This is a genomic window from Microcoleus sp. Z1_A1 (assembly GCF_036700305.1).
In the GTDB taxonomy this organism is placed as follows: Bacteria; Cyanobacteriota; Cyanobacteriia; order Cyanobacteriales; family Microcoleaceae; genus Microcoleus.
Genome location: NZ_JAUBOR010000022.1, coordinates 54,914 through 109,406, shown reverse-complemented (window position 1 = coordinate 109,406; position 54,493 = coordinate 54,914). Strand labels below are relative to the sequence as shown.

Annotated in this window: 45 protein-coding genes; 25 read left to right on the top strand and 20 right to left on the bottom strand. The window is 46.9% G+C overall.

Going from position 1 to position 54,493, the window contains the following annotated elements; all coding sequences use genetic code 11:
* Positions 1-59 precede the first annotated feature (59 nt).
* Complete coding sequence (locus tag QT973_RS16195; RefSeq protein ID WP_333210632.1) at positions 60-1,340, top strand: AMIN domain-containing protein; 1,281 nt, start codon at positions 60-62, stop codon at positions 1,338-1,340.
* Between the two features lie 109 nt (positions 1,341-1,449).
* On the opposite strand, the gene QT973_RS16190 is transcribed toward QT973_RS16195, so the two are convergent.
* Complete coding sequence (locus tag QT973_RS16190; protein WP_333057009.1) at positions 1,450-2,052, bottom strand: DUF3172 domain-containing protein; 603 nt, start codon at positions 2,050-2,052, stop codon at positions 1,450-1,452.
* A gap of 291 nt (positions 2,053-2,343) precedes the next feature.
* On the opposite strand from QT973_RS16190, the gene clpS reads away from it, so the two are divergent.
* Positions 2,344-2,625 (top strand): ATP-dependent Clp protease adapter ClpS, encoded by a 282-nt coding sequence (gene clpS, locus QT973_RS16185; RefSeq protein WP_015178019.1) that lies wholly within the window; start codon positions 2,344-2,346, stop codon positions 2,623-2,625.
* A 231-nt stretch (positions 2,626-2,856) separates the two neighbouring features.
* Here clpS and QT973_RS16180 read toward each other — a convergent pair whose 3' ends face one another.
* A complete protein-coding gene (locus tag QT973_RS16180; RefSeq protein WP_172192890.1) occupies positions 2,857-3,186 on the bottom strand; it encodes an RNA recognition motif domain-containing protein in 330 nt (109 codons plus the stop codon).
* A gap of 287 nt (positions 3,187-3,473) precedes the next feature.
* Complete coding sequence (locus tag QT973_RS16175; RefSeq protein ID WP_333057011.1) at positions 3,474-4,751, bottom strand: hypothetical protein; 1,278 nt, start codon at positions 4,749-4,751, stop codon at positions 3,474-3,476.
* Positions 4,752-5,159: 408 nt separating this feature from the next.
* Between QT973_RS16175 and QT973_RS16170 the strand changes: the two genes are divergently transcribed.
* On the top strand, positions 5,160-6,542 hold the full coding sequence (locus QT973_RS16170; protein WP_333057012.1) for a UDP-N-acetylmuramoyl-tripeptide--D-alanyl-D-alanine ligase: 1,383 nt from the start codon (positions 5,160-5,162) through the stop codon (positions 6,540-6,542).
* Between the two features lie 123 nt (positions 6,543-6,665).
* On the opposite strand, the gene QT973_RS16165 is transcribed toward QT973_RS16170, so the two are convergent.
* Complete coding sequence (locus QT973_RS16165) at positions 6,666-7,100, bottom strand: hypothetical protein (protein WP_333057013.1); 435 nt, start codon at positions 7,098-7,100, stop codon at positions 6,666-6,668.
* A gap of 369 nt (positions 7,101-7,469) precedes the next feature.
* Here QT973_RS16165 and QT973_RS16160 point away from each other — a divergent pair, with 369 nt between their 5' ends.
* Entirely contained in the window at positions 7,470-8,588 is a 1,119-nt protein-coding gene (locus QT973_RS16160; protein ID WP_333210627.1) for an HNH endonuclease, read from the top strand.
* Positions 8,589-8,704: 116 nt separating this feature from the next.
* Here the strand turns inward: QT973_RS16160 and QT973_RS16155 are convergent, their stop codons facing one another.
* From QT973_RS16155 to rpsB, 6 genes are all read right to left on the bottom strand, one after another.
* Positions 8,705-9,241 (bottom strand): Uma2 family endonuclease, encoded by a 537-nt coding sequence (locus tag QT973_RS16155; protein ID WP_333100238.1) that lies wholly within the window; start codon positions 9,239-9,241, stop codon positions 8,705-8,707.
* A 120-nt stretch (positions 9,242-9,361) separates the two neighbouring features.
* Positions 9,362-11,446, bottom strand: a complete 2,085-nt coding sequence (fusA, locus tag QT973_RS16150) for an elongation factor G (protein WP_333056027.1) — start codon at positions 11,444-11,446, stop codon at positions 9,362-9,364.
* A 556-nt stretch (positions 11,447-12,002) separates the two neighbouring features.
* The gene (gene recG, locus QT973_RS16145) at positions 12,003-14,510 is read right to left on the bottom strand and encodes an ATP-dependent DNA helicase RecG (protein ID WP_333056026.1); all 2,508 of its coding nucleotides are present in this window, start codon (positions 14,508-14,510) and stop codon (positions 12,003-12,005) included.
* A 227-nt stretch (positions 14,511-14,737) separates the two neighbouring features.
* A complete protein-coding gene (locus QT973_RS16140; protein ID WP_333056025.1) occupies positions 14,738-15,667 on the bottom strand; it encodes a hypothetical protein in 930 nt (309 codons plus the stop codon).
* Positions 15,668-15,957: 290 nt separating this feature from the next.
* Positions 15,958-16,617 (bottom strand): translation elongation factor Ts, encoded by a 660-nt coding sequence (gene tsf / locus QT973_RS16135; RefSeq protein ID WP_333056024.1) that lies wholly within the window; start codon positions 16,615-16,617, stop codon positions 15,958-15,960.
* 415 nt (positions 16,618-17,032) lie between these two features.
* On the bottom strand, positions 17,033-17,863 hold the full coding sequence (rpsB, locus tag QT973_RS16130) for a 30S ribosomal protein S2 (RefSeq protein WP_333056023.1): 831 nt from the start codon (positions 17,861-17,863) through the stop codon (positions 17,033-17,035).
* Positions 17,864-18,399: 536 nt separating this feature from the next.
* Between rpsB and QT973_RS16125 the strand changes: the two genes are divergently transcribed.
* From QT973_RS16125 to QT973_RS16110, 4 genes are all read left to right on the top strand, one after another.
* Positions 18,400-20,775 (top strand): cation:proton antiporter domain-containing protein, encoded by a 2,376-nt coding sequence (locus QT973_RS16125; protein ID WP_333056022.1) that lies wholly within the window; start codon positions 18,400-18,402, stop codon positions 20,773-20,775.
* Positions 20,776-20,838: 63 nt separating this feature from the next.
* Entirely contained in the window at positions 20,839-21,345 is a 507-nt protein-coding gene (locus QT973_RS16120; RefSeq protein WP_333056021.1) for a hypothetical protein, read from the top strand.
* A 428-nt stretch (positions 21,346-21,773) separates the two neighbouring features.
* Positions 21,774-22,400 (top strand): DUF3038 domain-containing protein, encoded by a 627-nt coding sequence (locus tag QT973_RS16115; protein ID WP_333391703.1) that lies wholly within the window; start codon positions 21,774-21,776, stop codon positions 22,398-22,400.
* 3 nt (positions 22,401-22,403) lie between these two features.
* On the top strand, positions 22,404-23,576 hold the full coding sequence (locus QT973_RS16110) for a DUF4335 domain-containing protein (RefSeq protein ID WP_333391701.1): 1,173 nt from the start codon (positions 22,404-22,406) through the stop codon (positions 23,574-23,576).
* Positions 23,577-23,879: 303 nt separating this feature from the next.
* On the opposite strand, the gene QT973_RS16105 is transcribed toward QT973_RS16110, so the two are convergent.
* Both QT973_RS16105 and QT973_RS16100 read right to left on the bottom strand, forming a co-directional pair.
* Positions 23,880-25,919 carry an abortive infection protein gene (locus tag QT973_RS16105; RefSeq protein WP_333233450.1) on the bottom strand — a complete coding sequence of 680 codons (2,040 nt, stop codon included), beginning with the start codon at positions 25,917-25,919 and terminating at the stop codon, positions 23,880-23,882.
* A gap of 44 nt (positions 25,920-25,963) precedes the next feature.
* Complete coding sequence (locus QT973_RS16100; protein WP_333056017.1) at positions 25,964-26,635, bottom strand: hypothetical protein; 672 nt, start codon at positions 26,633-26,635, stop codon at positions 25,964-25,966.
* Positions 26,636-26,874: 239 nt separating this feature from the next.
* Between QT973_RS16100 and QT973_RS16095 the strand changes: the two genes are divergently transcribed.
* Positions 26,875-27,810 (top strand): OmpA family protein, encoded by a 936-nt coding sequence (locus QT973_RS16095; RefSeq protein WP_333056016.1) that lies wholly within the window; start codon positions 26,875-26,877, stop codon positions 27,808-27,810.
* A gap of 538 nt (positions 27,811-28,348) precedes the next feature.
* Here QT973_RS16095 and QT973_RS16090 read toward each other — a convergent pair.
* Positions 28,349-29,458 (bottom strand): AI-2E family transporter, encoded by a 1,110-nt coding sequence (locus QT973_RS16090; RefSeq protein ID WP_333056015.1) that lies wholly within the window; start codon positions 29,456-29,458, stop codon positions 28,349-28,351.
* A 96-nt stretch (positions 29,459-29,554) separates the two neighbouring features.
* On the opposite strand from QT973_RS16090, the gene QT973_RS16085 reads away from it, so the two are divergent.
* Genes QT973_RS16085 through QT973_RS16075 form a run of 3 tightly spaced genes read left to right on the top strand, consistent with a single transcriptional unit; the run spans position 29,555 to position 31,256 of the window.
* Entirely contained in the window at positions 29,555-29,944 is a 390-nt protein-coding gene (locus tag QT973_RS16085) for a type II toxin-antitoxin system RelE/ParE family toxin (protein WP_333056014.1), read from the top strand.
* Positions 29,937-30,266, top strand: a complete 330-nt coding sequence (locus QT973_RS16080; protein ID WP_333056013.1) for a helix-turn-helix domain-containing protein — start codon at positions 29,937-29,939, stop codon at positions 30,264-30,266. Before QT973_RS16085 ends, QT973_RS16080 begins: the two co-directional genes overlap by 8 nt.
* Before the next feature lie 33 nt (positions 30,267-30,299).
* Positions 30,300-31,256, top strand: a complete 957-nt coding sequence (locus QT973_RS16075; protein WP_333056012.1) for an alpha/beta hydrolase — start codon at positions 30,300-30,302, stop codon at positions 31,254-31,256.
* A gap of 113 nt (positions 31,257-31,369) precedes the next feature.
* Here the strand turns inward: QT973_RS16075 and QT973_RS16070 are convergent, their stop codons facing one another.
* Positions 31,370-31,597: a hypothetical protein gene (locus tag QT973_RS16070; protein WP_333210616.1), complete on the bottom strand. Its 228-nt coding sequence runs from the start codon at positions 31,595-31,597 to the stop codon at positions 31,370-31,372.
* Positions 31,598-31,708: 111 nt separating this feature from the next.
* On the opposite strand from QT973_RS16070, the gene QT973_RS16065 reads away from it, so the two are divergent.
* Positions 31,709-31,897, top strand: a complete 189-nt coding sequence (locus QT973_RS16065; RefSeq protein ID WP_333272804.1) for a DUF433 domain-containing protein — start codon at positions 31,709-31,711, stop codon at positions 31,895-31,897.
* 50 nt (positions 31,898-31,947) lie between these two features.
* On the opposite strand, the gene cysS is transcribed toward QT973_RS16065, so the two are convergent.
* Together cysS and QT973_RS16055 are read right to left on the bottom strand one after the other, a co-directional pair.
* Positions 31,948-33,504 carry a cysteine--tRNA ligase gene (gene cysS / locus QT973_RS16060; protein ID WP_333391699.1) on the bottom strand — a complete coding sequence of 519 codons (1,557 nt, stop codon included), beginning with the start codon at positions 33,502-33,504 and terminating at the stop codon, positions 31,948-31,950.
* Positions 33,505-33,605: 101 nt separating this feature from the next.
* The gene (locus QT973_RS16055) at positions 33,606-33,728 is read right to left on the bottom strand and encodes a hypothetical protein (RefSeq protein ID WP_333391698.1); all 123 of its coding nucleotides are present in this window, start codon (positions 33,726-33,728) and stop codon (positions 33,606-33,608) included.
* A 203-nt stretch (positions 33,729-33,931) separates the two neighbouring features.
* Here QT973_RS16055 and QT973_RS16050 point away from each other — a divergent pair, with 203 nt between their 5' ends.
* The 10 genes from QT973_RS16050 (at position 33,932) to QT973_RS16005 (ending at position 44,422) form a co-directional block, all read left to right on the top strand.
* A complete protein-coding gene (locus QT973_RS16050; protein WP_333391696.1) occupies positions 33,932-34,195 on the top strand; it encodes a hypothetical protein in 264 nt (87 codons plus the stop codon).
* 98 nt (positions 34,196-34,293) lie between these two features.
* Positions 34,294-35,688, top strand: coding sequence for a DUF4912 domain-containing protein (locus QT973_RS16045; protein WP_333391695.1), 1,395 nt, complete (start codon positions 34,294-34,296; stop codon positions 35,686-35,688).
* 553 nt (positions 35,689-36,241) lie between these two features.
* The gene (locus tag QT973_RS16040; RefSeq protein ID WP_333391693.1) at positions 36,242-37,558 is read left to right on the top strand and encodes an ABC transporter substrate-binding protein; all 1,317 of its coding nucleotides are present in this window, start codon (positions 36,242-36,244) and stop codon (positions 37,556-37,558) included.
* Between the two features lie 258 nt (positions 37,559-37,816).
* Positions 37,817-38,710 carry a sugar ABC transporter permease gene (locus tag QT973_RS16035; RefSeq protein ID WP_333056004.1) on the top strand — a complete coding sequence of 298 codons (894 nt, stop codon included), beginning with the start codon at positions 37,817-37,819 and terminating at the stop codon, positions 38,708-38,710.
* 98 nt (positions 38,711-38,808) lie between these two features.
* Complete coding sequence (locus tag QT973_RS16030; RefSeq protein ID WP_333272811.1) at positions 38,809-39,672, top strand: carbohydrate ABC transporter permease; 864 nt, start codon at positions 38,809-38,811, stop codon at positions 39,670-39,672.
* 174 nt (positions 39,673-39,846) lie between these two features.
* Complete coding sequence (locus QT973_RS16025; RefSeq protein WP_333391709.1) at positions 39,847-40,929, top strand: ABC transporter ATP-binding protein; 1,083 nt, start codon at positions 39,847-39,849, stop codon at positions 40,927-40,929.
* Positions 40,930-41,262: 333 nt separating this feature from the next.
* Positions 41,263-41,610 (top strand): hypothetical protein, encoded by a 348-nt coding sequence (locus tag QT973_RS16020; RefSeq protein ID WP_333391691.1) that lies wholly within the window; start codon positions 41,263-41,265, stop codon positions 41,608-41,610.
* A 795-nt stretch (positions 41,611-42,405) separates the two neighbouring features.
* Positions 42,406-42,609: a hypothetical protein gene (locus tag QT973_RS16015; RefSeq protein WP_333056000.1), complete on the top strand. Its 204-nt coding sequence runs from the start codon at positions 42,406-42,408 to the stop codon at positions 42,607-42,609.
* Positions 42,610-43,092: 483 nt separating this feature from the next.
* Positions 43,093-43,605 (top strand): hypothetical protein, encoded by a 513-nt coding sequence (locus tag QT973_RS16010; protein WP_333233439.1) that lies wholly within the window; start codon positions 43,093-43,095, stop codon positions 43,603-43,605.
* Positions 43,606-43,633: 28 nt separating this feature from the next.
* Positions 43,634-44,422 carry a cobalt-precorrin-6A reductase gene (locus QT973_RS16005; RefSeq protein WP_333391707.1) on the top strand — a complete coding sequence of 263 codons (789 nt, stop codon included), beginning with the start codon at positions 43,634-43,636 and terminating at the stop codon, positions 44,420-44,422.
* 322 nt (positions 44,423-44,744) lie between these two features.
* On the opposite strand, the gene QT973_RS16000 is transcribed toward QT973_RS16005, so the two are convergent.
* The 4 genes from QT973_RS16000 to hpsA form a co-directional block, all read right to left on the bottom strand.
* Entirely contained in the window at positions 44,745-45,365 is a 621-nt protein-coding gene (locus QT973_RS16000) for a prepilin-type N-terminal cleavage/methylation domain-containing protein (RefSeq protein WP_333391689.1), read from the bottom strand.
* A 58-nt stretch (positions 45,366-45,423) separates the two neighbouring features.
* Positions 45,424-46,467, bottom strand: coding sequence for a hormogonium polysaccharide secretion pseudopilin HpsC (gene hpsC, locus QT973_RS15995; RefSeq protein WP_333391687.1), 1,044 nt, complete (start codon positions 46,465-46,467; stop codon positions 45,424-45,426).
* Positions 46,468-46,531: 64 nt separating this feature from the next.
* The gene (gene hpsB, locus QT973_RS15990) at positions 46,532-47,209 is read right to left on the bottom strand and encodes a hormogonium polysaccharide secretion pseudopilin HpsB (RefSeq protein WP_333391685.1); all 678 of its coding nucleotides are present in this window, start codon (positions 47,207-47,209) and stop codon (positions 46,532-46,534) included.
* A gap of 55 nt (positions 47,210-47,264) precedes the next feature.
* Positions 47,265-52,499, bottom strand: coding sequence for a hormogonium polysaccharide biosynthesis protein HpsA (gene hpsA / locus QT973_RS15985; protein ID WP_333391684.1), 5,235 nt, complete (start codon positions 52,497-52,499; stop codon positions 47,265-47,267).
* A gap of 373 nt (positions 52,500-52,872) precedes the next feature.
* Between hpsA and QT973_RS15980 the strand changes: the two genes are divergently transcribed.
* Both QT973_RS15980 and QT973_RS15975 read left to right on the top strand, forming a co-directional pair.
* Positions 52,873-53,142: a hypothetical protein gene (locus QT973_RS15980; protein WP_333391682.1), complete on the top strand. Its 270-nt coding sequence runs from the start codon at positions 52,873-52,875 to the stop codon at positions 53,140-53,142.
* A gap of 227 nt (positions 53,143-53,369) precedes the next feature.
* Entirely contained in the window at positions 53,370-54,191 is an 822-nt protein-coding gene (locus QT973_RS15975) for a sulfotransferase domain-containing protein (RefSeq protein ID WP_333055992.1), read from the top strand.
* The last annotated feature ends 302 nt before the right edge of the window (positions 54,192-54,493 follow it).

Sequence of the window (54,493 nt, the reverse complement as noted above, 5' to 3'; positions counted from 1 at the left end):
ATCATGAGTTAGCTCTAGCCGATTAAAATTAAAACTTCTGATTATAACATATATCTTTTTTGCAAGAGGTCTATTATCTAGCACCCGGATTGTTTGCGATCGAGTCACTGAGTCTGAGTCTAGCAGTCGTTGCCGCAGTTGCAGCAGTGCCAGCAACACTGGAACCAGCAAATGCTTCTACAGTCACAAGTTGGAAATTCGATCCGGCGACAAATCAGCTAGAAATTACTCTCCCAGAGGGAACAACCCCCAGATATTCTCTACTCAATCCGTCTCAGATTGCTGTGGATTTGCCCAATACTGAGATCGGAGTAGATACAACTCAGCTATACCCGCAAGGCAGAGTGCGTTCTGTGGAAGTGAGTCAACTTCAACCGGGAACGGCGAGAATTCTGGTCAATTTGGCTCCTGGAGTCGGTTTCAGCGCGGGGAAAGTTCAATTCCAAAGAAGCGGGTTAGAAAATCGCTGGGTGTTGCGTCCTTCGATCGAACCGACTCGAATTATGGAAACTCCCGAAACTCAACCCCAGCCTGCCATACAAGTACCGCAAAACCAGCGGCTGACAGATTCCAACTCAACTGCTGCCCCAGAGGTCGATCGACCTGAGCCTCCTACTTCCCCGAATCCCGCTACAAATTATTCGCAGCCGCCAACTCCCAATGACCAAATCCGGCCGCTAAGAGTGCCTTTAGTCAATGTTCGCCTTGACGAACGCCGTGGGGTACAAGCTGCTGCTCTACCCCGCCTAGATCCTCAAATAACGGCTGCTGCACCCCAACAGCGGACGCTTACTTTTGGTGAACCGCTTCCTGGGGGACGATCGAATGCTCCTTTGCAGGCTGCGACTGGGGCGAATGTCTTGTTGCCGGCGGGCACGGAGCTGAGTTTACTATACCCGGGCGATCGGGCTTTGCGGCTGCAAGCGAAGCCCAGCCAAGAGGAAGTGCTGTTGCTGCAAGGGGGAATTTTCGACAGTCGCGGCAATACGATCGTACCTGCTAATACGCCGGTCATCGGTCGGTTTGAAACGACCAACCTCGGCAGTCGATTTGTGGTCGAAGCTATTAGTCTCAACGGCCGCAATATTCCTCTGTTGGCTCGCTCAGAACCCGTGGGAGGCCGCCGACAACAGCCTTCCGATCGCAGTTTGTTGCGAAATACTGGTATTGGTGGCTTAGCTTTGTTCTTGCTGAGCGGCTTTTCCGGTGTCGGTTTGTTGGCGGGAGCAGCAGGTGGTGTTGCTACAACTTACGTGGCTGCTCCTCAACCTGCTACGATTCAACCCGGCCAAATTTTTCAAGTTCAGTTAACGGAAGATTTGCCCCAGTTTGGTTTTTGAAGCCAGAAGGAGTTTTCCATTCTCTGAAATAAAGTAGGGACTTAGGCTTTGCCTAAATCCCTACCCCATATCTGTAATTGACTCAACTGAAAACCGCTATATCGGCGATTTAGAAATTTTGACCTTCACTGGTTGGAGCTATCGAACCCGGTTGGTTGAGGAACAGGTTTTTAGCGCCGTCATTTTGGTAGATACAGTTAATTTCGGGTTGAGCTTCCAAGGGGCCGGTGAAGCCAAAGGTGTTCATGCGATTTTTGCAATCGCGCACTTGGTCTTGGCTGATGAGTTTTCTTTGTTCGAGAATTGCCCAGTTATTGGTTCGCAGGACGCATCCGGGGCGCATACTCGGCTGCGAGATGTAGACGTTGAAGGGGTTGAGGGTGACGTAGAGGCGCATATCTGTCACCATCGCGCTTGCTCCAAACTGCACGCAAAGTTCTGGGTTCGGGGCGCTGCGATCGATAAATTCGCGGGAGGCTACGTTCTCTGGGCTAATTGTAGCTGTGGAGCTAAAGGCAATGCCAATGCCAATTCCCAGAATAAAGACGGCTGTTAAAATCCCTAGGGTGGCGGAATTGAGGAAAGAGGGTTTACCGGACTGAGGTTGACGCCGCGACTGTCCGCCAAAGGAGCCTGGGTAGTCGGAGTCTTCATCTGCTCGGGATGGGTCGCCGCTGAATCTGTCGTTGTAGGATTTAGGTTTGCGTTTCATATAATGTTCGTTCCCTCAGTTCTGGAGACTCAACAGGTAGTAGTTTGTTATTTTTAACCGATCGCGCCTTTCTAATATTATGGCGCTAGGAAGGTGGTTGCCCAGGGCCCAGGACACGCCCTGTGGGTTTGGTGTTGGGTTCACAGCTTGCGATCGACCAAGGGGCTGCCTTGTCTGAATTTTCAGATTTCAATAAAATAGCTGAAAGTGAGATAGTCTTGCACAGCGGAGGAATCCGGCTCAAGATTGTTGACAAATTTTAACATTTTACAAGTCAGGAGGTATAGATTAGTGTCTGTCGAAATTATTCAAAAGCCTTCCACAGTCCGCAAGCTTGCACCACGCTACCGCGTTCTGCTGCACAATGATGATTTCAATCCTATGGAGTACGTGGTGCAGACTTTGATGGCGACGGTACCGAGTCTGACTCAGCCACAGGCGGTAAATGTGATGATGGAAGCCCATACTAACGGGATGGGATTGGTGATTGTTTGCGCTCTCGAACACGCTGAGTTTTACGCTGAAACGCTCAATAATCACGGATTGAGCAGCAGCATCGAACCTGACGATTAGAACCTGACGGTACTGCAACGGATTCGCCCAGCCGATTTCCGACTTATACCGTCAACCCTCATACATACCAAAAAGCCAAGGGTTAGGCCCTTGGCTTTTTGGTATATTTAATCGGGTAGATATGGAAATTTGAAGAGCATAGATTTTTCGGAACGACCGGAAGTGGTTCGGAGCTAGGTGAGCTCTGGCGCCAATTTCAACTCTCCAATCTCAAATCTTTCTCAGAGGAAATTAATAACGTCCTCCGCCGCCGCCCCCTCCGCGAGCAAATTTTCCAGGGCCACCGCCGCCCCGGTTGCCGCCACCCCGGCCTTCATCTTCGCGGGGTTTAGCTTTGTTAACTTTGAGGTCGCGACCCATCCACTCTGCTCCGTCGAGAGCGCTAATGGCTGCATCTTCTTCTGCATCTGTGGACATTTCTACAAAACCGAAGCCGCGGGGGCGACTGGTTTCTCTGTCGGTAGGTAGATGTACTCGCTTAACGGTTCCGTATTCGGCGAAGACGGTGGTGATGTCTTCTTGGGTAACTTGGTAGGATAAGTTACCGACGTATATCGACATGAGGAATAACTCCAAAATTTAGACAGTGCGAAGATTTCAGTTTCGGAGAGTCCCCTGCCGATACAGAAGGGCAAGTTTTTAGACAATTCTGTAGCAATGAACAAAGCCTGCAACTGAATCTGATTCACACTTGATACTTTAACATAGAATAGAGTCTTTTGAGTAGGTTTCAGGAGTTAATTAAGTTGTTCTAATTAAAGGTAAAACTTTTAGGGTATTCAGAAACCTGGTCGATCGGTGTGATGTTTTGCCTGCAGTGGAAGCAGAGAAAGTTATGCCGCGCCCTCTCATCGCAGGAAAGATACATCCACCTTGCCAAAGTTGGTACTCAAAGCTAGGTTTACGTTTTCCAGGGCTTTGACTAACCAGACTACGCCTTCTCGAGTACTGCATTCGTAGTGACCGAACAAAATTGCCAGCCGCTTTTCTAGGTAGGGCTTGACTTTGCCGCAAATTAGTACGATTTTCAGCAGCAAACCTGTGGTTTGGGTGGGACCGAGGTTTGAGATCAAGTCGATGAAGACAAAGTGGTTGGGCCGCACAGGACTCTCTACTACTAAAAAGTTCAATAACTGGCTGCAAGTTCTGATCATTAAAAATTCATTAAACTTCTGATCGTCGCTGTGGGGCAGGGTATTTTGTAGTTGCTTATACAATTTTTCGTTAAAGAGACGTTTGCCGTAGCGATCGTCGGTGACAGAAGAAATCAGGTATTCGTACAAGTCGTCTTTAAAGGAGCGGTAGGACTGATTTGTGCTGGCGTTCGCCGTGAAACGGCCCGCTAGCTGTCTGTAGGTATCTGCTCCTTCTACTTTTCCGACAAATTGCTTGAGGGCAAAGAATAGTTCCGGGTCGGTCAACAGGGTCGGATTTTTTATAGGTTGTATACTTCTTTTGAAGACAATTGAGGTTTCCCGACGCGCTGTTTGGGCTTTTCTCACTTGGTGAGCAACATACTGGGAGAGGTTGATCTCAAATTGCTGCTGCTTTTGAGCTTGGATTTTTTTAATGATTTTTTGCTGTTCGTAGCTGCTGTCGTCGCTGAGCAGGCAGTGTTTGTACAGGTAAGGGTAGCGGGGAATTAAGGTTCCGAGGGCGAGGGTAGCAGGGGTTTTGCTGCTGCTATCTTCATTGTTGTGAGTTATGACTTTGGCTAAACGTTGGAGGGTGAGGTACTGTTCGCTTTCGGTAAATTGATTTACTAATTGGGGGATGGAGCCTCGCCCCCGCGATCTATGGTATCCAAATAAGATTTTGGGTGCTTCTTCAAACAGAGCGATCAATTCAGGGATGGCTGCTTGCTTGCTGGGGTAGGTTTGCCAGCGGTTGATCAGGATGTGGCAGCAGCGGTTGAGAATGTATTTGAATTCTTGTTCGGCGTGTTTTGAGGCTGCTATTTTTTCGAGTGCTTCGGCGATCGAGCGATCGGGATATCCGGTACCCTGGATAAACAAAGTGCGAAAGCGGCTGATGAGTTCGGCAGGCTGCTCTCGTTGTACCAACTCCAGCCAGTGCTTGTAAAGTAGCTGTTCTTCTTCGTGGCTTTGTCTGTTGTAGTCGTTCACTGTGGATTAACCCTCCGAGGCTGGGGCAGGAGCTTTCAGCGCTATTATTTTGATGAATTGGCAAATGAATCGCAATAATTGAGTCAACCGAGCTTCTCGCCGGCGGAGACTTATGGGTAGAAGCGGTCAGCAGCTTATGCCGATCGATATTTTTTGCTTAGTTAAACTATTTATCAACACCAGCATGACATGAATTGTTGGTAATTAGCAAGGCCTTAAATACCATCGACTGTGTAAAGTATTGGTAAAGATCGTGGGTGGGTACGGGATAATTTTTTGGTGAACCGACGATTTAGTATTAGGATGATCGAGGTCAATCCCGATCCGCCGCCCGCTGTTAGTTAAATTTGAGGTTGGGCGAGGTAGAATTAGCTGTGAAAATAATTATTTTAAATGTGAGTGCTGGTTATGGTTTGTCGCGTAAGTATCGCCCAACTTGCTGAAATTTTAACTGTACCTTTGCCTACTGTGTCTGAAGGCGTTTTGACAGTTGTAGGGACAGGTATTGCCACAGATACGCGCACTCTTGAGGGGGGTGAAGTATTTTTGGCGCTGCGGGGAGACAATTTTGACGGCCATCAATTTGTGGCAAAAGCCAGGGATTTGGGGGCGATTGCCGCGATTGTCGATCGACATTGGCAAGAGGAATTGCCTAATTTTCCGCTGTTGCGCGTTGACGATACTTTAAAAGCTTACCAGTCGATCGCCCGTTGGTGGCGTGACCAATTCAGTATACCTATAGTTGCTGTTACTGGGTCTGTAGGTAAAACTACTGTTAAAGAGTTAATTGCAGCGGTTTTGTCAACGAGTGGAAATGTTCTTAAAACTCAATATAACTACAACAATGAAATTGGAGTACCGAAAACTCTGTTGGAGCTTTCATCGACACACAATTATGCTGTAATCGAAATGGGAATGCGCGGGAGTGGCGAAATTGCGCTGCTGTCGCAAATTGCGCGTCCTACTATTGCGGTAATTACTAATGTAGGAACGGCACATATCGGGCGATTAGGTTCCGAAGAGGCGATCGCCCAAGCTAAGTGCGAACTTTTAGCCGAAATGCCTGCTGATAGCATTGCTATTCTAAATCACGATTGTAACAGATTAATCGCAACTGCGACCGAAGTTTGGCAGGGAAAAACTTTAAGTTACGGTTTAGAAGGCGGGGATTTGTGCGGAGAATTGCTCAACAATGATACAATACTTATAGATGGTATAGAATTACCATTACCGCTGCCGGGACGGCACAATGCTGTAAACTATTTGGCGGCTTTGTCGGTAGGGAAAGTGTTAGGTATTGATTGGGAAGTTTTAAAGCAAGGTTTGTCTGTGCAGTTACCGGATGGAAGGGCGCGCCGTTACGATTTGCCGCAGGATATTGTGATTCTGGATGAGACTTACAATGCTGGTTTGGAGTCGATGTTGGCGGCCCTGAGACTGTTAGCAGATACTCCAGGAAAGCGCCGGATTGCGGTGTTGGGAACGATGAAGGAATTGGGCGACAGGGCGATCGAATTTCACCGACAAGTGGGAATGGCGGCGCGAGAGTTGAATCTGGATGCTTTGTTTGTTTTTGCTGATTTTGAGGAAGCAGCGGCGATGGCCGCGGGCGCGGCGGGTTTGCCTTTTGTGGAGATAGGAGATATTACAGCCAAGGATGGGCGGGAAGATTTAGCAAAGCGGTTGTTGGGATTTGTCGAAAAGGGCGATCGGATTTTATTTAAGGCTTCTCATTCGGTTGAGTTAAATCGAGTTGTGGAGAAGTTTAGGGCAGATTTTGCGGGGGAGTAATAGAAAAGAAATTTTGGGGATTTGAAATTATGCGATCGCTTCTAGTCGATCGCCGCCTCAAACTCACGTTTCGATCGTTGATGCGTAGGGTAAGATGCCCATCTGCACCTAAGTCCCGATGCCTCAATATTTTGATAGCCCTCTGGCCTCGATTTCGATATCGGGATCGATCTCAATTATTGAAATTTTGGCATTTTCAACTACTGTATTTCCGAGCATTGTATTGTGCATTGCCTCAAACTTAGATTCATCCTTAGCAATTCGTTCGTAGTGCAAAATTACGTGATAACGCTTTTCAATTGGCTCTCCAGAATCCGAAATTTCCACCGCATCCCAATCTATATTTTGAGAGTCTTCCGCTTGCTGGCGGTAGCGAGATGCTAAATTTTCCAGGGCGATCGCGATCGCGTGTTCTTTCGTTTGTCCGTAAAAATTCATGGTATCATCAGGGCGATCGCTCAGAGATGACGAAATCTGACAAAGATACTGCCCGTTTGATTGAGCGCAAACGTCGATCGCAATTGTACCAGCAGTGCGATCGGGATTTATTTGAGTCATAAGCTGTTCGGCATTTAAAAGACGATAGTAGGGTGCGTCAGTCCATAAGCGTTTCCCAAGTCCTGTAAGTATTCTAACTGACCACGAATTTCTTGAGGGTAGAAGCCCCCGGATTTATCCGTGGAATCAATCCAAAATCGAAAATCGAAAATCCTCAAGCCCCCGCATTTATCCGTGGGGTCAATCTAAAATCTAAAATCTAAAATCTAAAATCTAAAATCTAAAATCGATTGACGCACCCTACAAGGCTGAAACTCACCACAGCACAAGTTTTAGGAGCCGGGGAAGCATGACCTATTTCAGGATATGTCGAAAAAAAGCTAAAATATCGATTAGTTTTCGTTGGACTTGTCATGTCGGAGAGCAGATATGAATTCAGTTGAGGAGACCGGATTGTCACAAATCGTTGACTTGCCACTGATAGGGTCTGCTGAACAATATCTCTTCTCAGTCGAGGATGATCGAGAGCGTGCTGATAAGCTACAAGAATTACTTGTCCCCAAGCTTAAGGTTCTCATTGAACAAGCTTGTGGCCTAATTCACCAGGTTTATGGCACAGATGTACTCTCACATTGCCGAATAACGACTACACCAGCCCATCGATCTGGAGCCAAGAAAACCAAGGCCGTCAAAGTAGCAACCGCTGGCTTGGCTATAAAAGGAAAAAGTTGGTATTTCCAACAGAGGTTCGAGTGTACTTCTGATAGTTTGTCTGTGCACTTTTTTGGATTAAGAGGGCTAGAAGGTAATCCGATTGTCCAAGTCCTGAAGAACCATTGGGAAGATGTTACTCGGATTTTCGAGCAGGGTAGATATGAAGTTTACTCTTATGCTATTGGATTACCGGGAGAAGCTTTTGATGAGTTAATTAACAAGCTGCAATTGGTTCCTGAAGGAGATTGGAATGGTACTTATATTTGGAGTCCATCCCTAGTTCTTCCTATTAAAGACCTAGATGCAGCTCAGCCAGTGATTGATAACTTTGTCACACTCTTTGCGATCTTTCGTGCTGCAGCAAATGTGTTTCTTGGTGAGGAAGACCGTTTTGAGGAATACCTAAAATGTTTGTTGGATTGGCAAAATCAAAATCCGCTTCAGGTTCAGGAATCTGTAACTACTACTAGATTCTTTCCTGATGAAGTAGATTCAGTACAAACATTTCGTGAAGGGGCTGTACGGCAAGTTTCAGTCAATGCCTATGAACGAGAGCCTAAAGCTCGACAAAAATGTATTGATTATTACGGTTCTAGTTGCTATATTTGTGATTTCGATTTTGGCAAAACTTTTGGACAACCAGGAAAAGGTTTCATTCATGTTCATCATCTAAAACCCCTTTCAGAAATTGCAGAAGAGTATGAAATTGACCCTATAAAAGATTTGCGTCCTGTTTGTCCAAATTGTCACGCTATGATTCATCGTCGTTCACCACCATTTAGTCTTGAAGAAATCCAGATGTTGTTGAAGTCTGCTCGTGGTTCTACTATCTAATATGTGGGGCTTCCTGAATAAGCCGATCGCAAACCCAGACCACGCAATATGCGGTATATTCAGCAAACCCTAATTACTATCAACGGGGTTTTAAACCCAGTTTTCTAATAAAATGCCTACTGTCGGCGAATCATAGCCATCACAGCATCAACCGTAAGTTCCGGGAGAATACCTAAAACTGGTAAAATATCTGCACCCGAACAGATTATAGGTAGCTCCTCACCCTGCCATACCCAAACTTGTTGGTGAGAGAGATCGATTAGCCATGCTAATTGCGTGCCGTTAATGAGGCAGTGGAGGATCTTATTCTGCAATTTTAAAGTGCTTTGATCCGGCGATAGAATTTCAATTAACCAATCCGGTGCGCCATTAAGTGGTCCGTCTTCATCGGTAAGCCGATCGCCTGCTACAATCGCTATATCTGGTACTGGCGAGTAGGGAAGTACCAAGCAACGCAACTCTGGTATCGCTTCAAATCGATCAGTCCGATCGTTGATATAGTTAACCAAGTTGTGTTGCAGTCGCGAATGAAAAAGGGTTGGCATAGTTTTTTGAACTGCTCGTCCCAGAATAAATTCCCATGCAGGCGAGGATTCAATATCCGGTTGAGCGAGGAAGTCTGTTAGTGAAAGTGTTGCGATCGACTCAATCATATTTTTTTGTCGAACCTCACTGTACTTATTATCTAGATTAAATCCCCGACTTCGTAGAAGTTGTCGGGGATTGAATTGTTCTGTTTGACTCCAGATAGCACCTACCAGGAGTCAAATACACTACTTCGCAGCTTGACGCTCTTTTGCCGCCTTAATCACTTCTTCAGCGATGTTATTAGGACAAGGAGCATAGTGCGAGAAGGACATGGAAAACTGACCGCGGCCAGATGTCATAGTACGCAAATCGCTAATGTAACCAAACATTTCGCTCAACGGCACATCTGCCTTGATCCGCGCTCCAGTTTGTCCTGTCTCCTGAGATTTCATCATCCCACGGCGGCGGTTGAGGTCGCCGATCACGTCGCCCATGTAGTCATCTGGAGTGAATACATCGACATTCATAATCGGTTCGAGCAACTGAGGCCCGGCTTTCGGCAAAGACTGACGATAGGCCGCTTTGGCAGCAATTTCAAAAGCCATTGCTGACGAGTCAACGGGGTGGAAACCGCCTTCTAGAAGGGTGAATTTCAAGTCTAGGCAAGGGAATCCGGCCAAGACGCCTTTGTCGATGCAGCTTTCAAAGCCTTTTTCGACCGCTGGCCAATATTCTCTCGGCACGCTACCACCAGTCACTTTTGACTCAAATATGAAGCCACTTCCAGGCTCACCAGGCTCGATCACGTAGCCGATTTTGGCAAATTGACCGGAACCACCTGATTGCTTTTTGTGGGTGTAATCGTCTTCGAGGCGCTTGGTAATCGACTCGCGGTAGGCTACCTGTGGTTCGCCGACTTCTACTTCGATGCCGTGGGTGCGCTTGAGAATGTCTACTTTGATGTCGAGGTGTAACTCGCCCATCCCCTTGAGAATCGTTTCGCCACTTTCTTGATCCGTCACCATGTGGAAGGAAGGGTCTTCTTGCACCATCTTGGTGAGGGCTGCTCCCATTTTTTCTTCGCCGCCTTTTTGTTTCGGTTTGACCGAAATCGAAATAACGGGATCGGGGAATACCATCGGCTCTAGGGTTGCGGGATTTTTGGGGTCGCAGATGGTGTGTCCGGTGCGGACGTTTTTCATACCGACGATCGCCACAATGTCCCCTGCTTGGGCCGATTCAATTTCTTCGCGAGAGTTGGCGTGCATTTCCACCAAACGACTGATGCGCTCGGTTTTGCCTGTGGCGGTGTTGAGTACGGTGTCGCCCTTGGACAGAGTACCGGAGTACAAGCGTGTGAAGGTTAGAGCGCCGTAGCGATCGTCCATGATCTTAAACGCGAGTGCCCGCAATGGCCTGTTGGGATCGACGATCGCAAACTCGCCGGTTTCCTCGCCATCGAGATCGACTTCTGGCTGCGGTGTGACTTCCATCGGGTTTGGTAGGTAGTCAACTACGGCATCGAGAACCAACTGCACGCCTTTGTTTTTAAACGATGAGCCGCAGTAGGTGGGGAAAAATGCCCGATCGCGAGTACCTTTGCGAATGCAGCGCTTGAGGTCGTCGAGGCTCGGCTCGTTGCCTTCGAGATACTGTTCCATCACAGTGTCGTCTTGCTCGACGGCCAGTTCGATCAACTTTTCGCGCCAAGTTTCGACATCATCCACCATATCGGCGGGAACATCTTTAATTTGATAGTTCAGGGGATCGCCGGAATCATCCCAGATCCAGGCTTTGCGGGTCAGCAAATCGACTACGCCGCAAAACTTTTCTTCTATGCCGATCGGCAATACCATTACCATCGGTTTAGCGCCGAGGATTTTATCAACTTGCTGGACAACGCGGTAAAAATCTGCACCGGTGCGATCGAGCTTGTTGATGTAGATGACGCGAGCGACTTTGGAATCGTTAGCGTAGCGCCAGTTGGTTTCAGATTGCGGTTCAACTCCACCCGAACCGCAGAACACACCAATGCCACCATCGAGAACCTTCAAAGAACGGTAAACCTCGATCGTAAAATCGACGTGTCCGGGAGTATCGATGATGTTGAGCTGATGCTCGTTCCAGAAGCAGGTGGTAGCAGCGGATTGAATCGTAATACCGCGCTCTTGCTCCTGTTCCATGAAGTCAGTAGTCGCCGCGCCTTCGTGAACTTCACCGATTTTGTGGATTTTACCCGTCAGTTTCAGGATTCTTTCAGTTGTGGTGGTCTTGCCAGCATCTACGTGGGCGAAGATGCCGATATTTCGATAACGAGTGAGATCTTTCATAAATTAGTGTTGAGATTAAATGCGACGAACCGTCGGCGACCACCTGCAAGCGTGACAAGCGAGGAATCAATGTTGCCTGGTAAGGCCAGTACAGGCCGGATTTCCTTTTTCCTGTTTCTGGCAGGACTATCTTAATTTTGACACTTCTCCGTCATTCCTGCGAAGGATTCTTGGTTTAATAAGAGCCCCAAGCCTGACAACTCATAAAAATACCCTAGACCAAGGGAAAAATCGTCTCCGAAAGTAGGTTGGGTTGAGGCACTCCTACCCAACAACTTCGTGTTTTTGACGTTTCGCTCAACCTGATATTTTGCAGCAGTCTCAGCAAAAAAGTATAAACCGCGTTTCCTGACAAAAAACCTAGGATTTTACGTGAGTTTATGGGAAGAAAACCGATTTCTTACATTACTGACATTAAATAAGTAGGTGCAAATAAACCTCCCTGTGGGGAGGAGGGGGGCTGAGTGCAGCAATAAACTGGCAGCTTTGATATATCTTTGCTTAACCGGCCACTACAAAATATTATTAAAAACCCCGTTGCTGCGTTCAAAACACTCTAAGTCAAAATCGACCCACTCATCATCCGCTGATATCTCCGCTCCAATTCATCCCGCACCACCGGCCATTGATTCAAACTTTCATCATTCTCAATTACCATTTGAGCCGCCGCCCTCGCCAACTCCAAAACCTCCTGATCCTCCACCAAACTCGCCAAAGCAAAATCCGGCAAACCCGACTGCCGAGTTCCCAAAACCTGACCAGGCCCGCGCAATCTCATGTCCATTTCCGCAATAAAAAAGCCATCTTGAGATTGTTCTAAAACCTTCATTCTCTGCATAGCTTCCGCCGTTTTGGAACCGGGCATTAACAAACAATAAGAACGGTTGCTGCCCCGACCGACTCGGCCCCGCAACTGGTGCAGTTGCGACAGTCCAAAACGCTCTGAATTTTCAATCAGCATTACCGTGGCATTCGGCACGTCTACTCCCACTTCGACCACAGTAGTAGATACTAAAATATCAGTTTCTTTGTCCCGAAACTTAGAAATTGCGTCATCTTTGTCGGCACTGCTCATTCTCCCGTGGAGCAAACCCACCTTAAACTCAGGAAAGACACTTTTTTCAAGTTTCTCTTTTTCCTCAATTGCCGATCGCACATCCAACTTTTCCGACTCCTCCACCAGCGGTAGCACCACATAAACTTGACGCCCGCTCGCCACTTCCCGCCGAATCAAATCGTAAGCTTGGATTCGTTCTTTGGCAGACAGTACAGTGGTTTGAATCGCCTGCCTACCGGGGGGAAGTTCATCAATTTGACTCACATCTAAATCCCCGTGCAGCGTCAGCGCCAGCGTTCGGGGAATGGGAGTTGCCGTCATCGTCAAAACGTGGGGAGCTTCGCCTTTTTGCTGCAATTTAGCGCGCTGCTGCACACCGAATCTGTGCTGTTCGTCAATTACCGCCAAACCCAATTTATGGAAATTCACTGTATCTTGAATCAGCGCGTGAGTTCCCACTAAAACAGGTAATTCTCCGGTTTCTAATTGGTTGTGAATTTCGCGGCGCTTGGCTACTTTTGTGGAACCAGTTAACAGTTCGACAGACAAGTGCATCAAGTTAAACCAACCTACCAATTTGCGGTAATGCTGTTCTGCTAAAACTTCTGTCGGCGCCATTAAAGCGGCTTGATAGCCGGATTGAATTGCTGCTAGCATTGCCACGACAGCTACTACGGTTTTGCCAGCACCGACATCGCCTTGCACTAATCTGTTCATCGGTTGCGATGAAGCTAAATCGTTGAGGATGTCATTGATGACTCTTTCCTGAGCATTAGTCAAGGCAAAAGGCAAGATTTCATAAAAATGTTCGATCAATTTGCCAGTAGGAAGGATGACTGCACTAGCTTGAGCTTTTCTTTGGGTTTGGCGGCGCTTTAAAAGTCCTAATTGCAGGTAGAAAAATTCGTCAAAAACTAAGCGACGGCGGGCGGCGGCCAAACAATCTCGATCGAGCGGAAAGTGAATATTAGTCACGGCATCGGCTAAACCCATTAAACCGTAACGCTCGCGCAAATCCTCTGGTAGCGATTCTGGCAACATTTTCGCCGCCGGCATTGCAGCCAAAATCGATCGCCTCACCGAACCGGCATCCACCCCTTCCGTCAGCGGATAAACTGGTATCAGGCGGCCGACTTTCATTGATTCGATCGCACCGCCGGAGTCGTCTAATACTTCTAACTCAGGATTTTCTAAAGTAATTCCATATTTACCCTGCTTCACCAACCCCGAAGCTGCCAGCACTGCACCAGTACAATACTCGCGCTTTTTGAATTCTTGCCAACCGCGATTGCTGTAGCGAGGGCCTGCAAAAAAACGACTAATTTTTATCTCTCCGGTGCGGTCTTTTAAAATTACTTCTAATATGGTTAATTTCTTATTCTTCGGACTAGAAAAGCAATTGCATCGCTTTACTTCGGCGATTAAAGTGACAGTTTCCCCAGCTACTAGCTCGCGAATTTGTACTTGCTTTGCATAGTCGATGTGATTGCGGGGATAGTAGTAAAGCAAGTCATATACAGTGTATAAACCAAGTTTGACCAAGCGGTTGCCGTTGGCAGGGCCGATGCCGGTGACGCGGGTTAACTGTTGGTCAAGAGTCAGGCTTGGTGGTGCGGCGGCTGTACTCAGGGGTGCTGTTCGGGGAACGGAAACTGCCGGGGCGGTTGGTTGGGGAGCGTTTGCGGGTCTGACTTGTGCTACTTGTTCTTGCTGGTGGCGAGTTTCTTGTTCCCAAACTTGCTCCATTTGTCTGAGGAAACTGACCGTAATGGCGATCGAATGTTGGCGCTGTTCGAGATCCTTCTGAGGGTAGATGTCAAATTCAGCGGCTAGTTGTCTGGCTCGCTCGCGCGCCGAAGCCGCCACAGAACCTGCCAACTGTCTCAAACTCAGGCCCAGAAACTCGCTGAAGCGGTATTGACTGCCTTGGATGTCGTTAAATCCGCGATCGGCTTCTACTGAAAGAGCTTTTTGCAATCGCTGCCATTCGGGTTGATTATTAGTCATCAGTCATTAGTTATTAGTCATTAGTTATTAGTCATTAGTCATTGGTCATTGGTCATTAGTCATTAGTGGTTAGTCATTAGTTATTAATCATAGCTCAAGAATTCCCGACAATTACCTACGGACAACTGACAACTGTCAACTGACAACTGTCAACTGACAACTGCCAACTGACAACTGTCAACTGTCAACTGACAACTGTCAACTGTCAACTGACAACTAACAACTGACTAATCTTCAAACCAACTCGATCGCCAAGCCGACTCAGCCTCCACCACAGCAAGTTCCCGCTGCTTTTTCTGGTAATCGCGGCCCAGCGAGTTCAACTTGACAGACAGGTTACGAATTTGCTGGCGCCAAGCCGAGGTTCCCGCATCGGCAAACTCTATTTCCGACAGCCGCAGTTTAATCGCTGTAATGTGCAGTGCCCTACTACCAAAGGTTGCTGCCGCCAATTTGCGCGATGCTGATGAGGCATCGGTTTCAATAATTATGTTTAATAAGTTAGGCGGCCCGGCAACACTATCGCCGGAGGATTCAGCAGCAGAAGCAGCTTCTAGAACCGGTTCTGGTAATTGACTCGGCAAGATTCCCGACTGTTGCAGCAAGCGGTTGGTGTCGCGAGAAAGCAGCTTGAGTATATGGACGATCGACTTTTCAATACTATTTTGCCAGCGTGCCAAACTTTCCGGGGAATTGGCATTTGGCAATTGATAATTTGCCAATGAAAATAGATAGTTAATCGCGGAAACTTGGTTTTTTTCCTTTTCGTCTTCTTCGTCTTCCTCTTCTTCCTCTTCGTCTTTGTCGAAGTCGTCTTCCTCTTCCTCTTCGTCTTCCTCTTCCTCTATTTCTTCCTCTATTTCTTCCTCTGTTTCTGATTCAGTCACCAGCGATCGCAATTTTTCCTCCGACGCCGCAGCCAAAGCCTTTACAGACTGCTGCATTTTTTGCCGCCCATCGAAGGACAACTTAAGAAACGACTCCGGTACTGCTTGAGTGCAAAGGTGATAGCAAGCCAAAATTAACTGCTGTCGCACCGCTTGTCCCAACGCAGTTAAATAACCATCGTAGGTACTGCGAAACTCCATATTCAAGGCTGCTAAAGCCTCTTCGAGTCCTGCCAAATCTTGCTCTATTCTCTCTCTTGGTCGCACCATATCTCTCGTATAAAATTAAAATAAGCTAATCCACTTTTAAATTCCATGGTCAAATAAATTTTCACTTTTGTGGCGTGGGCAGCCGATCCCGCCCTCAACAAAAAATTTAAATGCACAACAGCTTAAGACTTACGCAAATTTTAACTTTTTACGCTGTCTGTAGTAGTAACTTTTGCAGTGCCCAGCCTACAAATATAGTCTGTCCATAAGTCCTATAAAAATTAAAAATTAAAAATGCAAAAAATCAAGTTTTCACATTTTTAATTTTTAATTCTCAATCTTAATTGGGATTATTGAACACCCATTTGGGCTGCCACTTCATCGGCAAAGTTAGCTTCTACCTTTTCAATGCCTTCGCCCAAGACAAAACGCACGAAGCGGCGCACTTGGATATTTTCTCCAATTTGGGCGATCGTTTGTTTCACCAACTCTTCCACCGAGATATTCTGATCTTTAATAAAAGGCTGATCCATCAAAGATAACTCTTTCATGCGCTTCTCAATCCGCCCTAGAACAATCTTTTCTTTGATGTTTTCCGGCTTATTGCCCAAGTCATCTTTGCCCATTTCAATTGCCTTTTCTCTTTCGACAACTTCGGCGGGGATATCTTCAACTTTCACGTATTCCACATTCGGGCAAGCTGCAATTTGCATCGCAATATTCCGCACCAAAGTTTGGAATTCTTCGCGACGTGCCACAAAATCTGTTTCGCAGTTAACTTCCACCAGCACTCCCACGCGGCCGCCCGTGTGAATGTAGCTACCTACAAGTCCTTCTGAGGCAACTCGTCCACCTTTTTTACCTGCCGAAGCCAGACCTTTTTTCCGCAGCCACTCGATGGATGTTTCCATATTGCCTTCGTTTTCAACGAGGGCTTTTTTGCAGTCCATCATGCCCGCGCCAGTTTTTTCGCGCAGTTCTTTAACAAGTTTTGCAGATATGTCCGCCATCTTCTTTAAGTTCCCAATCAAAATTAGTTATTAGTCATTAGTCATCAGTCATTAGTCATCAGTCACTAATTTTAATGTTAATGATTAGACCAGAGTGAAGAAATACCCAGTCGATCTTAGTACCGACTTTGTAGGTGTAGCGCCAGAATTAATTCTGGCCCTCACACAATGAATGCTTTTGCCAGATATCTACTAATGACTTAGACTCGTGCTAAGCAGTCGCCCATTTAAATTGTATATTCAGGGCGGCCGGGACGCCCACCCCACAAGACTTTAATCTTTTTTGACATACAATTTAAATGCAGACCAGCTTATGTACAATTAAAAATTAAAAATATCCAACTAAAAATAATTATTATTTTTAATTTTCAATCTTTAATTTTTAATTTCCTGGTGTCAGATTCCGATCGCAATACTAGCTCTCGGTTTCTTCGCCGTCAGCGTCAGCGGCGTCGTCGGGATCTACATAATCGGGGTCATCCAATTCTTCGATTTCGACATCATATTCAGCGCCTTCGTAACCACCGTCGTAGTCGTAGTCTTCATCAGAGTCGCCGCCTTGCTGACCGTGACGACCTTCGTAGATGGCATCAGCCAACTTGCCGACAATCAGCTTGATCGATCGAATAGCATCGTCATTTGCCGGAATCGCAATGTCAACCAAATCCGGGTCGCAGTTGGTATCCAACAGAGAGACGATCGGAATTCCCAACTTTTGGCATTCCAACACCGCATTATACTCGCGGCGTTGGTCTACCAGCACTACTCCGTCGGGAATCTTCCGCATAGATTTAATCCCGCCCAGATATTTCTGGAGTTTTGCCATTTCTCGGCGCAGTACCGAAGCTTCTTTTTTCGGCAGCAAATCGAGGGCGCCGATTTCCTCACGGCGCTCCAAATCCTTGAGGCGCTCCACGCGGGACTTAATCGTCGTCCAGTTGGTGAGCATTCCCCCCAGCCAGCGCTGGTTGACGTAATAAGCACCGCAGCGTTGAGCTTCTTGGGCTACAATCCCGGCAGCTTGGCGCTTCGTACCCACGAACAAAAACTTTTTGCCTTTTTCTGAGGCAACTCTCATGTACTCGTAGGCGTCTTCCATAAGCTGAGCGGTTTGCACGAGGTCGATGATGTGAACCCCGTTGCGCTCTGTAAAAATGTATGGAGACATTTTCGGGTTCCACCGACGGGTTTGGTGTCCGAAGTGAACCCCTGACTCTAACATTTGAGCCAAACTGACTACTGGCATTGTATTTTTAACTCCTAATTCGGGTTAATCCTCCACCCGGTCGTATTTCTGAAGGTTTGCGCCCTAGAAACACCCGAAAACCCGGATGTGCGAATTTAAACAACTTTTCTAGTTTATCACAGCGCGCGCTACTTTTTCTGACAATTTTATATCACTAGGTTTAAACTCAGATGTTGCAGCAATATCAATAAGAGGATTTTTCGTGGGGTCGGGCGGGTTTATAGAACCTATTTGCAAGCTTTAAGGCTGTTGGCGAACCCGCCCCTACGGCTAATTGAGAATGGTGCAAGATATCAGTTTAAACTCAGATGTTGCACCATTGTCAAGAACGGGCTCTGGGGCCCGTTCCACAAAGAACGAGTTTTCTTGTGGAACAGGCCGAAAAGCCTGTTCCTAAACAAGTAATTGAGAATGGTGCAAAATGTGAGTTTAAATGGGCGGTGGGCAACCGGAGGTGAGATAGAGTCCGGGGTGCAGAGGCTGCGGTTAAAGTTACTTGCAAGCGCTTCTAAAAAACAAAAAATCCAAGTGGGAAGTTGCCAAAGCCTTTGTTGGCTTGTGAGAGAATGGCCTTGTTGGTGCGCCTCTGGTACCTTCTACCTTCGATCGAGCTGGTATCGATTTTTTTCGATCGGCAATTCAGTCAGCTTTACTACCCTGCCCTCTCCATCCGCAAAAATCCCCAAGCTAAAAACGCCATGCCCATACCCATTCTCGTCCTGCTTGAAGTTCTAATTGTTATCGCACTTTCGAGACTTGTCGGTTTAGGATTTCGAGCGATCAAACAACCTCAAGTCATTGGAGAAATTGTAGCAGGAATTATGCTTGGGCCTTCTCTATTTGGCTTAGTTGCACCAGCCACCGCAACTGCACTTTTTCCAGCCGAAGCCGTTCCCTTCCTCAACGTGTTGTCTGAGGTGGGGCTGATTTTTTTCATGTTCTTGATTGGTTTGGAACTGAATCCCAAGTACCTCAAAAGCAATTTAGATATAGCGATTTTAACTTCCCACGTCAGCATTCTAGTGCCGTTTTCCCTGGGAAGCTTGCTCGCACTGCTGCTGTATCCCATCGTTTCAAATAATAGCGTTTCCTTTACCGCATTTGCTTTGTTTTTGGGCGCGGCGATGTCAATTACGGCTTTTCCAGTGCTGGCAAGAATTATTACAGAACACAATTTGCAGAATACCAAATTGGGGACGCTGGCCTTGACTTGCGCTGCGGTAGACGACGTGACAGCGTGGTGTTTGTTAGCGGTGGCGATCGCAGTTACTCGTACTAATTCGATGATCGGTGCTTTGCCGACAATTATTCAATCTTTAATTTACATCGGTTTCATGCTGACTGTAGTGCGCTGGTTCTTGCAGCGACTTTCCAAACAGTACAACCGCACTGGCAGATTAACACAGTTATTGCTGTCCGGCATTTACATGGGAGTTGTAGCTTCTGCCTTAATTACTGAATGGATCGGCATTCATTTAATTTTCGGTGCATTTTTGCTGGGTGCTGTTATGCCTAAAAATGCGGGATTAACCAGAGAATTAGCTGAAAAAACCGAAGACTTTGTACTAATATTTCTGCTGCCCATATTTTTTGCTTACAGCGGCTTGCGGACTGAAATCGGCTTGCTCAACAGTCCCGAATTGTGGCTGCTGTGCGCCGCAGTTTTGGGAGTGGCAATTATCGGCAAATACCTCGGCACTTACGTTGCGGCCAGAGTTTGTGGCATCAGCAATCGCGAAGCTTCAGCCCTGGGATGGCTGATGAATACTCGCGGTTTGACTGAACTAATTGTGCTGAATATCGGTCTTTCCCTAGGTGTAGTTTCGCCGCTGCTATTTACAATGTTAGTCATCATGGCTTTAGTGACAACTTTTATGACTTCGCCTCTGTTGGAGTGGACTTATCCAAAACGGTTAATTAGGTTAGATATTTCAGAAGTTAACTCTGAGGATTCAGAATTAGAAAATTCACAAATGGCTGACAGCAGCGAAGAAACTGCTAACAAATTGCTGCCAACTTATCGAATTTTAGTACCGGTTGCCAATCCCAGCACGCAGAAAGGTTTACTGCGACTAGCGGTAGCGCTGGCGCAGCCGGCTGCTGGTATGGGTGGTGAGGATTTACAGTCGGCGGCGGTTCATCCTCTGAGTTTGATAGAATTAAATGATGACTATGCCTTTGAAAGTACGCCTGCGGAAGCCGATCGCATTATTCAAGAACGCCGCTCGAAATTATCAGAATTGATTGAGAGTTTGGAAGTGCCGGAGGCACAAAAATTCGTACATCCCATCATTCGGGTTACTAATGATGTTGCCAGGGAAACGGCACAAATTGCGGAAATAGATCGCGCGGATTTGATTTTAGTAGGATGGCACAGGCCAACTTTTAGCAGCAACCGTTTGGGAGGACGTGTCGGCCAAATTCTCAGCAACGCTAAGGTGGATGTAGCAATTTTTGTTGACAGAGGCCGGGAAAGGTTGAATAACTTGTTAGTACCTTACGCGGCAAACATTCATGATGATTTGGGTTTAGAATTGGCGCTGAGACTATTAGTTAATAGCGAGGAACGCCGTTTGACGGTGCTGCGGGTGGCGGTTGACGGGGAAGCTGAAAACAATCTGAGTTACGAGTTTGGGCGAGTGATGGATCAGTTACCAGTTGAGGTGCGATCGCGCATTGAGACTCCGATTGTGGAGGCTGCTGAGCCAATTCAAGCAGTAGTAGCGGCTTCTGCTAATGCTGATTTAACTATTGCGGGTACGAGTCGGGAGTGGGGAATTGAGCGCCAAACTTTGGGACAGTATACTGATGAATTGGCTGTGCAGTGTCATTCTTCGCTACTGATTGCGCGGTGTTACGTTAAAGTGCGATCGCACTTGGCATCGGTACTCAGTCAAACTACTCAGTATTAGTCATGAGTAGGGGCGCACTGGGCATTTTACCCAATTACCGATTACCAATTACCAATTACCAAGATGATGAATCATTTAAGCCTCAAATCCCTGGCATTTTACGGGATTGCGATCGGCTCAGTTTCACTGCTGTTTAAAGTAGTAACTGCTTACGGGGAAGCAAATTTAAAGGCGGCCCCGGCAATTGCGGGAACTTATCGCTTCGATCCTAAAAGTTTGCCCGAATGTCTGAATTCTGATGTTTTGGTATTGACAATCGAGCAATCGGGTGTTTATTTGAGCGGTAATTTGCGATCGGGCAGCAGGGAGGGCAGGGAAAAAACAGCCCAAGAGAAACCTTCTCTATTTGGTAGGTGGGAAACTCAAGGATTGAACTTGTCGGGTGCGGTTCCTAATTTAGCGGGTTGCAGGGACTCCACAGCAACCGGTCAAAACAGTTCTGTTAAAATGCGCGGAATTGTGGAGCAAGAAAGCCTCAAGGGAAAAATTAGTCTAACTGATAAGACGGCGGCTACTGATTTTACTGCTCAAAGAGAAGCGGCGGTGCAACCCCAGAAGCAGGAAGATTGATCGATCCCAATAGAGAATAAGAAAGGGGAAATGGGTAATTCTTGGTCGCTTTCCGACAGAAAGCATCCAGGATACCCGCCACGTAATTCATCCGTCCAGAAATAAAAAACCTGTATCCGATAAAGGAACCCCAGAATTTATCCGTGGGATCAATGCTTCAATTCTAAAATCTAAAATCTAAAATCTAAAATCGCGCAATCGATTGACTCTCCCCTTCTCCCCCCTCAAGAAGCAAGGAATCACAAAGCGGCGGGGTGGGGGAGTGGGCGATCGAACTCCGGCCGCCGGAGCTCGCCCGCGACGGTCGGTTGCTGCTAAATTAGAAAATATACCTAAAAGTCAATGATAAAAATAAAGTATCCCAGAGAAGTTCTTGGTTGAGAATTTGTCTTGCTCAAGACCCCCCGTGCCCGTATAGTTTGTTTGGAATGGATGTTGCCGTGATATTAATGCCGTCAGAAACTTCGCTTACCCAGTCAAACCCGTTGATTTTAGACAGTTTGCCAGACTTGTCGCCCTCCGATGGGGGATGTCCCCGCCGAGCCAGATTGCAAATTGACTTGATGTTGCTGGCGATCGAAGCCTTGTATCTCGGAGGTGCAGAAGAAATGCTGGCTGTGTCAAAGGACCTGGAATTGGAATCAATTATCAAAAATCGGGTTGCTCTTTGGCTGATGCGTAATACTAACCCGCTGAGACGCTATACCCAGCGCCGCTCCCTTACCATTGTGGAGGCAAAAGCGCTGGTGGCGATCGCCTGTAATATGGCGCGCAAGTTAACCGCCACAATTCGGCAGTTGCTGCTAGACTCCCAGCAGTTGCGATCGAAAAATATCCCCCTCAACCAGAACCAGTCGCTGGCGGAGTATTTAGAACGCTTTCGAGCTCACTTTCGATCGCGCATGAACCCCAAGCGATCGCTAGTTGCAGCTTACGATTCCGACGACAAGCTCAACGAACTAGCTTTGAACTTGTTGAGCAAACTGCTATTTTGTACAGGCACAGCCGGAATGCAGCGCTTCTGGGTTAGCCTGTTTGATGGAGAAGTTGAATAAAAAATGACTATTAGGCGTCAGTACAGTCTGCCAAATTGCACCCTGGTTCTAGAAGGGTTGAGCGATGGATCGGCAGCCAGCCAGTTAGATTTACGGCCGGTGCTTTCAATATTAATGAGCGCTGAATGCTATGTTACAGGTCTTGGCGAGCCTTTAAGCGGGGGACGGGAGTTTTTTGAAAGCTTGGTGAGGGCCGTCAGCAGCTACGCTCAAGAATTTATGAGCGGAGTGCATTATCCCGATCGCTACGGCCCGAATGTGGGTATGGTGCAGTTGCACAGAATTGACGGGAATTTGCACCGATTGACCGTTCTACCCGCCTCCACAGGCAGCGCCACCCAAATCGATCAAAAAACAGAACTGTCGGCAAAAGTTGATTTGACGACGGTACAGCTATTTGACTTGGTAGAGGCGATCGATCAATTTTTTGCCGACACGCAGACGCTGCCGGAATTGTCGCTGCAATTAACCCCAATTTCCAAGCGTTACGTCAAGTCGGCCGAACCTTTGGCGAAGCGGACTTTACCTGCTGTCGTGGGGGTGTCGAGTTTGGCTTTGGCTGCGATGGCGTTTTTCTTGGTGCCGATACCGGAAGTCCAGCGGCCGAGAGATCCGGTGCCGCAGCCCAATCCTGCAGGCCAGAATCAGGGGACGCCGAATCCGGGCGGATCGGGTTCGCCTAATCCCAATCCCACGCCCCCTGCTGACGGTTTGCTGCCTGGGACTCAAACTCCGAACGCTGAATCGCTTTCGCCGACTCCGATCCCCGCGCCGCAGCCGGACGCTTCACCGTTGGCCACACCGCAGTCGAGCACTTCGCCGGAAAGCACGCCCACTCCTGTTGCGGAAGGTTTGGCAAGCCCAGATGTGGCAGCGGTGCCAATTACAGATCCAGGGGAAATTGACCTGTTGAGGGGCAAACTTTCCCAGCAAATTGACGGAGTTGTGAAGGATAAGCCTCCGGTTGGTGCGGAGTTGGTTTATCGGGTGAGTGTGGCCCAAGACGGGGCGATTGTCGGTTACAAGCCGGAGAATTCGGCAGCAGTCGATCGATCAGAAACGCCGTTGTCTGAGTTGCTTTACCAACCGGTTGGCACCAGGACACCTGCGGAACCGCTGGCTGATTTCCGCGTAGTTTTGGCACCAGACGGCACTGTTCAAGTCACTCCTTGGTAATGGTTAACTGTTGACTGTTGACTGTTAACGGTTGACTGTTGACTGTTAACGGTTGACTGTTGACTGATACCAAATCCCGCTTAAATGCTGCCTCATACCATGTCCGATCGATCGCGCATAATACAATTGCCGGGGCGGGTTTTTGAGATTGTCGGTTTTTAGCAAATATTGTTGGTGAACCCGCCCCTACAGGAATCAGGGTAATTGACCGGACATGATATCAATCTCTTAGTCTGGGGAGGCAGACTTGGTTTTTCTAGTAGCGATTTAAATCGCCGAATCATCTACAAACCGATTGCTGATTCAAAACCCTGTTGGTGCGATCGGCTTAATGTCTGGGTCAAATCCTCCAACTTGATTGGTGCGAATTATCCACAAAAAAGCTCCTTGTTTTAATAAAACTTTGGCTATTTCATCTTGGGTTCGCCTCGGCAGCATTGTTCGGTAACTAATAGCAGTTTTTATCAGGGTTGCTATACCTGCAAAAAAGGTTTTTTTCAGTTCCGCATCAATCCCCGCCAATGTCGAATTTTTCCGCCAATCTGGACGAACAATTCCGAGGGGCATTAATACTTTTTCTAAACTCTCTCCTAAAGCTACTAATTGGTGAAACCTTTTGCTTTGTGCGTCGGTGGGATGTGTTTTTAACCAGTCTTGAATCTGAGGATTTGACTCTATTTCGGAAGTGATTTTTTTAATTGTGGCGTAAATTGCCTGACTTGAATCTTGGACGCAAGAAGTTGCTGGCGTGACTAAACTTGCGCCGGTGCCGTCTCCGCTGCGGTAGCGGGCCATCATGATATCTAGTTGCTGGTTTAATTCGGTTAAAGGTGACAAGGTGATGCCGTCAAAATCGTAGTCGCAACACACGCAGTCTAATTTACAGATGATATCGCAAACCGGGCGATCGCCCAACCAGCCGCGCTGCAAGTCTCCCATGTAGCTTTGCCATTTGCTGGAACCGGCAACAATTCCGTCGGGATTGTGGGCGTAAACTTGTTTGTATTCTATGTCAAAACGCAGTTCGCTGGTAAAGCGATCGCGCACTACTTTTGCTACTCCGAAAGCAAAATGTCCGGTGACAATTCCCAGGGGTTGCCGTTCGCCTTTTTTGCCGCCGATACCCCCGAAACTGTGAATCACTATCCCGATATCTCCTTCTTGCCAAGGAGAGATTGAAGCGTTTTCTTTAGCGTCATTTGGGGTTAACAATACTATTTTTGCTTGCCCTTTTTGGGCTGGTGTATTTTCCCAATTTTGGCTGCTTAAATAATCGATAGATTTTTTTAGTCCGAAATGTGTTTCATCTGGGATTAATTGGGCAATTTTGCGGGGTTCGATTGCCTGTACTACAAATATACTGTCTTCGTCTCTTTCGCCGTAAATGTACCAGCCTTCTGGATTTAAGGGCGATTGTTCGATTAGGTGATTGGTAGACCTCGCTACGCCATTTTTGTCTGGCTGTACTTGTGGAATCCGAATGATTTCGGCGGCGCCGTCAAATTGTTGAGATGTTTTGTTGAAATGCCGGACAATAAATTTGTCGCTGTCGCGTTCTTTTCGCTGTAAAATAGAGACTAAGGCGCAGAAACGTCCGATAATTTGTACTGGTTCGCGATCGATCGTGAGTTCCTGGCGATCGCTGCTGCTATAATGAATCGCAATCACCGGCCTCCGCAGCATCACAGTCACGCTGTCTTCAAGTCTGCTGCCTGCTAGAGTTTCTAAAGGCCCGACATTTCGCCAGCCGTTTAATCTATCTGGATGGATGTTGCCAGATTTTTGACTTTTTTGAGTTTCTTGTGTGAAGTTTATATCTTGACTGACTGCGTGGACAAAAAACTGTACTTCGCGATTTGTACTCCATTTCAAAAATGCTGTTTTGCCAATAAAGTTTTTATATTTTTTGGGTGCATTTATTACTTCAAAAAACACTGTGCCGTAGGGCAGCCGCTGTTCGTTTGATGGCAAAATTAAGCGCCCGTGCCAAAGAGCGATCGGCTTGTAGAGATAGGCAACTGCTGCTGATTTTTCGCAGATTATCTCCGGCTCAATCGCTCTTGAAATATCGCTTTTGCCTCCAAAAATAGTAGCAGTTAAATTGCCGTCACTTTCTACGAATCTGGGTTCTAAAAAAACCTTTTCAGGTTCGGAAATATGAGCGGTTGAATTGCCCGTCTTTCTGGTGAACGAGCGTATAAAAAAATGGCGGTTTCCCTCCAATTTCGCTTGCAACCAATTAAGAAAAATCCGAATAAAAATAAAAGCTGTTAGACCGGAAATAACAGCCAGAACTATCAGCCCCAGGGTCAAAATGAATTGGTTAAAAGACTGACCTGACACTAGAAAAATTGTGGGCCATATCCAAGAAAATGCCGCCATAATATCTAAAAACGAGTTTTAGGTTCGATCCAGTCTGTGCTGGCTTGACTGCCGAAAACTAGGGGTTTGTCCTCGGTGACTGCTACTGTTTGCCCTGTCATATCCACTGCACAAAGAGGCCAAGATCGATCGCCCAAATTGCCGGCGCGGAACAGAACTTTTCCGGGACAAACTTGACTCCAACCCAACAATACAGCATGAGTGTAAAGACTGCGAGCGGGAGCAACGGTATAAGTATAATTATCATTTTTGTCCCAAATGACACCGTAGTCGGACATATCGGAAGAGTTGAAAAGTGCTTCAAATTCGCGGGCGAGAATCCGGGAACCGTCTTGATTCCAAGAAACAGGCACTAAAATGGCGATCGTCCCGGACATATCTGTATCATCGCTAGCATACATCCCACTTTCGGCCAGTGGCGAAGCAGCCGCCACTGTTTGCAGTTCGCCGGTTTTGAGATTTTCCACAAACATGACGCTGCTAACCCGACATCGGGAGAATTCCGGCTGTACTTGCAACTCAATTCGACTGTAAGCTGCGTATTGGCCGTTAGTTGATACTAGAGATGGACTGCGATAATAGCGGAGGCCTGTGCCTGCAGTGGAGCTCACTTTAGCATGAGTGGCACTAATCCACTCCCAAGGAACGGGATAAGGGCTATTTAAAGGGTCAGTCATCGGTTTTTTTTCCAAAAGTTTTACTGAATTATCCAACAGATTCAGGCTGGCACGCAACGGACTAGAAACCAGGTTTCTAGTCCGTTGCGTGCCACCAAACCACAGATTTATATAAACCGGGTTTCTTTTTTATATTTTAGATTGGAGGACAAATCTCAAATCTCAAATCTCAAATTTCAAATCGGATAGGTAAGATAGTATCGAAATTAATGTGGTCTGTACACCGAGAGGGATGAAATATGACGCGATCTTTTAACCAAAAACCTTCAATCCCCCCCACTCGCGTCTCCAAGTCGCGGGGAAAAGGTTTGCTTGTACTGTCGCTGATTTTTCGACTGCTGCTGCTGGGGGTGGGTAGCGGTTTTGCGTGGGTTTTGGGGATGGCGATCGCTCAAATTTATCCGTCAGGCGCGACGGAAATGCCGATCGCAGAGAGATTGCTGCGTGTAACTCAAAATTTGACCTCCAGCCCGAAACGCGCCCCAGCAACGCCAATTCCGGCACTCCCGCCACCAACCGCTACACCGACTCCCCAGTCAACAGTCAGTCCTGCCCAGAGAGAGAAATTGCAGTCGGATTTGAGACAGTTGCAGGGCGAACTCAACGCGCTGATTGGTCGCACTGCCGCTTTGGAGAGTCAGTTGGGCAGCAGCCGCCCGACGGAAACTTTGGAAAAGCGTTTGCAGTTGATGTCGCGGGAATTGGCGGGGCCGGAAACGGCGGCAACTCCTGTTCCGCCTTTACCGGCGATCGGCAGCAGCCCCAGTCTGAACCCTGAAACGGTGAATACTGCGCCACAGAATGCCAATAATCCGGTGTTTGGGGGAGATGGGCTGATGGTGACTCTGCCCAGCGATGTTTTGTTTGATACTGGCAGCATTTCTTTGCGCGCGGGCACAAGTGCGATTTTGGACAATTTGGTGGCGGAGTTGGGCAATCACGAGGGGGCAACTGTGCGGGTTGCGGGCCACACTGACGACGCGGGGGAAGCGGCGGATAATCGCAATGTGTCGTTTGCCCGGGCTCAGGCTGTGGTGCAGTATTTGTCTGGTGTGCTCGGTCAGAAGTATCATTGGGTGGCGATCGGCTATGGGGAAAGTCGCCCTTCGGTAGACAATAGTTCTGATACTAATCGGCAGCGCAACCGCCGCATTGAGGTGGCAATTAGTCCTTAGTTTTTAGTCATCAGTCATCAGTTATCAGTCGGCAGACTTGTAGATACTGTTGAAGTGTTAATGGTAGCGATCGAATAATTGGAGTCAATCGATTTTAGATTTTAGATTTTAGATTTTAGATTGACTTGCGCGAGATAAATGCGGGGGCAATAAGTGATTTTCGATTTTCGATTTTGGATTGATTCCACGGATAAATAACGTGGCGGGTACCACATGAAGAAATTCGTGGTCATATCACATCCGGTTGAACCGGAATGATTTAACCGCAGAGGGCACAGAGGACGCGGAGGAAGAGAAGAGAGAGATGAATAATTCCGATGCCAACGGGTTTGATATCGAACGGCTTCTGGGATGTTAAAATTGCTGTTGTGAATTTAAGATCAAACCTGGCAACTACGGAATTATACCCAAGTACGAGTGTCCCCGCGATCGGTCACGTAAGCGCTGAACTCCGAAAATTATTATTCCGATGCCAACAGAAACGATATAAATTGTATGTTTCAATTCCCTACTCCCCTTCTCCTCTTCTCCCCTGCTGTCACGCCGAAGGTGTAAGAGGTGGCAAGTCAGAATTATTTTTAGCCCGATCTATTGCCTCTCGATGTTCGCTCCTAAGTTTCGGTTTTAAATACAAGTTCTCAATCAAAGCTGCCACTCCCGCAAACCAAGGCGGCACAATTACTGCCCCAATAATTCCTAATACTTGAACGCCTCCCAATACAGACAGCAATTGATATAAAGGATGCACACCAACCGAGGAACCAACCAGCAAAGGATCGAGTACGTAAGTTTCTAAATTCTGGATAATTACAAATAACAGTAATACCCACAAAAGTACCCAGCCACCTTTAGCTAATGCTACAATTAATGCTGGTACTGCTCCCAATACTGGGCCGATGAACGGAATCAAGTTTGTCACACCTGCGATCGCACCCAAGCCTAAAGCAAATTCCGGCATTCCCAAAATGCTTAAACCTGTGGTAATAAATATCCCTAAAATGCCCGAAACTAACACTCGCCCGCGAATATAGCTCCCCATTCTTTGACCAATTGGCGCCACTTGTGCGGCTAATCTTGTATCCCAAGGTTTTGGGAAAAATTGCACCAAACTTTTGATTAATGTGTCGCTGTCGGCAACCATGTAACCGGAAATAAATAATGCTAAAACTAAGCTGAAAAAACCGCCTAGAATGCCTCTGGTTAAACTGTACGATCGCAAAACCAGTTGTTGACTCGATCGAATCAGCCAATTAGTCAGCGATTGAGTGTCCACCAGACCCACCAAGGTTGGGGCGTCGTCGGTTAGGCGACTCAATAGATTAGTTGCCACAGTTCGCAAACTTTCGACATAAACTGGTAACTGCCGCAGCAGTAACTCTATTTGTTCGATGACTGTGGGCCCGATTAACACTACCGTCCCGCTAAATCCACCGATGAGAGTTAAATAAACCATAATCACCGCCAGCCAGCGGGGAACCCGCATCGTTTGGGCCCAATTAACGATCGGGACGATCGAAGCAGCCAGCACAACTGATATCATCAGAATTACTAGCAGGCTCCGCAATTGCCACAGCAGCACTAGCAGCAAGGACGATGCTACAATTAGCAGCAAGTTAGGTAAAGAAATGGTAATCCGCTGTTCTGACATGATTATTCTGACAAAATTGAGTAATGATATTGTTGTCGATCGTGTCACTCTCTATTTTATGATAAACGATATGATATAAATAATATAATTAAGATTATGAAGTCGCTCTTAAAACCCGTTGAATGGATCGGCAGTTCCCGTGACGACTTGCGCGACTTTCCTGAAGATGTTCAGCAAATTATGGGTTTTGCTTTGTACCGCGCTCAACTGGGTAAAAAGCATCCTGATGCTAAACCGCTTAAAGGATTTAAAGGTGCTGGCGTTCTAGAAATTGTTGAAAATTTTGATGGAGACACTTACCGAGCTGTATATACCGTAAAATTTGAAGGAATAGTCTATATTCTTCATGCTTTTCAAAAAAAATCAAAGCAGGGAATTGCTACCCCCAAGCAAGATATAGATTTGATTGAATCTCGACTTAAGCGTGCCAAAGAACACTACAAAAAATATTTAGAACAGCAAGAAGTGGAGGAACAAAATGACTGAAGAAATAAAAGTGCATTCCAGTAGTGGAAATGTTTTTGCTGATTTAGGGCTACCCAATCCAGAGGAATTACTGATTAAGGCAGAACTAGCTCATCAGATTAGTGAATTAATTTCGGAACGCCAACTAACCCAGAACCAAGCAGCAAAGCTATTAGGAATCGATCGACCTACACTCTCAGCATTGATGCGCGGTAAATTATTAGATTTCTCTACGGAACGCCTATTTCGTTTTCTCAACGCACTCGGCAGCAACGTAGAGATTAGGATTGCCCACTCGCCACCAAATGTTCAAGCTAAAACTCACATTGTCGTAGCATCATAAGTAAACAAACAAGTAAAAAATTAAAAGATTAATATGCAATCACCACCTTCAAATAAAGATTTGTCAACCATTTCATCTATAAAATCACCAACGCTGTTTTACGAATGGCAAAACTATCGCTGTGCTTATGATGTTTATAACCCAACTACTGCGACAGAAGATAGCATCCCTTTGTTATTAATTCACCCGATAGGAGTTGGTTTGTCAAGAATCTTTTGGCATAGATTTTGTGAGAGTTGGTACAAAGCAGGGAACAGTAATCCGATTTATAATCCCGACCTTTTGGGCTGCGGCGATTGCGAAATGCCGGCTGTGGCCTGCTATCCTGACGATTGGGCGGCACAGTTGCAGTATTTCTTGGAAACTGTAGTCAAAAAACCTGCGATCGTCCTCGTGCAAGGTGCTTTACTGTCTGTAGGCTTGGCTTTAGCAAAAAAGCAGCAGGAAAGCGGCTCAAATTTAATTCGCGGCTTAGTTCTCGCAGGGCCTCCAGCTTGGGCGGTGATGAACAAACATTCGACAGAAAGACAGCAAAGAATTGTCTGGAATTTGTTAAATTCTCCCCTGGGAAACGCTTTTTACCGCTACGCCAGACGCGCTGAGTTTTTGCGTTCTTTTTCTGTGAAACAACTGTTTGGCGATGCGGCACAAGTTGACAGCGAATGGTTGGATGCTTTGCAGGCTGGGGCGGCCAATCCTGACAGCCGTCACGCGGTTTTCTCGTTTTTAGCGGGGTTTTGGCGCCAGGATTATAGTAACACGATTCAAAAGTTCGATCGACCTGCACTCATTGTCATGGGAGAAAAAGCCTCAAGCATCAGTCAAGCGGGTAAGGAAGAGAAACCGGATGAAAGATTAGCGCAATATTTAGCTTATTTTCCCAATGGGGAAGGTTTATTAATGCCGGGGCGCAATGTTTTGCCCTACGAATCCACCGCAGAATTTGTCGCGGCTGTTGCCGAATTTGTGAACAAGTTAAATAAAACTTAAATCTATTTGTGGAGTTATTATCTAATAATAACTGATATCGTTTCCGGTTGCATCGGTATTGTTCAAATACTCAACAGTTAACAGTCAACAGTCAACAGTCAGAACCAGTTGTCTCATGCTTCCGGCTCGTCCAAAGACTGGCGTAATGTTGCAATAACATCCTCGGCTGACTGGTGTCGAAATTTGCCTGTACGGAAATCAGCTAAGGTTCGTTGGGCATCAGCAGCTATTTCCGCGCGGACACTCTCGCGGTGACGGTTTTGCAGGATTTTTATCAGCATTTCCTGCTGTTCGTAGGACAGTTGTAAAGCAGTTTCTAGCACTTGGTCGAGGGTATTCATAGAGCTAGGCTATTACCTCTAAGGTTGAACAAATTGCGAAGTTGAGTAAATTATATCGCTTATTCAAAGACTAGGCTACACTAAAAAAAATGTACTAAACTCGGTTTGGTCATGAGCGACAACATCATTACGATTGAAGCAGGTAAACGCAGTGGAAAGCCTTGCATCAGGCGAATGCGAATTACCGTTCACGATGTGCTGGGTTGGCTGGCTGCGGGAATGTCTCATGCAGAAATTCTAGACGATTTCCCAGAGTTGACGGAGGAAGACATTAGAGCGTGTTTAGAATTCGGCGGTTGAAACCGCTTCTTGTCAAACAAAGTCTGCCTCCGCAGACTATGAATTTAGTTTCAACCACGATGCCAGATGGTTGTACCATCCTTTTGATCGATCAAAGTAATCCCATTATCCTTAAGCTCGTTGCGGATGCGATCGCCCTCAGCAAAATCCCTAGCTTTCCGAGCATCTTTCCGCTGCTGAATCATCACCTCAATCTCCCCATCACTCAAACCATCAACAGCATCATTGCTGTCACCTTCCGGCTGAACTTCTAAACCCAAAACCCCCGCCAAACTCACCAATGTCAGCCATTTTTGCTGCAACAAATCCGGCGCAGTTTCTGTTTTTCCCTGATGCACTAAAACATTGCCTTCTTTGGCCAATTCCTTAGCCAATTCAAACAAAATCGTCACAGCGCCGGGAGTATTGAAATCATTGTCCATCGCTGATTGGAATTCCTGCACAGCTTTGCTATCCTGTCCAGTTTTCTCAACGTCCCAATTCAGTTGAGAACCGTAGCGCAGCCCAAACAGCAAACCTTCATTGATGGTATTCCAGCCATTTCTAGCGCTAGCGATCGCCTCTTCGGTAAAATCAATTTGACTGCGATACTGCGCCATCAACACAAACAGCCTCACCGCCATCGGTTCCACCGCTTTTGCATTCTCGCTTTGATTCTGACTCCCATCCTGCGTAGGGGCGGTGCCCCCGTGCCCGCCCTGGGCTGCGGGGGGGTTAGATTCCAAATCGCCCGACCAATTCCCATCCAACAAATCGCGAATTGTAATAAAATTGTGCAAAGATTTCGACATCTTTTTGCCATTGACAGTCACAAAAGCATTGTGCATCCAATAATTAGCCAGTGACTTGCCAGTCGCGGCTTCAGATTGAGCAATTTCGTTTTCGTGGTGCGGGAAAGTTAAATCGGAACCGCCGCAGTGAATGTCAATTGTTTCGCCCAAGCAATCGCGCACCATCGCCGAACATTCGATGTGCCATCCGGGACGACCTTTTCCCCAAGACGACTCCCAAGCAGGTTCTCCCGGTTTAGCGCTTTTCCACAGGGCAAAATCAGAGGAATCTTGCTTTTTTTGAGCTTCTATTTCTGCGGTGTCCAATCTACCGCTAGCCCCGGCTTGCATTTCTTCCAACTTGCGGCCGGAAAGTTTTCCGTAATCGGCAAATTGCCTCACGTTGTAGTAAACGTCGCCGCCGTTCGCATAGGCATAACCTTTATTTTCTAATTCGTGAATCAGCCGTTTAATGCCGTCCATTGTATGGGTGGCGCGGGGATATTCATCGGCCCTGAGAATATTCAGTTTGTCCATATCTACGAAATATTCATCGATGAAGCGTTCCGCCACGGCTTCCATTCTGGAATTGGTTTCGCGGGCGCGATCGAGAATTTTGTCATCAATATCGGTAAAATTCTGAACGTAGCGAACATCGTATCCGCGCCACATCAGATAGCGGCGCACCATGTCCCACACAATGTAAGCGCGGGCGTGGCCGACGTGGCAGTAATCGTACACCGTAACGCCGCAGCAGTACATCCGCACCTTTCCTGGTTCGAGGGGCTCAAAAGGTGATTCGCGACGGGTCAAGCTGTTGTAAAGCGTTAGAGTCATTCGATTTTAGATTTTAGATTTTAGATTTTAGATTTTACAAGATTTACGCAGAAGCTCTATGTGTAGGGTGTGCAGTGCCCACCTTATCTGTATAGGTAGCGTCAAACCTTTTTTGCGTCCAAGACTTTTGGTTTGTAGTTGCGATCGCCCGTAAGCGTTGCTTGCACAAGAGTACCGCCCAACTGCCAGCCTACCAAATTTTGTACTAAATCTCCTCTATCCATAGTACCGCCCTGGCCGACTCAATCTCACATCTAATTTATGTCAGGAAATGTTGACAATTGTTTCCCTGACGATCCCCACAAGCGCTTAATTGTCAAGATTCCCTGACAAAGTGATCCCCAAAATCACGAAAATGCGTATAAGTACCCAGAATTGAAGGAAAAGACCCCTTGACCCGATCGCAACTTGTCTGCAACATTAAGTCATGACAAAGCGATCCCAAAGAAATGCTTGGATTAAGCAGCCCTGGGAGTCGAATAGCGCGTGTGCTGCCAGCACAGCGTTGCTAGCAGCACCGGTCGCACTCACAAAATCGATCTTGTCAATCAAGAATCGACAGATAAAGCTTTATTTAGATCGGACGGTGCGCGCAGAAGCCAATAAGTCCAACCCCCCGATCGCATCGGGAAAAAGACAAGCTCAAAACAAGCAAGGCTTCAAAGGTTGGAGAGATTTGGAAGCTCGATAATATGTAGATTTAAAAGAGTTTCTAACTCAAAAAGTCAACACATTTGTGTTGAAAGGAAAAATCTAACCCGCCATCCTAAATTAGTGGAGAACCAACTCATGGCAAAAGAACGCCCACCATTAGAAGAGATGACTTTGCGACAACTCCGCAGAGTTGCTAGCGAATGTGGAGTCTCTCGCTACAGCCGGATGCGGAAATCGCAACTCCTGGCATCAATTCAAGAAATTCAGCGCACCAAATTTTCCTACAGCCCATCTCGCAAACTAGAGGCACAAGAAGCAGTGGAAGCAGCAAAGTTTGAACTCGGTCAAGAAGATAGAACAGGCGGTTCTTTGTCGTCTGTAGATGAAGGTTTAGCAGATTTGCCCAACGGCTACGGCGAAAGCCGGGTGGTTTTAATGCCCCGCGACCCAGAATGGGCCTACACTTACTGGGATATTCCTAACGATCGCAAAGAAGAATTGCGTCGCCAAGGAGGACAGCAACTCGCCCTGCGGATCTACGACGTTACAGATGTTAACCTCGATACTCAAAGCCCGCACAGCATTCAAGAATATCCCTGCGACGAACTGGCGCGGGAATGGTACGTGCCAATCCCCGTGAGCGATCGGGATTATGCGATCGACATCGGCTACCGCTGTGCAGATGGCCGCTGGCTGGTATTAGCTCGATCGGCCGAAGTCCGCGTTCCTCCCGTCTATCCCAGCGACTGGATTGAAGATCAATTCATCACCCTCGACTGGGAAGAAGAATTGCAGGGCAAAACCTTTGCCGAACTGGTTCCTCCGGCCAAGAAACTCGCAAAAGCAGCCAATGGCTTCGGTTTCAGCACCGAAAATGCTATCTACGAACAAATCTTCGGCATGGCAGAATCTGCCGAATCCCTGCGCGTAGCGGGTTCTATCTTCGGTTCCATGCAGCACGTCGCCGGTTCCGTCCAGCAAGTCGGCATCCACGAACAAGCTCTCAGTTCCTACGTGTTCCCCTCCGGCGTCGGAATGTGGGCGGCTCCCACCATGTCGGGACTCACCGCGTCGGGTGTCGGTATGTCCGGCCTCACCGCGTCGGGTGTCGGTATGTCGGGCCTCACCGCGTCGGGTGTCGGTATGTCCGGCCTCACCATGTCAGGTGTCGGTATGTCCGGTCTCACCATGTCCGGTTTCGGTATGTCCGGTGTTGGTATGTCGGGAGTTGGCTTCGCCCCCCCGATGCGCCCCCGCCAGTTCTGGTTAGTTGCTGATGCCGAACTGATCGTCTACGGCGCCACCGAGCCTGACGCTACCGTCTACGTAGGCGGACAGCCGATTAAACTCAATGCTGACGGCACTTTCCGCTTCCAGATGTCCTTCCAAGACGGCTTAATCGACTATCCGATTTTTGCAGTAGCAGCAGACGGCGAACAAAACCGCGCCATCCACTTGAAATTCAACCGCGAAACCCCAGAACGGCGCACCAATACCAAGCAGGATGCTGTTGTGGAATGGTTGGGCTAATCCCAAAGGTCGATCGATCAACGGGCGATCGTTCAGGTTTGTGCCAATTTTTTAACCATCACAAGGCATAGCCTCAGCCGATCGTGATTTGTTAAGGTTAATCCCAGACAACAACCCATAACACCCCCTATACACCGTTCTCCTGTTTTGAGGAGCGGTGTTTTTTGTATTTAGAAGGAAGAAGGAAGAAGGAAGAAGGAAGAAGGAAGAAGGAAGAATTATTTATTTAAATGTTCTCAATAGACTTGAATTGGATAAATCTTTGATAGAAGGATCAACCGCAGATTACAGGCAGATAAACACAGATAAACGCAGATAATCTCAAGATAGTTGATGATTTTTGTAATAGGTTTAATATCTCTCTATAGATAGATGTCTACTTAACTCCCCTTCCACCTACTTAAATCAAAATTTGCATTCTTCACTCAAGCATTATTAAGTAAGCTAAAGTTTACTTAAACTTTTATTGCACAAACTGACTAAATCCAGCGAAACAAAAGAAAGCGAGTTATGAGAGAAAGAAGGCGATCGCACTGCCATTTCTCAAAAGCCAATGCAAAAAATAAATTCCCTGCTGCAACGAAGCCAGAAGCGCCCCCGTCTTTTAGCCTTATTCGCTGTCACATTAGCCACCGTCTTACTTTTATTTATTCTGCCGGCACTGACTCAACAGCCAGTCGTGCTCACCATGTTAATGCAAGGCCAAGACATTGTTAACTGGAGACCCTTTGTCAAAGAATTTGAACAGAAAAACCCCGGCATTCGCATCAACCTCATAGAAGGGCCTTTTGACACCAACCTCATAGAAAATCTTTACACATCTGCCTTTCTTTTAGGCGAATCGCCCTACGACATCATCAACATGGATATTGTCTGGGTTCCCAAATTTGCAGCCGCAGGTTGGGTAAGGGATTTGACAGACAAAATTCCCCCCGAACAACTTTCCAAATTCATCCAAGGTAACGTCGAAGGCGGGCGGTATCGGGGCAAACTTTACCGAATTCCCCACGCTTCCGATGCCGGAATGCTTTATTACCGCAAAGACATTTTAGAACAAGCGAAAATTCCAGCCCCGAAAACCTTTGAAGAGATGGTAAAAATATCTCAAAACTTGCAAAAACAGGGAAAAGCAACTTGGGGTTATCTGTGGCAAGGTAAACAATACGAGGGAGTATCTGCGATGTTTGTCGAGGTACTCTCCGGTTTTGGTGGCTTCTGGGCTAACCCGCAAACTTTTGAAGTTGGGTTAGATAAACCGGAGGCAATTAAAGCAGTGGAATTTCTCAAAAATACGATCGCCTCTGGCATTTCTCCTCCGGGTGTCACCACCTACGGCGAAGAAGAAACCCGGCTGTTGTTTCAAAACGGCAAAGCACTGTTTTTGCGAAACTGGCCCTATGTTTGGAAGCTGGCAAATGCCGAGGGATCGAATGTTAGAGGCAAAATTGCGATCGAGCCAATGCTCAGCAGTATCGGTCAAACAGGCGGTTCCTGCTTGGGCGGCTGGGGCTGGGGAATTGCCAAAACCTCAAAACATCCAGAACAAGCGTGGAAAGCAATTCAGTATCTTACCAGCGAGGAAACCCAGCGCAAATTTATTTTACAAACCGGTTTAGTTCCCAGTTACAAATCCCTATTTACCAACAAAGAAATAGTCGCCAAATATCCCCACTACCCGCAACTGCTAAAAGTAGTGGAACGATCATCTTTGCGCCCGCCCCTGGCACAATACGCTCAAGCTTCTGATATTTTGCAGCGCTATTTGAGTTCAGCTTTTACCGGGAGAATGAGTGCAGAACAAGCAATGAAAGCAGCAGCTAGCGAAACTCGTAATTTATTAGGCAGTTTGAAACAACCCCAAGCTTCGTAAATTTGACATCTTGTCTCTGTTAGAAACAGGCAAGATGCCTGTTCCACAAAGAGTTAGAAACAGGCAAGATGCCTGTTCCACAAAGAGTTAGAAACAGGCAAGATTCCTGTTCCACAAAGAGTTAGAAACAGGCAAGATTCCTGTTCCACAAAGAGTTAGAAACAGGCAAGATGCCTGTTCCACAAACCAGTTAATTCAATTGTGGGGAGTAGGGGTTGGGCTTCTGGCCCGCCAAAAAATAAATTAAAGGTGAACAAGATGCAATTAGACAAGATGCGACAGCGCGAACAAAAAACCGGATGGATATTAGTAGCACCAGCTTTGATAATTCTGATGCTAGTATTTGCTTACCCAATATTGCGGGCTTTTTGGCTGAGTTTATTCACCCAAAACCTCGGTACAGAATTAAAACTGGTTTTTTCCGGTTTTGCTAACTACAGTCGAATGTTAGGCGACGGGCGTTTCTGGCAAACTTTAGGCAACACCACTGTATTTACTGTCGCCTCTGTTGTGCTGGAATTAATTCTCGGTATGGGCATTGCCTTAGTCTTAAATCAATCCTTCCCAGGGCGCGGCATTGTTCGCACAATCTCCCTGCTACCTTGGGCGTTGCCCACTGCATTGATGGGAGTAGCTTGGGCGTGGATTTTTAATGACCAATACGGCGTAATTAACGACATTTTGAGGCGATTGGGATTGATTCAAAATAGCATTAGCTGGCTGGGAGATCCGACTTTGGCAATGATGGCAGTGATTACAGCGGATGTGTGGAAAACTACGCCCTTTGTCAGCTTGCTTTTGCTAGCGGGATTGCAATCAATTCCCGGTGATTTGTACGAAGCCCACGCGATTGACGGCGCTAGTAGCTGGCAGAGTTTCCGTCAAGTTACTGTGCCCCTGTTGATGCCGCAAATTGTGATTGCTGTGCTGTTTCGATTTGCCCAATCTTTCGGCATTTTTGACTTGATTCAGGTGATGACGGGAGGGGGGCCGGCGGGGGCAACGGAGACGGTTTCTATCTACATTTACAGCACGGTAATGAGGTATTTAGACTTTGGGTATGGGGCGGCTTTGGTGGTGTGTACTTTTTTGATGTTAGTGGCAGCAGTTGCGATCGCCACTTATCTGTTATCGAGAGCCCGCATCAATTGATTTTAGATTTTAGATTTTAGATTTTAGATTTGAGGATTGTAGATTGTAGATTGTAGATTGCTGAACGTTTTGAATTTTTCCTTTCATTGGTATAAATTATGTCGATCGCCCGCGAACAACCTAGCAAAAAAACCTTTAACATCCGGCAATTAATCTTGCCAATCTCAGCGCTCTTAATTGTCGCCTATTTCCTCGCACCTATTATCTGGCAGGTGCTAACTTCTTTCAAAGTAAATGCAGATATTTCGGCGATTCCCAACGTCTACATTCCCAAACGAATTACTTTCGAGCATTACCTGTCGCTGTTCCAGCGCCGCCCGTTTGGACTTTACATTTTAAATAGCGCTTTTGTTTCCATTACTTCAACATTACTGTGTTTAGCAGTAGGCGCTCCTGCAGCTTACGCTTTAGCCCGGTTGCGGCTGTGGAGCGAGAGAATTATCCTGGCAAGTGTGACGATTGTAACGCTATTTCCGGCGGTGCTGCTATTTTTGGGACTGCTGGAAATTGTCAAAGCTTTGGATTTAGGCAATAATTATTTAGCCTTAATTATTCCTTACACTGCTATCAATTTGCCGCTGACAATTTTGGTGATGCGAAGTTTCTTTCAACAGTTGCCAAAAGATTTGGAAGATGCGGCTAAAGTTGACGGCTACAACACTTTTCAAATGCTGTGGCAAATCGTGCTACCGATGACATTTCCCGCGTTAGTCACAACGGGAATTTTGACGTTTATTTCAGCTTGGAACGAGTTTATTTTTGCACTGACATTTATGACTCGCGAATCTCTGAAAACTATTCCCGTCGCAACTGCTCAACTCAGCGGGGTGTCAGTATTTGAGATTCCTTACGGCCCGATCGCCGCAGCTACCGTTTTGGGAACTTTGCCCTTGGTTTTGCTGGTTTTGGTGTTCCAGCGGCGCATTGTTCAGGGTTTAACTGCGGGGGCTGTAAAAGGATAAATCGATTTTAGATTTTAGATTTTAGATTTTAGATTGAACTGGTTCCTAGGCTGTGCCTGGGAACGAGTCAAACAACACAGTCAACAGTCAACAGTCAACAGTCAACAGTCAACAGTCAACAGTCAACAGTCAACAATCAACAGTCAACAGTCAACAGTCAACACTTTAAAAATCATGGCAAAATTGCAACTCAAAAACCTCAATAAAACCTACAGCCCTAAAGTTGTTCCCGTGAAAGACATTAGTTTGGATGTCAGCGAAGGGGAATTTCTGACTTTGTTGGGGCCGTCGGGGTGTGGTAAATCTACGACGCTGCGGTTAATTGCAGGGTTGGAACAGCCGACTAGAGGCGAGATTAGAATTGGCGATCGCGATGTCACTTATCTCAGACCGGGCGATCGGGATATTGCAATGGTTTTTCAAAGTTACGCGCTGTATCCGCACATGACAGTATACGAGAATATGGCATCGAGCCTCAAACTTCGCAAAATCTCCTCCAGCGAAATCAATCGGTTAGTGACGGAAGTTGCAACATCCCTCGGATTGACGGAATTAATCGATCGCAAACCAGGAAAACTATCAGGCGGACAGCGGCAGCGAGTGGCCCTCGGCCGCGCATTAGTGCGCCAACCGGAAGTATTTTTGCTCGACGAACCTTTGAGCAATCTCGACGCATTATTACGGGAAAAAGTTAGGGCCGAACTTAAACAATTGTTTTCCTCACAAAAAGCTCCGGTAGTGTACGTAACTCACGACCAAACCGAAGCAATGACGCTTTCTACCAAAGTCGCAGTTCTCAACTGCGGCAACGTGCAGCAGCTCGATCCGCCACACTTAATTTATACTCGTCCGGCCAATCAGTTTGTAGCTGGTTTTGTGGGCAGCCCGCAAATGAATTTGCTAGTGCTTAAATGCCAGGGAAATTTTGCTAAGTTGGGGGATTTTGGAGTTCCACTCCCAAATATGCCGACTGTGCCGCCAGAAATTGTGTTGGGAATTCGCCCGGAACACGTCGGCTTTGCAGATGTAGAGGCTGGCAAGATGTCGGGCCCAGAGGCAATTAAAGGTGAGGTTTTTTTAGTGGAAAACTTGGGAATGCAAAATTTAGTTAGCGTCCGAGTTAAAGGTGTGGAGTCTGTAACGGTGCGGGCTTTAGTGCCAAATGACCGCCACTGGAATTCCGAAATTGTAGAGCTGGTTTTTCCGTCTCAGTTGCTGCACTGGTTTGACGTGAAAACGGGCGATCGCTTGCAATAAGAATTCGCCCTGCATACCATGCTTGATTAAAAATTGTCTAACCATGTGTATAAAAATATTTTTTTTGCTTCTAACTAAGTTATGACTTTAGTTAGAGGTAGAACTATTTGGCTGCTGTTAACGTGATATTCATGTGTGAAAAAGCTAATTGGCTCACACATAGGTTGCGTGTTTACCAGATTTTATCGTTAACCTATAACTCTATTTAGGTGGTCGATCGCAAGTTAAAGCTAAGTTGGCTTTACCTCGCATTAGCTGCTAAATTTGGAGCGAGTCAATTAGATGAAAAAATGTTGAAAATTATCACCAATTAACTTCGGGAGTATTACTGAGATGAATTTGATTTCCACAGCCATTGCTCGCATCAGTTCCCTGCTTAAGGGTTTTCAAATCAAGAGTTTTTTGAGTGTTGTCCTAGTCGGTTTTCTGCTCCTAACAACAAATGTTGATTCGGGAAGCAGTAACAAAGGTTTTGGCGCGCAAGCCAGCTCAAAGTCTGAGCTCAACAATCCTGAAAGACCCCAAACAACACGGGAATGGAGGCAAGAAGCTCGCGAAACCTCAGACTCTCCGGGCGAACGAGTTCAGAAGATTGGGCAAGAGGCAGGAGCAGCCGTGAAAGAAATGGGGGAGATGTATCAAGACACTGCTAAGAGAAGTATCCGCGAATTAAAGGATTAGTAGCTCCCACTAAAAAAATATAACACTGAGAAACCTGATTGCTTTCGGGGCGCAGCCAAGAGTGCTCGCCCTTGCGAGTTTCTGAACACCTGAAAAGTTTGAGGTTTAAATAGGTTGAGCTAGTTAATACGGCAGACGCAATCAAGTAGGCGACCATACATAAACTAGAACAGATGCTCAAAAACCCAGTTTCTCAGGTGAAACTGGGTTTTTGAGTTGAAAGTCTTTTATGTTACAGCATATTCGCTGGTTCATAAAGTACATTAGGAATGAGAATTAAATAACTTCCACTCTTGAAAGTGGGATGGGCGTCCCGCCCATCCTTTTTGGACGGGCGGGACGCCCATCCCACAATAACAATTAAAATTGTAAGTTATTTAATTCGCGATCCTTAGCAGCTATATTGTGTGGTGTTAGTCCGTAGGGTGCGTCGCTCCTTCATATTTGATAAAGATTGCAGATTGACGGGTGTATCCGCACCTTACTCGCGTTTCTCTTCTTGTATGTACCGCATATACATGGAATATGCTGTATGTTGAGGGCGGGCTTTCCGGCCCAACCCCTACTCCCCACAAGAAGGAAAATTTATTGCCCCATGCAATTTAAATGCGTATTAGCTTAGCCTCGTTACTGGTTTAAATGCTCCACAGCTTATTTATGATATTATTCGTGGTAATCAAGGTCATATCCTCAAAGATAAGTAGGGTGCGGGTGCAAGAAAAATCATAATTTGTGGGTATCGATCGCAGACTGCAAAAAATCGCTATAAAAACCTGGCCGGGAGAAAACAAAAATATGATGAATGACGGCAACCAAAAAGCTGAAGCGCCTGAAACCGAGGATGCACAAAATTTGTCCGGCATGGCGAAAGCTTTTCTTGTGAACGTGGCTTGGTCTTACGCAGAGGCATTGGAGCTAATGAAACGATCGCGAAATCCACAGGAACCGGCGCCGGAATCTCCGACAGAACAAGTCGAAGCTGATACTGAAAAAAATTAATGAAGACTAAGCTGTCCTGCATTTAAACTGCACAGTCAAAACTTGATAAAGTTGTTGTGGGGAGTAGGGGTTGGGCCAGAAAGCCCGCACAAAAAATGCAATTTAGATGTCGAACAGCTTATTAATGGGATGGATTTGCTAAACTATCTGGAGATGCGATCGATCGCAATAGTCAATTATAGCAATACTCGCATCAGTTTCAATAACTGGTTAACTTCCAAGCTCTGCCTGGGAAACGATGTAAGCGAGGCTCTGCCTCTGCCCAGACTAGGGAGGCTCTTCCTGCGGATATGCGTTACCAGGAAGAGCCTGGTAACGAGTAAAAGCCTGGTAACGAGTAAAAAGCTTTAGTTCGGGGATGACAACTGCGTTGTAGGTTTGAACCTCAACCTATATCTATCCATAAAAGGGATTTAAACTAAACAAAGTACGGTTTTACGGCTACAGTGTACAAAACAAATAACCAATTTTTAGATTTGTCTCATGTCTAATTCAAAAATGATTGGTAAAGCGATCGCAGGTAGCCTTTGCTTGGGCATCCTCATTAGCTTCAACGCCGCCCTCGGTTCAGCATCCGCAGCAACACCAACAATTGCCCAAGAAACAGCAGCCCCGGCCGCTAGCACCCTCGACCAGCAACTCCTAGGCCAATGGCAAGGCACTGTCGCCTCGGGTCAGTCTTTCACCTTCGTCTTTGCGCCAGAAGGCAAATTGTTTCTCATGGCTAAAGGCCCCGACGGAGCTGCCCGCGCCAAAGAAATGAGGTACAAAGTTAATCTCGGTGAAAAACCGATGCACATTGATGTCGGCCTCAGCAGCACAGAAACCGTTGAGACTGTTTTTGAGTTGACTCCCGAAGGTCAAATGCGGCTTCAGTTGCAAGGCACGAATCCCGGACAGGCGAGGCCTAATTCCTTAAACGAGCAGGCAACTGTGTTTAAAAAGGTCTCCGAGGCCACTGCACTGCCTCCTGACACTCAAGTCATCGGTTTTTAAGGAAAATTGCAGGCAGAAGTATAATTTGGTGAAAAAACGGTTGCTAATTTTGGGGGGGACGGGGGATGCTGCGGAACTGGCGGTGAGAGCGTCTCAAATTGCTGATATAGAGGTGATATCTTCGCTAGCAGGACGCACTCAACAGCCTTTTACCCCCAAAACGGGTACGGTGCGGATTGGGGGGTTTGGTGGGGCGGCTGGGCTGGCGGCGTTTTTGCGCGTTAGCTCGGCCCGCCCCTACGGGGACTACGCCAAGGGAGTCGATCGCCCGATCGACTTCTTAATCGATGCTACTCATCCGTTTGCGGCTCGGATTTCTGCTAATGCTGCTGTTGCTGCTGCTGAATGTAATGTGCCCTTTTTGATGCTGGTGCGTCCAGCTTGGGAGAGGGTGGAGGGCGATCGCTGGATTGAAGTTGCGGGCCACTCGGAGGCTGCAAGGGCTTTATTAGGGCTGTCTCAGCGGGTGTTTCTGACGATTGGTAGGCAGGAATTGGCTGCTTTTGCTGGTTTGGATGCTATTTGGTTTTTGATGCGGGCGATCGATCCTCCGGCACTCAATTCTCCTATTCCTAATGGTAAATTGTTATTAGCAAGGGGGCCTTTTTCTTTGGAAGATGAGCGCCAATTACTATTAGAATATCAGATTGATACAATTGTTAGTAAAAACAGCGGGGGCGGTGCTACTTATGCGAAAATTGTGGCGGCTAGGGAACTGGGAATTCCGGTGGTGATGGTGCAGCGGCCGCGGATTCCCGATGTTGAGCAGGTTGCTGATGTTGCAGGGGCGATCGCTTGGTTAGTTAAGCAGTTATGATATCAAATTGGTTAGCATCGGAATAGTAAATTCGAGTTCTCTGTTGACTGTTGACGGTTTACTGTTCACTGTCAACTGTCAACCGTCAACTTCATTTCGGTGTTACCGGAAATGATATTAGTAGGGTTTCAAACATCGGCTAGGTTAGGTCTTTGAGTAATGGTTGATTTCCGGGCTGGATGATTATTTGTTTTAGTTCTAGCTGCATTTTTTGACTGTTTTAATAGGATTTGAAATATAAAATAATTTAAGTTAATAGATTTTAGCAATTCAGAACTTATGCGGAATTGCTGTTAGAGATTAAGATTAAATTTCTTGAAAACTATGGTAGCGTTCGGCAATCATTTCCTTCAGCAGTTCTCATTCCTCCTAGGAGAGTTTCCACGATCGCACACTGCTTAGCACCACCGTTAACAGTAGAAACTGTTACCACAAAAGGTAATTCTGGATTGTTTAAATTGTTGGGATCGACTACACCGTTATAATTAAAAGTAAGTTGTGTAGCAGCCGTGCAGTTGTTATTAGGACAGCTAGCAACAGAAAGTTTAACCTGTCCAGGTTTAATTTCGCCTCCAGCGTCGAAAGTCACTGTTTGTAGCGGAGGATTTTGGGCTGGATCTGTCTTAATTGTAGCTGTTGGCGGGTCAACCAATCGATTTAATGTAACTACTCTATCGCTCTTAGTTCGCTTTGCTTCGCTTTGTGCCAGTCGTAATGATTGGAGAACGCGATCGTTCACAGTGCGAACTCTTTGTCTGTTGATGAATCCCTGCCAGCTTGGAGCCGCGATCGAGCTAAATATACCTATGAGCAACGCTATCACGAGCACTTCTAGAAGGGTGAATCCTCCATCATCTTTTCTGGATGCAGTTTTGTTGAAATTAGGGCTGGGCTTGGCAGCCGAGTTATGCAAAAGTTTTAATAATATTGGTGGGGTTTTCATGGTATTCTCCTATTGTTTATCGGCAGGCAGCGATTCGGCAATGTGTTTCAGACATCAGTTACTGTCCGCGCGCGCCTAGACCTTGTACTTGCACGGTTGCTGTTGGGAAATATGCCGAATTGTTGGCATTATAATTCGCATCGGCTTGAAGGCGGCGGAGGCTATTTCCTCTGATAGTCACTCTGGCTATGTTTTTAGATGTATCTACACAAGCATAGAAGCTGTTGGTTGAGCCGTCGGCTGTTAATAAATCTGTTGGAGTTAATGGTGGTGCTGGTGCTGGCGGGTCTGTGACGCCAAGAGTAGTTTTACAGTCTGGTAGAGGTGGAACGTTAACTGTACTGTTGTCGATGTAGTTCACCAGAATTTCCGGCTTTGTTGCTGTCGATAGGGGATTTCCCAGTTCCCCAACCTCTGTCACATTTTGTGTTGGCTTGCTGGGGTCGAAATTTTCGTTAAAAGCTGGATCTTTTCTTTGACCAGTTGTTGTCTCAGCGTCAGTGTAGTAAGCCAAAGTTGACGGGTTTTTTATTCCATCTCTAATTTCATAGCGGGCAATGCGGGTAGGACAAGTGACTCCTGAAGGCTGACACCAAATAGAGTTAGGATCAGTTTCTTTAAACTGGTAGTACGCAACTAATGAAAGTACGTAGGTATCGTTGCATTCATTAGGTCTAGTATCGCAGGTGTTTGGTCTGGCAGTAACAGTCGGGTTAATAGGAACAGAATTTTTAATCTGTTGTCGCTTCCAAAATACGAGGATCGGAATTCTATTTACATTTCCAGATGCAGGAAGCATAGACCTAATGCCATTCGTTCCATTAATAGCCTTATTATCGTAAATATAAATAGCTTGACTCAAATCTTGGGCGATGAAATCAACGGCGGCCTGAAGGTCTTGCTCGGTATTTGACTTGACTTGTTCCCTCCTGTCGGTATTCAGCATATCGACTACAAAACCGAGCATCGGCGTAATGATTAAAAACGCCATAATTGCTCCGACTAATAGCTCGACCAGAGTCATGCCCTTTTCTGTTTGAGCTGGTCCGGAGCGGTTTCGCTGGTGCTGACTTTTTAGAAGCAACCTGAGTAAAGTTTTCATTTTGACTGTTTCCTTTGTCCAATGGGGGGAGCGATTTTAAATTTAATAACGGGGACTTTGATGATTACTGACATGGGCCGTCATTAATGCGAGTACACAAACTGTTGTAAGCACCTTGTCGATCGCTAGCACCTATTTCTGTTCTCATTTCTACCAAAGGCGCTCGGAGATTTCCCAGCCCTGATGTAGTAATTCCTTGCTGTACTTGTCGGTTTGGAGCATTGACTTGAATACTTCTCTGAGTTGTTAGTGCACCCACGCCACTAGCAAAAGAACTAGCCCTGTAAACCCGAACAATTAAGCTGTAGCCTGTTTTTGCCGGATTTGTAGCAGCGGGTAAGTTGTTATAGTAGTAGCCCTGAACTACAAAGTCTTGATTGCTGTTAGTCTCACACTTTTCAGTTACATCTTTTTTGTCTATGTCTATGCAGTAAAGAGCGTTGATGTCGGTTGGAGCGGGATTGACCTCTAATTGATTGGCGGTTGTGGACGGAGCAGGAAACCCCTTAGTGCCTTGTTTGAGCGCCTCAGACCTGAGCGCCTCAATATAGGTTGTGGCGGCTTGAGTGGCCATTTCTATCCGTTTTGCTTGTACGCGAGTTGCTACTGAGAAAGCCATCACAGGGGCGATCGCAATCATCAGCACCGAAACTACAATCATCGCTACCAATGACTCGATAATCGTGTAGCCGGCTTCTTGAGACTTCTGTAAACTACTGTGTGGCTGTTGGCGTTTTATCATAGTAAGCACTCCGCATTTGGAACTCAGGAATGTGAGGGTTTAAAGGTCAGGGAAGTTAAAGACAGCCTGCTGGTTTAGCGCCGTCATTGACAGCATATATTCCAGATGGCTTGCGATCTATATCATTCAATTTTTCAGCGCACATTAAAGTTTTTACCCAATCATCATTCCGGCTGACTTCTCTGAAGTATTCGTCAGGTTTTTTCTGAGAAGCAGGGAGAGTGAATTTTTGGGCAAACAAGTCAGGCGGCTGTGAAAGCAAACCTACATCAAATCCCCATTCCCTCGTGGGTGGTACGAAATAGCCGATCGTACCAACCCCGGTTTCTATTTTGTAAGGGAAAGACGGGTAGGTTGTGTCGTAGTCGAATAGCTTGGCCTTGAATAAAGAACCACCAGCAGGATCGTTAATAACAGATAGGTAGGGAGCAGTTGCGTAAGAACTGCGCTTGAATTGGATAAACGAACCTGCGATCGAGTGAGTTAAGCCTTTCCAATTTTCCATAAAGCGCGGTAAGTTTTGCATACCACCATTGGTGTCGCCCAGGGTGGAAGAGATAGCCCGAGAAGGAACGTCATTGGAGGCGACTATGAGGTTAAACTCCGTCGTTCGTGCTTTTTGTACCCATCGCGTTACGTCGTTGGCGTTTTGGGCGTTGGTTAGGGGAGGACTTGCAATATTTGTTGCCTGAATCTGCAAAGTCGGTCTTAGCTGTGGCTGCTCAACTGTATTAGGAAATCCGCCACTAACTGTTGGTAATTTGGCGTAAAACAGGGGGTTGGTAATACCATCGTCCCTTCCTCCCGTTGGAGTGGCTGGAGTGGTGGTTGTCGCATACCAAAGAGAATTTGCTACCGCTGTAGGCGTCGTACCAGAGGCTGTAGTTATGGGAGTTCCGCCGTCCACAGGGACAGAAGATGATGGCGCACCACCATAGAAAGCTACTGCAGTACCATTAATTCCCAGTGCCACAGGGATAGTGCCATTAAAAACCAGCCTATTTTTTTTGTTAGTACCTGAGATGTTTCGCACAAAAGCTACGCGACGGGGATATCGTCTATCTGCTGGATCGATCGCTGGTTTAGCTGTTGTACCTGACAAAAGTTGCCCGACAGGTGTAGTTGCTGGGACAATGCTTGCTTTTTCTCTTTGATCAATAGGAGTAGATGGATCAAATTCCCCAAGAGTACCAGTATCAATGCCAACCACCCAGTCATCAGGCCCACAAGCTGAAACAGGCAACTTCCGGCAGATTTCCATTACATATTCTGGAAAATTAGTCCGTCGCTGAACTGGCGTAACGAAATTGTTGAAGTATGAACTGTTAGGAGCAGCACCTGTGGTAGTGCTGTAGTTTGTGTCTGTTGGTGTAACGCTAGTCCCCGCGCTTTGCCCGAACTTTTCTTGGTTGAGAATGTCAAAAGCAGCACCGCTACTCAAACCGTTAGTGACGTAGTTGTTAGCACCGAAACCGTTAATCCTGCGAGCTGCTTTAGCCGTTACCTCCGTCTCTTTAACGCCCGTATCGTTCGTAGTCCCATTTCCATTGAGGTCAAAGCCGAAGTCAGCTTCATTAGCTGCATCAATAGTTGTATCAACAGGAGGAATGCCATCGCCATCGAAGTCATAGCCTACGATCGTGGTACCTGCATTATTTCTCAGGTCAAAATCTCCGTGATTGCGGACACCGTACCGGAAGCCATCCTGTAAATTACCTGACACTGGCTCAGAGAGTAGGGTAATCGCATCGGAGAGCACTGTTGCCGCTCGCCAATTATCGCTGCCAGCGCATTTGCCAGGGTATCGGGGATCGCCGAGGCGACAAGCAAAATTGGGATCTAGGTTGGCAGCCGGGCGGCCGTAGAAATCGCTGGGAGTCCAACTAAAAGCCCCTGTAAATTCCCTCTTTGTGTGTTTGTTAAATTCGCCTTGGATGTACACCGGCAGGTTAGAAGTCAACAGCAGACCTTTCTCTTTCAGTACGTCTGTCACCGTGCTTACAGTTGTCGGGCGACCCAAGCTAGATCCGTTAATCAGCATAATTCCGTGGGGGCGACGGCTGGGGTCTAGCCGAGAATCCGTTGGGCTGCTTAGCTGGCTGCGGGTTGTATCAATGGCAGTTCCAAGACTATTTGGAGTACGATCGCTGCGATCGGGTGCTGCATCATCACGGCTGGCGTAAATTAGGCCGCTGTAAGGCAGCATATACTCTGGGTTAAGGGTGTTGATGACGGGCACTCGCTTGTAGGCGATCGAATTTTTGTTCCTGAGCTTATCGACATCTAATTGCGTGACCCGGATTTCTAGGGGTTGTCTTTCTGCTAGGGGAAGGTCGTATTGTCCGGTTAGCTTCGCGCTCTGAGTAGAAGCCATCAAGCCACTACCAGTAGCAGAACTTAAAGGACTGCTGAGGCTATAAGTCTCGTCCACTGCTGTAGCTGGGTCGTCCTTGTCGATCGCCTTAACTTCCCTAGGATTGAGAAAAGCAACTTCCCGAATTGTCCCGTGGTCGAGATAGGTGGTAGCAAAGCCTGTAGTCGGATTTGCCAAAATTTTAAAAGAGCAAAGAGTAGAGTCGATCGCAGCTTTTTCCGACAAGCTGCGTTCTGCGTCCGCCTTCTGCAAAGCCTTCCTTAAGTTCTCGTTGACAAACCTACCGTCGGGGAAGACGAGACTGGCTTGATAATTCAAGCGATTCTCTGGTGTTCCTATTGAAGTGAGACTTGATGGATCAGTCAGGAGACTTGCCGTTAGAGTTGCACCGGTCGGTCTGGCGTCAGGAGGGCCGTAGACGATGCCGTTGTTGGATTTACCATTGTTATCGCTTCCCAATGGCAAATCTGGATGGTTGAGACTGGAATCAAATAGAGTGTCAACTCCACTAATCGTTTTTCTGTATCGGTAGCTGGGATCGTAATAGCTGCTGACACAAGCCAGCGGGGTATCTGCTAATTTAGCAGCTTGATCGCTTGTGTTGTCTGCGTAGTGATAGATCGCACTTGCGCGCATCCGCAAGTCGCCCTTAGCATACTTGCGAGTATTAGGATCTATAGTGGGAGCTGTGGGAGTTAATAAGGGTATAGCACCTGCTGCAGGTTGACTAAGAGTTCCCCAGTCCCCAGAGCTTAGTACAACCCAGGGGTCAGTACCAGGAGGAGAACTAAAGTTATAAACTTTAGAATTCGGACCTGGTGACATCGGCATGGAGTCGGGCCAAACAACAGGGAACTTTTCTACAGCAGTAGTTGCCGGGTTGTCGTAGAACTCCGATACTGCATTCGCAGCAGGGTTGAAGACTTTGGGAGGTGGCAGAAAAGAGTTTGTGCGCTCGTAAACACCCGCACCCGTAATTACCCGCAATCCGCCAATGCCATCAACTGCTGTTTGAGGTGCTTGGGCCGCACTCTTTTCCCAGAAGCCGTCTCTCTCTGCTCCCCCTACATCAGCGAACTGCCTCACTTGCGGTTCTCGGTAGCGTTGGCCCCCATCCAGCCAGTTAACTCCCAATGTGTCTCTTCCTTCCTCACCTTCACCCACAAATTTGGGAGTGTCCAAATCGGTTCTCCACCTTAGTGCTGGTAGATTGTTCCCTACGACTATGCGATCGCCTAACTCGGATTCTTTGTTATCTTCCTCTACCTTTTCCGGGCTGTTGGCTTTGAGCCTGACACTTGTTGTATCGAGTTTAGTGTTGGTGTCCAAAGGCATAACCCAGGCATCCACCGGTCGCAGTTCCTCTCCTGTTCCGCCGAAGGGAGATGCAGGGTTAACGCCAGCCCATGAGTCTACAGCGGTGGCCGGCACTTCTGCAAAAGGCACTTTCCGCGTCCGCAATCTAAAGTAAGATTCCAGCTTTTCTCGGCGAATCTCCTTTTGACGATCGGCGCTGGGAGCAGTGGGGTCAGTTTCTTCTTGAACTTGTATGGCAATAGCATTTTTAACTTCCTGGGGATCGGAAGCAGGGGCATTTTTTTGCTGTTCGGAAACTAACAAACCGATGCGATCGGAATAAGCCTTGTTATTGTACATGACCCCCAAAGCACCATCTTTGTAGGCTACAGATTGGTCGGCGCCCCCTTTAATTGCTTTTGTGGTGACTGGATCGGTAGCCTCTTTCCCAAATAGATGAACTGCTATGTCTTTGCCAGTGTTGCCACTACTTCCCGACCAGCCGTTAACCACATTACCACTAACGACTATTTTACTATTTTCTAGGTCGTAGAAACACGATTCTCTGCTGCTAACGAGATAGAACGCCACCGGCCCGTCGCCCGTGGTGGTAACCATAAAATTACTGTTAGTAAATATCCGTCCGTTTAGACGCAGCGCCGGGCCGGGAGATACTTCTAAATCATCTTCATAAACCACCGCATTATTTTGTAGTGGAATGCGTTTTTGGTCTTGTTGGTACTCCAAAGCTGAGAAACTTGGAGTTCCTTTAAATATGTCGTATTTTGTGGAATCGAGCCCAGTAATATTAGTTATCGGCACGTTCACTGTGTAAACAAAGAAGCTTTTTTTGAGTACGCCCTCTGCTTTGTACCAGTCCGTACTGCCTACCAAACTAGCGCTAGTACCTGCTGCAGCCTTACAGATCGCGTTGGTAGAACCTTGGGATACCGACATAGGAGGGGTTCGGGCTTCTAAAGCCTTTCTAGCTCTATTAAACTCTCCTGTGTCCAGCTCGCGAGGTGGGCTGCGAAAAAATACTCCGTATAGAGTGTAAGTATCAAATTTACCATTGTTGTCAGTATCTACAGGGAACCTCCAAGCGGTATTTATCCTCTCGCTTAGATTGATGTTAGTTGCATCTGCAGGATCATCATCATCAATTCGATTTGAATTATTAATATCAACCTGAACCTGTAGAACCTCCTCATCTCCAAATTTAAAGCGATCTGAATCCATCGCTTGGTAAACGCTCAAGTCTGATGGTGTATCAAGTGTTCCGCTTCCTTGAGGGGATAAGGCATACTGAATTTTGGCTTTCGCCCGATCGAGCGCGGGAGTCGCCGCCGCCAGTACCTGCTGGTTCACGCGCACGTTACGCGCCGTATTCGCCCGATCGAACGATCGTAGCGTAATCGCCACAGTCAGCAAAATCACTACCAGCAACACCATCGTCACCGTCGGCAGCACAAACCCCGCCACCGGCAGTCTCGCCCTCCGGCCCATAGCCATCAGGGTTTGCAGCATTGCTCTCATCAGCCGCTTCGCCCCGGATCTGGTAACACCAGCAATCCGCCGCAGCAGGGATACGATAACTTTGGATAATTTGCTCTTAAACATTGACGCCTTCCTGAATAATTTCAGAGATGGTATTGCTGGTAGTTACTGCTCGACAGTACAATCCCATCTTTATTGTTCCCATTTTCCACAACCTGCATATCAGCCTCTTGCACAAATTTAAATTTGTACCTTGGCTGAAAAATAAAACCCACAAACCCACAACCAAAATCGCCGCCGATAATATATTTCCGCGAAAGATTTGCCCCGCAGGGATTAGATATTCCTAACTCCACTCTAATCTAGTTAAATTGAAATGTCAGGGGTCAATCGATTTTAGATTTTAGATTTTAGATTTTAGATTGACTTGCGCGAGATAAATGCTCTTTCTTGAGGATTTTGGATTTTAGATTTTCGATTGACTTGCGCGAGATAAATGCGGGGGCTTGATACCACCTTTGAAATTCGTGGTCAGACTCAGAGTGAATGCGATCGCCCAAAAACAGCGATCGCGATCGTATCCGATGTATTTCCCAGCCCTTGTCTGGCAGGCTTTGTTGATGTGTTCGCCTTGCTAGCGCTTTTCAACCACCGGAATCTACAATCACGATCGGCCCATCGAATCGTTATGCCTGTCAGCGCCATCAAATCTAAATTGGGCGATCGAATTGCCCTAATGCCCCCAAGTGCGATCGAATTGCCCTAATGCCCCCAAGTGCGATCGAATTGCCCTAATGCCCCCAAGTGCGATCGAATTTTCGTCTTGCGCCCCAGCCCGCCGGGGGTTAAAAACCCCCGTCTCATAGCTAAAGTCCTCTTGCATAGGACTAATCAAATATTAAGATATTAGATATATAAATACATCTTCAGTCCTTTTCAAAGGACTTGCGCTATGAGACGGGGGTTAAAACCCCCGGCGGACAATCGGTACAAATGCCAAATCCGAAACACTGTCAGTACAAGCGCCAAATAAACCTACCATCCCCACCCATGAAACAACCCCCCAAACCCCCCGACTTCATCATCATCGGCGCCCAAAAAGGCGGCACAACATCCCTGTACAACTACCTAATCCAACATCCCCAAATCCTCCCCGCCGCCCAAAAAGAAATCCATTACTTCGACTTCAACTTCGACAAAAGCCCCGACTGGTACTACGCCCAATTTCCCCAGCCCCAACCAGGCGAAAACCTACTAACCGGAGAAGCCAGCCCCTACTATATCTGTCACCCCCAAGTTCCCCAGCGAATTTATGATTTATGTCCCAAAGTTAAAATAATCGCCCTGCTGAGAAACCCAGTAGAACGCGCAATCTCCCACTATTATTACTATATCAAAATAGGCTACGAATCCCTATCATTAGAAAGTGCGATCGCCGCCGAACCCGAAAGACTCAAAGGCGAAATAGAAAAACTCCAAACCAACCCAAACTACTACAGTTACGAACACCAACACCACAGTTATCTAACCCGCGGCATTTACGCCGATCAACTCCCAGCCTGGATAAAACTTTTTCCCAAATCACAACTTTTAATCCTCAAAAGCGAAGACTTATATACCAATCCCTTCGGCACATACAACAGCGTCTTAGAATTTCTAGAATTGCCGCCCCACCAACTACAAACCTACGAAAAATACAACGCCACCCAATATCCCCCCATCAGCGACACAATATACGACCAATTGAGAGCATATTTTCGATCGCACAACCAGAGATTAGCCCAATTGTGCGATCGAGACTTCGGCTGGGACTAATCATTTCGGGAATTGTAGGGGCGGGTTCACCCACAATAATCGTCAATAATCCACAATCTCCTAAACCCGCCCCACCCAACGGTAAATCTATCTATACGTTTGGATAATGGGAGGAAATCAAGGTTCATGTAGGTTATTCGTGGGGAGGGGGCGGGTTTATTTAGATTGTTTGTATTTGTGAGATATTGTGGGTGAACCCGCCCCTACAAATCTTTTTATCAAAAGAGCTTGACATTCATATTATTCTGTGATATCTAGTCGAATAGTATTGTGTTTAATCCACAAATCGCAGCACTTGAGCC

Bases quoted from the DNA above. Each gene is read 5' to 3' on its own strand.
- hpsB (WP_333391685.1), bottom strand. From the start codon at position 47,209: ATGATAAAACGCCAACAGCCACACAGTAGTTTACAGAAGTCTCAAGAA.
- cysS (WP_333391699.1), bottom strand. From the start codon at position 33,504: ATGACTCTAACGCTTTACAACAGCTTGACCCGTCGCGAATCACCTTTT.
- QT973_RS16110 (WP_333391701.1), top strand. From the start codon at position 22,404: ATGACTATTAGGCGTCAGTACAGTCTGCCAAATTGCACCCTGGTTCTA.
- QT973_RS16045 (WP_333391695.1), top strand. From the start codon at position 34,294: ATGGCAAAAGAACGCCCACCATTAGAAGAGATGACTTTGCGACAACTC.
- recG (WP_333056026.1), bottom strand. From the start codon at position 14,510: ATGACTAATAATCAACCCGAATGGCAGCGATTGCAAAAAGCTCTTTCA.
- QT973_RS16050 (WP_333391696.1), top strand. From the start codon at position 33,932: ATGACAAAGCGATCCCAAAGAAATGCTTGGATTAAGCAGCCCTGGGAG.
- QT973_RS16090 (WP_333056015.1), bottom strand. From the start codon at position 29,458: ATGTCAGAACAGCGGATTACCATTTCTTTACCTAACTTGCTGCTAATT.
- QT973_RS16165 (WP_333057013.1), bottom strand. From the start codon at position 7,100: ATGACTCAAATAAATCCCGATCGCACTGCTGGTACAATTGCGATCGAC.
- QT973_RS16075 (WP_333056012.1), top strand. From the start codon at position 30,300: ATGCAATCACCACCTTCAAATAAAGATTTGTCAACCATTTCATCTATA.
- QT973_RS16100 (WP_333056017.1), bottom strand. From the start codon at position 26,635: ATGACTGACCCTTTAAATAGCCCTTATCCCGTTCCTTGGGAGTGGATT.
- QT973_RS16035 (WP_333056004.1), top strand. From the start codon at position 37,817: ATGCAATTAGACAAGATGCGACAGCGCGAACAAAAAACCGGATGGATA.
- QT973_RS16095 (WP_333056016.1), top strand. From the start codon at position 26,875: ATGACGCGATCTTTTAACCAAAAACCTTCAATCCCCCCCACTCGCGTC.
- QT973_RS16115 (WP_333391703.1), top strand. From the start codon at position 21,774: ATGGATGTTGCCGTGATATTAATGCCGTCAGAAACTTCGCTTACCCAG.
- QT973_RS15975 (WP_333055992.1), top strand. From the start codon at position 53,370: ATGCCAAATCCGAAACACTGTCAGTACAAGCGCCAAATAAACCTACCA.
- hpsC (WP_333391687.1), bottom strand. From the start codon at position 46,467: ATGAAAACTTTACTCAGGTTGCTTCTAAAAAGTCAGCACCAGCGAAAC.
- QT973_RS16070 (WP_333210616.1), bottom strand. From the start codon at position 31,597: ATGAATACCCTCGACCAAGTGCTAGAAACTGCTTTACAACTGTCCTAC.
- QT973_RS16000 (WP_333391689.1), bottom strand. From the start codon at position 45,365: ATGAAAACCCCACCAATATTATTAAAACTTTTGCATAACTCGGCTGCC.
- QT973_RS16190 (WP_333057009.1), bottom strand. From the start codon at position 2,052: ATGAAACGCAAACCTAAATCCTACAACGACAGATTCAGCGGCGACCCA.
- hpsA (WP_333391684.1), bottom strand. From the start codon at position 52,499: ATGTTTAAGAGCAAATTATCCAAAGTTATCGTATCCCTGCTGCGGCGG.
- QT973_RS16140 (WP_333056025.1), bottom strand. From the start codon at position 15,667: ATGGTGCGACCAAGAGAGAGAATAGAGCAAGATTTGGCAGGACTCGAA.
- QT973_RS16015 (WP_333056000.1), top strand. From the start codon at position 42,406: ATGATGAATGACGGCAACCAAAAAGCTGAAGCGCCTGAAACCGAGGAT.
- QT973_RS16055 (WP_333391698.1), bottom strand. From the start codon at position 33,728: ATGGATAGAGGAGATTTAGTACAAAATTTGGTAGGCTGGCAGTTGGGC.
- QT973_RS16080 (WP_333056013.1), top strand. From the start codon at position 29,937: ATGACTGAAGAAATAAAAGTGCATTCCAGTAGTGGAAATGTTTTTGCT.
- QT973_RS16025 (WP_333391709.1), top strand. From the start codon at position 39,847: ATGGCAAAATTGCAACTCAAAAACCTCAATAAAACCTACAGCCCTAAA.
- QT973_RS15980 (WP_333391682.1), top strand. From the start codon at position 52,873: ATGCGGGGGCTTGATACCACCTTTGAAATTCGTGGTCAGACTCAGAGT.
- QT973_RS16160 (WP_333210627.1), top strand. From the start codon at position 7,470: ATGAATTCAGTTGAGGAGACCGGATTGTCACAAATCGTTGACTTGCCA.
- QT973_RS16040 (WP_333391693.1), top strand. From the start codon at position 36,242: ATGCAAAAAATAAATTCCCTGCTGCAACGAAGCCAGAAGCGCCCCCGT.
- tsf (WP_333056024.1), bottom strand. From the start codon at position 16,617: ATGGCGGACATATCTGCAAAACTTGTTAAAGAACTGCGCGAAAAAACT.
- QT973_RS16180 (WP_172192890.1), bottom strand. From the start codon at position 3,186: ATGTCGATATACGTCGGTAACTTATCCTACCAAGTTACCCAAGAAGAC.
- QT973_RS16120 (WP_333056021.1), top strand. From the start codon at position 20,839: ATGATGAATCATTTAAGCCTCAAATCCCTGGCATTTTACGGGATTGCG.
- fusA (WP_333056027.1), bottom strand. From the start codon at position 11,446: ATGAAAGATCTCACTCGTTATCGAAATATCGGCATCTTCGCCCACGTA.
- rpsB (WP_333056023.1), bottom strand. From the start codon at position 17,863: ATGCCAGTAGTCAGTTTGGCTCAAATGTTAGAGTCAGGGGTTCACTTC.
- QT973_RS16065 (WP_333272804.1), top strand. From the start codon at position 31,709: ATGAGCGACAACATCATTACGATTGAAGCAGGTAAACGCAGTGGAAAG.
- QT973_RS16155 (WP_333100238.1), bottom strand. From the start codon at position 9,241: ATGATTGAGTCGATCGCAACACTTTCACTAACAGACTTCCTCGCTCAA.
- QT973_RS16170 (WP_333057012.1), top strand. From the start codon at position 5,160: ATGGTTTGTCGCGTAAGTATCGCCCAACTTGCTGAAATTTTAACTGTA.
- QT973_RS16010 (WP_333233439.1), top strand. From the start codon at position 43,093: ATGTCTAATTCAAAAATGATTGGTAAAGCGATCGCAGGTAGCCTTTGC.
- QT973_RS16020 (WP_333391691.1), top strand. From the start codon at position 41,263: ATGAATTTGATTTCCACAGCCATTGCTCGCATCAGTTCCCTGCTTAAG.
- QT973_RS16085 (WP_333056014.1), top strand. From the start codon at position 29,555: ATGAAGTCGCTCTTAAAACCCGTTGAATGGATCGGCAGTTCCCGTGAC.
- QT973_RS16030 (WP_333272811.1), top strand. From the start codon at position 38,809: ATGTCGATCGCCCGCGAACAACCTAGCAAAAAAACCTTTAACATCCGG.